At 50.3% G+C, this 56,183-nt stretch carries 59 protein-coding genes and 1 tRNA gene (1 of these 60 running past the window's edge); 40 read left to right on the plus strand and 20 right to left on the minus strand.

Translation table 11 applies throughout. The features are described from left to right. Positions 1 to 286: 286 nt before the first annotated feature. Positions 287 to 1,519, plus strand: coding sequence for a cell division protein FtsZ (gene ftsZ, locus EOE65_RS15905; protein ID WP_127695545.1), 1,233 nt, complete (start codon positions 287 to 289; stop codon positions 1,517 to 1,519). Positions 1,520 to 1,606: 87 nt separating this feature from the next. Here the strand turns inward: ftsZ and EOE65_RS15910 are convergent, their stop codons facing one another. Further along, the gene (locus EOE65_RS15910; RefSeq protein ID WP_127695547.1) at positions 1,607 to 2,620 is read right to left on the minus strand and encodes an AraC family transcriptional regulator; all 1,014 of its coding nucleotides are present in this window, start codon (positions 2,618 to 2,620) and stop codon (positions 1,607 to 1,609) included. Positions 2,621 to 2,795: 175 nt separating this feature from the next. Here EOE65_RS15910 and bktB point away from each other — a divergent pair, with 175 nt between their 5' ends. The 8 genes from bktB (at position 2,796) to EOE65_RS15945 (ending at position 10,485) form a co-directional block, all read left to right on the plus strand. Continuing rightward, positions 2,796 to 3,980: a beta-ketothiolase BktB gene (gene bktB, locus EOE65_RS15915; protein ID WP_127695549.1), complete on the plus strand. Its 1,185-nt coding sequence runs from the start codon at positions 2,796 to 2,798 to the stop codon at positions 3,978 to 3,980. 214 nt (positions 3,981 to 4,194) lie between these two features. Further along, positions 4,195 to 4,282, plus strand: a tRNA-Ser gene (locus EOE65_RS15920). A 184-nt stretch (positions 4,283 to 4,466) separates the two neighbouring features. Next, positions 4,467 to 4,805, plus strand: coding sequence for an Arm DNA-binding domain-containing protein (locus EOE65_RS15925; RefSeq protein ID WP_276317533.1), 339 nt, complete (start codon positions 4,467 to 4,469; stop codon positions 4,803 to 4,805). A gap of 38 nt (positions 4,806 to 4,843) precedes the next feature. Continuing rightward, entirely contained in the window at positions 4,844 to 5,044 is a 201-nt protein-coding gene (locus EOE65_RS18410; protein WP_420846537.1) for a phage integrase central domain-containing protein, read from the plus strand. Between the two features lie 258 nt (positions 5,045 to 5,302). After that, positions 5,303 to 6,655, plus strand: coding sequence for a hypothetical protein (locus EOE65_RS15930; protein ID WP_127695553.1), 1,353 nt, complete (start codon positions 5,303 to 5,305; stop codon positions 6,653 to 6,655). A gap of 1,036 nt (positions 6,656 to 7,691) precedes the next feature. Further along, positions 7,692 to 8,681 carry a zinc transporter ZntB gene (locus tag EOE65_RS15935; RefSeq protein ID WP_127695555.1) on the plus strand — a complete coding sequence of 330 codons (990 nt, stop codon included), beginning with the start codon at positions 7,692 to 7,694 and terminating at the stop codon, positions 8,679 to 8,681. Between the two features lie 416 nt (positions 8,682 to 9,097). Continuing rightward, complete coding sequence (locus EOE65_RS15940; RefSeq protein ID WP_127695557.1) at positions 9,098 to 9,643, plus strand: hypothetical protein; 546 nt, start codon at positions 9,098 to 9,100, stop codon at positions 9,641 to 9,643. Positions 9,644 to 9,822: 179 nt separating this feature from the next. Beyond that, entirely contained in the window at positions 9,823 to 10,485 is a 663-nt protein-coding gene (locus tag EOE65_RS15945) for a hypothetical protein (protein ID WP_127695559.1), read from the plus strand. Between the two features lie 39 nt (positions 10,486 to 10,524). On the opposite strand, the gene EOE65_RS15950 is transcribed toward EOE65_RS15945, so the two are convergent. Continuing rightward, positions 10,525 to 11,712 (minus strand): DegT/DnrJ/EryC1/StrS family aminotransferase, encoded by a 1,188-nt coding sequence (locus tag EOE65_RS15950; protein ID WP_127695561.1) that lies wholly within the window; start codon positions 11,710 to 11,712, stop codon positions 10,525 to 10,527. 9 nt (positions 11,713 to 11,721) lie between these two features. Beyond that, complete coding sequence (gene hisD / locus EOE65_RS15955; RefSeq protein WP_127695563.1) at positions 11,722 to 13,032, minus strand: histidinol dehydrogenase; 1,311 nt, start codon at positions 13,030 to 13,032, stop codon at positions 11,722 to 11,724. A 174-nt stretch (positions 13,033 to 13,206) separates the two neighbouring features. Here hisD and EOE65_RS15960 point away from each other — a divergent pair, with 174 nt between their 5' ends. The 12 genes from EOE65_RS15960 (at position 13,207) to EOE65_RS16015 (ending at position 22,133) form a co-directional block, all read left to right on the plus strand. Further along, positions 13,207 to 14,112, plus strand: a complete 906-nt coding sequence (locus EOE65_RS15960; protein WP_127695565.1) for a LysR family transcriptional regulator — start codon at positions 13,207 to 13,209, stop codon at positions 14,110 to 14,112. Positions 14,113 to 14,229: 117 nt separating this feature from the next. Next, positions 14,230 to 15,627, plus strand: coding sequence for a pyridoxal phosphate-dependent decarboxylase family protein (locus EOE65_RS15965; protein ID WP_127695567.1), 1,398 nt, complete (start codon positions 14,230 to 14,232; stop codon positions 15,625 to 15,627). A gap of 250 nt (positions 15,628 to 15,877) precedes the next feature. Further along, positions 15,878 to 16,561, plus strand: coding sequence for a CsgG/HfaB family protein (locus EOE65_RS15970; protein WP_127695569.1), 684 nt, complete (start codon positions 15,878 to 15,880; stop codon positions 16,559 to 16,561). Positions 16,562 to 16,573: 12 nt separating this feature from the next. Continuing rightward, positions 16,574 to 16,942 (plus strand): DUF4810 domain-containing protein, encoded by a 369-nt coding sequence (locus EOE65_RS15975; protein ID WP_127695571.1) that lies wholly within the window; start codon positions 16,574 to 16,576, stop codon positions 16,940 to 16,942. Next, positions 16,939 to 17,580: a DUF799 domain-containing protein gene (locus EOE65_RS15980; protein ID WP_127695573.1), complete on the plus strand. Its 642-nt coding sequence runs from the start codon at positions 16,939 to 16,941 to the stop codon at positions 17,578 to 17,580. The genes EOE65_RS15975 and EOE65_RS15980 overlap by 4 nt, the downstream gene beginning before the upstream one ends. A 238-nt stretch (positions 17,581 to 17,818) precedes the next feature. Beyond that, a complete protein-coding gene (locus EOE65_RS15985) occupies positions 17,819 to 18,382 on the plus strand; it encodes a LemA family protein (RefSeq protein WP_127695575.1) in 564 nt (187 codons plus the stop codon). A gap of 5 nt (positions 18,383 to 18,387) precedes the next feature. Beyond that, positions 18,388 to 19,449 (plus strand): DUF3137 domain-containing protein, encoded by a 1,062-nt coding sequence (locus EOE65_RS15990; RefSeq protein ID WP_127695577.1) that lies wholly within the window; start codon positions 18,388 to 18,390, stop codon positions 19,447 to 19,449. A gap of 32 nt (positions 19,450 to 19,481) precedes the next feature. After that, positions 19,482 to 20,153, plus strand: a complete 672-nt coding sequence (locus EOE65_RS15995; protein ID WP_127695579.1) for a YoaK family protein — start codon at positions 19,482 to 19,484, stop codon at positions 20,151 to 20,153. Next, positions 20,137 to 20,640: a hypothetical protein gene (locus EOE65_RS16000; protein WP_127695581.1), complete on the plus strand. Its 504-nt coding sequence runs from the start codon at positions 20,137 to 20,139 to the stop codon at positions 20,638 to 20,640. Before EOE65_RS15995 ends, EOE65_RS16000 begins: the two co-directional genes overlap by 17 nt. Then, complete coding sequence (locus EOE65_RS16005; RefSeq protein ID WP_127695583.1) at positions 20,641 to 21,009, plus strand: VOC family protein; 369 nt, start codon at positions 20,641 to 20,643, stop codon at positions 21,007 to 21,009. A 15-nt stretch (positions 21,010 to 21,024) separates the two neighbouring features. Continuing rightward, positions 21,025 to 21,639, plus strand: a complete 615-nt coding sequence (locus EOE65_RS16010) for a LysE family translocator (protein WP_127695585.1) — start codon at positions 21,025 to 21,027, stop codon at positions 21,637 to 21,639. A 2-nt stretch (positions 21,640 to 21,641) separates the two neighbouring features. After that, positions 21,642 to 22,133 carry a DUF3592 domain-containing protein gene (locus tag EOE65_RS16015; RefSeq protein WP_127695587.1) on the plus strand — a complete coding sequence of 164 codons (492 nt, stop codon included), beginning with the start codon at positions 21,642 to 21,644 and terminating at the stop codon, positions 22,131 to 22,133. 45 nt (positions 22,134 to 22,178) lie between these two features. Here EOE65_RS16015 and mmsA read toward each other — a convergent pair whose 3' ends face one another. From mmsA to pdxR, 5 genes are all read right to left on the minus strand, one after another. Beyond that, positions 22,179 to 23,705, minus strand: coding sequence for a CoA-acylating methylmalonate-semialdehyde dehydrogenase (gene mmsA / locus EOE65_RS16020; protein ID WP_127695589.1), 1,527 nt, complete (start codon positions 23,703 to 23,705; stop codon positions 22,179 to 22,181). A gap of 174 nt (positions 23,706 to 23,879) precedes the next feature. Further along, a complete protein-coding gene (locus EOE65_RS16025) occupies positions 23,880 to 25,181 on the minus strand; it encodes a TRAP transporter large permease (protein WP_127695591.1) in 1,302 nt (433 codons plus the stop codon). Positions 25,182 to 25,183: 2 nt separating this feature from the next. Further along, on the minus strand, positions 25,184 to 25,819 hold the full coding sequence (locus tag EOE65_RS16030; RefSeq protein ID WP_127695593.1) for a TRAP transporter small permease: 636 nt from the start codon (positions 25,817 to 25,819) through the stop codon (positions 25,184 to 25,186). Between the two features lie 67 nt (positions 25,820 to 25,886). Beyond that, on the minus strand, positions 25,887 to 26,903 hold the full coding sequence (gene dctP, locus EOE65_RS16035) for a TRAP transporter substrate-binding protein DctP (protein WP_127695595.1): 1,017 nt from the start codon (positions 26,901 to 26,903) through the stop codon (positions 25,887 to 25,889). A gap of 353 nt (positions 26,904 to 27,256) precedes the next feature. Beyond that, positions 27,257 to 28,720 carry a MocR-like pyridoxine biosynthesis transcription factor PdxR gene (gene pdxR / locus EOE65_RS16040; protein WP_127695597.1) on the minus strand — a complete coding sequence of 488 codons (1,464 nt, stop codon included), beginning with the start codon at positions 28,718 to 28,720 and terminating at the stop codon, positions 27,257 to 27,259. Between the two features lie 285 nt (positions 28,721 to 29,005). On the opposite strand from pdxR, the gene EOE65_RS16045 reads away from it, so the two are divergent. Next, the gene (locus EOE65_RS16045; protein ID WP_127695599.1) at positions 29,006 to 29,752 is read left to right on the plus strand and encodes a GNAT family N-acetyltransferase; all 747 of its coding nucleotides are present in this window, start codon (positions 29,006 to 29,008) and stop codon (positions 29,750 to 29,752) included. A 3-nt stretch (positions 29,753 to 29,755) separates the two neighbouring features. Beyond that, on the plus strand, positions 29,756 to 30,208 hold the full coding sequence (locus EOE65_RS16050) for a GNAT family N-acetyltransferase (protein WP_127695601.1): 453 nt from the start codon (positions 29,756 to 29,758) through the stop codon (positions 30,206 to 30,208). A 42-nt stretch (positions 30,209 to 30,250) separates the two neighbouring features. On the opposite strand, the gene EOE65_RS16055 is transcribed toward EOE65_RS16050, so the two are convergent. The 4 genes from EOE65_RS16055 to EOE65_RS16070 form a co-directional block, all read right to left on the minus strand. Beyond that, positions 30,251 to 31,183 carry a LysR family transcriptional regulator gene (locus tag EOE65_RS16055; RefSeq protein ID WP_127695603.1) on the minus strand — a complete coding sequence of 311 codons (933 nt, stop codon included), beginning with the start codon at positions 31,181 to 31,183 and terminating at the stop codon, positions 30,251 to 30,253. A gap of 161 nt (positions 31,184 to 31,344) precedes the next feature. Next, a complete protein-coding gene (locus EOE65_RS16060; RefSeq protein WP_127695605.1) occupies positions 31,345 to 32,295 on the minus strand; it encodes a Bug family tripartite tricarboxylate transporter substrate binding protein in 951 nt (316 codons plus the stop codon). Between the two features lie 85 nt (positions 32,296 to 32,380). Continuing rightward, entirely contained in the window at positions 32,381 to 33,904 is a 1,524-nt protein-coding gene (locus tag EOE65_RS16065; RefSeq protein WP_127695607.1) for a tripartite tricarboxylate transporter permease, read from the minus strand. 12 nt (positions 33,905 to 33,916) lie between these two features. Next, positions 33,917 to 34,381 carry a tripartite tricarboxylate transporter TctB family protein gene (locus EOE65_RS16070; RefSeq protein ID WP_127695609.1) on the minus strand — a complete coding sequence of 155 codons (465 nt, stop codon included), beginning with the start codon at positions 34,379 to 34,381 and terminating at the stop codon, positions 33,917 to 33,919. A 680-nt stretch (positions 34,382 to 35,061) separates the two neighbouring features. Here EOE65_RS16070 and EOE65_RS16075 point away from each other — a divergent pair. The 9 genes from EOE65_RS16075 to EOE65_RS16115 all read left to right on the plus strand — a co-directional run bounded on the left by EOE65_RS16075 (position 35,062) and on the right by EOE65_RS16115 (position 42,337). After that, positions 35,062 to 35,409 (plus strand): RidA family protein, encoded by a 348-nt coding sequence (locus EOE65_RS16075; RefSeq protein WP_127695611.1) that lies wholly within the window; start codon positions 35,062 to 35,064, stop codon positions 35,407 to 35,409. A gap of 22 nt (positions 35,410 to 35,431) precedes the next feature. Then, on the plus strand, positions 35,432 to 36,673 hold the full coding sequence (locus EOE65_RS16080) for an NAD(P)/FAD-dependent oxidoreductase (RefSeq protein ID WP_127695613.1): 1,242 nt from the start codon (positions 35,432 to 35,434) through the stop codon (positions 36,671 to 36,673). A gap of 9 nt (positions 36,674 to 36,682) precedes the next feature. After that, complete coding sequence (locus EOE65_RS16085; RefSeq protein WP_127695615.1) at positions 36,683 to 37,399, plus strand: aspartate/glutamate racemase family protein; 717 nt, start codon at positions 36,683 to 36,685, stop codon at positions 37,397 to 37,399. A gap of 825 nt (positions 37,400 to 38,224) precedes the next feature. Then, on the plus strand, positions 38,225 to 39,418 hold the full coding sequence (gene nhaA, locus EOE65_RS16090; RefSeq protein WP_127695617.1) for a Na+/H+ antiporter NhaA: 1,194 nt from the start codon (positions 38,225 to 38,227) through the stop codon (positions 39,416 to 39,418). 110 nt (positions 39,419 to 39,528) lie between these two features. Further along, complete coding sequence (locus EOE65_RS16095) at positions 39,529 to 40,050, plus strand: DUF2878 domain-containing protein (RefSeq protein WP_127695619.1); 522 nt, start codon at positions 39,529 to 39,531, stop codon at positions 40,048 to 40,050. Further along, the gene (locus EOE65_RS16100) at positions 40,031 to 40,558 is read left to right on the plus strand and encodes a chalcone isomerase family protein (protein ID WP_127695621.1); all 528 of its coding nucleotides are present in this window, start codon (positions 40,031 to 40,033) and stop codon (positions 40,556 to 40,558) included. The genes EOE65_RS16095 and EOE65_RS16100 overlap by 20 nt, the downstream gene beginning before the upstream one ends. 9 nt (positions 40,559 to 40,567) lie before the next feature. Continuing rightward, complete coding sequence (locus EOE65_RS16105) at positions 40,568 to 41,122, plus strand: DUF3833 domain-containing protein (RefSeq protein ID WP_127695623.1); 555 nt, start codon at positions 40,568 to 40,570, stop codon at positions 41,120 to 41,122. Further along, entirely contained in the window at positions 41,119 to 41,895 is a 777-nt protein-coding gene (locus EOE65_RS16110; protein WP_127695625.1) for an SDR family NAD(P)-dependent oxidoreductase, read from the plus strand. Before EOE65_RS16105 ends, EOE65_RS16110 begins: the two co-directional genes overlap by 4 nt. A gap of 13 nt (positions 41,896 to 41,908) precedes the next feature. Next, the gene (locus EOE65_RS16115; protein ID WP_127695627.1) at positions 41,909 to 42,337 is read left to right on the plus strand and encodes a nuclear transport factor 2 family protein; all 429 of its coding nucleotides are present in this window, start codon (positions 41,909 to 41,911) and stop codon (positions 42,335 to 42,337) included. A 15-nt stretch (positions 42,338 to 42,352) separates the two neighbouring features. Here EOE65_RS16115 and EOE65_RS16120 read toward each other — a convergent pair whose 3' ends face one another. Further along, positions 42,353 to 42,925, minus strand: coding sequence for a TetR/AcrR family transcriptional regulator (locus tag EOE65_RS16120; protein WP_164847138.1), 573 nt, complete (start codon positions 42,923 to 42,925; stop codon positions 42,353 to 42,355). An 89-nt stretch (positions 42,926 to 43,014) separates the two neighbouring features. Between EOE65_RS16120 and EOE65_RS16125 the strand changes: the two genes are divergently transcribed. Then, on the plus strand, positions 43,015 to 44,175 hold the full coding sequence (locus tag EOE65_RS16125) for an aromatic ring-hydroxylating oxygenase subunit alpha (protein ID WP_164847139.1): 1,161 nt from the start codon (positions 43,015 to 43,017) through the stop codon (positions 44,173 to 44,175). 49 nt (positions 44,176 to 44,224) lie between these two features. Further along, entirely contained in the window at positions 44,225 to 44,578 is a 354-nt protein-coding gene (locus EOE65_RS16130) for a hypothetical protein (RefSeq protein ID WP_127695633.1), read from the plus strand. Positions 44,579 to 44,643: 65 nt separating this feature from the next. On the opposite strand, the gene EOE65_RS16135 is transcribed toward EOE65_RS16130, so the two are convergent. Genes EOE65_RS16135 through EOE65_RS16145 form a run of 3 tightly spaced genes read right to left on the minus strand, consistent with a single transcriptional unit; the run spans position 44,644 to position 48,056 of the window. Then, entirely contained in the window at positions 44,644 to 45,879 is a 1,236-nt protein-coding gene (locus tag EOE65_RS16135; RefSeq protein ID WP_127695635.1) for an SAM-dependent methyltransferase, read from the minus strand. Next, complete coding sequence (locus tag EOE65_RS16140) at positions 45,866 to 46,678, minus strand: DUF1365 domain-containing protein (RefSeq protein WP_127695637.1); 813 nt, start codon at positions 46,676 to 46,678, stop codon at positions 45,866 to 45,868. The genes EOE65_RS16135 and EOE65_RS16140 overlap by 14 nt, the downstream gene beginning before the upstream one ends. Further along, positions 46,671 to 48,056: an NAD(P)/FAD-dependent oxidoreductase gene (locus tag EOE65_RS16145; RefSeq protein ID WP_127695639.1), complete on the minus strand. Its 1,386-nt coding sequence runs from the start codon at positions 48,054 to 48,056 to the stop codon at positions 46,671 to 46,673. Before EOE65_RS16145 ends, EOE65_RS16140 begins: the two co-directional genes overlap by 8 nt. A 133-nt stretch (positions 48,057 to 48,189) precedes the next feature. Between EOE65_RS16145 and EOE65_RS16150 the strand changes: the two genes are divergently transcribed. The 6 genes from EOE65_RS16150 (at position 48,190) to EOE65_RS16175 (ending at position 52,906) form a co-directional block, all read left to right on the plus strand. Next, positions 48,190 to 48,783, plus strand: coding sequence for a sigma-70 family RNA polymerase sigma factor (locus tag EOE65_RS16150; protein ID WP_127695641.1), 594 nt, complete (start codon positions 48,190 to 48,192; stop codon positions 48,781 to 48,783). Continuing rightward, the gene (locus EOE65_RS16155; RefSeq protein ID WP_127695643.1) at positions 48,780 to 49,454 is read left to right on the plus strand and encodes a ChrR family anti-sigma-E factor; all 675 of its coding nucleotides are present in this window, start codon (positions 48,780 to 48,782) and stop codon (positions 49,452 to 49,454) included. The genes EOE65_RS16150 and EOE65_RS16155 overlap by 4 nt, the downstream gene beginning before the upstream one ends. A gap of 35 nt (positions 49,455 to 49,489) precedes the next feature. Further along, the gene (locus EOE65_RS16160) at positions 49,490 to 50,455 is read left to right on the plus strand and encodes a YbgA family protein (RefSeq protein WP_127695645.1); all 966 of its coding nucleotides are present in this window, start codon (positions 49,490 to 49,492) and stop codon (positions 50,453 to 50,455) included. Between the two features lie 29 nt (positions 50,456 to 50,484). Continuing rightward, entirely contained in the window at positions 50,485 to 51,051 is a 567-nt protein-coding gene (locus EOE65_RS16165; RefSeq protein WP_127695647.1) for a glutathione peroxidase, read from the plus strand. Next, positions 51,044 to 52,372, plus strand: a complete 1,329-nt coding sequence (locus tag EOE65_RS16170; protein WP_127695649.1) for an ABC1 kinase family protein — start codon at positions 51,044 to 51,046, stop codon at positions 52,370 to 52,372. Before EOE65_RS16165 ends, EOE65_RS16170 begins: the two co-directional genes overlap by 8 nt. Positions 52,373 to 52,444: 72 nt before the next feature. Then, complete coding sequence (locus EOE65_RS16175) at positions 52,445 to 52,906, plus strand: DUF3833 family protein (RefSeq protein ID WP_164847140.1); 462 nt, start codon at positions 52,445 to 52,447, stop codon at positions 52,904 to 52,906. Here the strand turns inward: EOE65_RS16175 and EOE65_RS16180 are convergent. The 4 genes from EOE65_RS16180 to cysK form a co-directional block, all read right to left on the minus strand. Further along, a complete protein-coding gene (locus EOE65_RS16180; RefSeq protein ID WP_164847141.1) occupies positions 52,903 to 53,874 on the minus strand; it encodes an NAD(P)/FAD-dependent oxidoreductase in 972 nt (323 codons plus the stop codon). The genes EOE65_RS16175 and EOE65_RS16180 overlap by 4 nt on opposite strands. 2 nt (positions 53,875 to 53,876) lie before the next feature. Then, positions 53,877 to 54,179 (minus strand): hypothetical protein, encoded by a 303-nt coding sequence (locus EOE65_RS16185; protein WP_127695655.1) that lies wholly within the window; start codon positions 54,177 to 54,179, stop codon positions 53,877 to 53,879. Between the two features lie 78 nt (positions 54,180 to 54,257). Then, positions 54,258 to 55,190: a bile acid:sodium symporter gene (locus EOE65_RS16190; protein ID WP_164847142.1), complete on the minus strand. Its 933-nt coding sequence runs from the start codon at positions 55,188 to 55,190 to the stop codon at positions 54,258 to 54,260. Between the two features lie 110 nt (positions 55,191 to 55,300). Next, on the minus strand, positions 55,301 to 56,183 hold the 3' portion of the coding sequence (cysK, locus tag EOE65_RS16195) for a cysteine synthase A (protein WP_127695659.1). It continues 86 nt past the right edge of the window; only the last 883 of its 969 coding nucleotides appear in the window; its start codon lies off the right edge, out of view — the gene reads right to left on this strand; the stop codon is at positions 55,301 to 55,303.

Here is a 56,183-nt window from a genome sequence, read left to right on the forward strand (position 1 = left end):
TGCATTATGCCGCGGAGGGGGAGCAACTCGGAGGCGCGTCGACGGCGCCACTACCGACGGCAGCATCCAGTAGCGGTCTGGTGAGCGAAGATCGCTCTAGCGAAGTGGAAGAACTACCCGTGCCCCAAGGGCCGGGCATGATCAGTCGGGTAAAAGATTGGTTTAAAGGGAATTTTTAGCCGTAGTCTCTCCCTTATTGGGGATAGAGTCGGTAAGATACAGACAACAATAAAACAGCACTTAAGAAAGCTGTAAGAAAAGCGCAAAACCTGAAGGAGATTAGATCATGTTTGAATTGGTTGATAGCTTGCCACAGAGCGCCGTCATCAAGGTTGTTGGTGTAGGTGGTGGTGGCGGTAATGCCGTTCAGCATATGGTGAGTACAGATGTTGAAGGCGTTGAATTTATTTGCGCAAACACTGACTCGCAAGCGTTGCAGAATATGCTGGCAAAATCGGTGCTACAGATTGGTGGTGAACTCACGAAAGGCTTGGGTGCTGGTGCAAATCCAGAGGTAGGCCGTGAAGCCGCAGTAGAGGATCGAGACCATATCGCTGAGATGATCAGCGGTGCAGACATGGTATTTATCACCGCAGGTATGGGTGGCGGCACGGGAACGGGTGCTGCACCGATCGTTGCTGAAGTGGCGAAAGAGATGGGGATTTTGACGGTTGCCGTGGTGACTAAGCCATTCCCGTTCGAAGGCCGCAAGCGTATGAAGATCGCCGAAGAGGGGATCAAAGAATTAAAGGAAAATGTTGACTCGCTCATCATTATTCCAAACGAAAAGCTGATGCAGGTACTAGGCCGTAACTGCAGCCTGCTGAATGCCTTCAATACCGCGAATGATGTATTGCGCGGCGCTGTACAAGGTATTGCTGATCTGATCACGCGCCCAGGTATGATCAACGTCGACTTTGCCGATGTGCGTACCGTAATGTCTGAAATGGGCATGGCGATGATGGGCTCAGGTACAGCGAAAGGTGATGATCGAGCTTCTGTAGCAACCGAGGCTGCGATTAACAGCCCACTGCTAGAAGACGTCGATCTTAAAGGCGCTCGCGGTATTTTGGTTAACATTACCGCCGGCCTTGATATGAGCCTAGGCGAGTTCTCTGAGGTGGGTAACATTGTTGAAGAGTATGCCTCTGAGAACGCAACAATCGTTGTGGGTACAGTGATTGATCCTGATCTGGCAGATGAGCTTAAAGTAACAGTCGTAGCGACTGGGCTTGGTCAGGCAGAAGCGCAAACACTGCAAGTGGCTAATGGTGGTACAACAACTCGAGCAGTTGCATCATCTCAGCCTGCAGCGCCTGCGCCAACATCAACCGATTTCAATCAGCTTGAGCTACCTGCCGTTTTACGTAACCGAGCAGAGGAGCGTAAGCGTCAGGCTTTGCAAGAGCAGGAACGTGAGAGCGTTGCACAATCGCAGAGTGTGTCTCCGCAAAAGACAGGCACTGATGATATGGACTTCCTTGATATTCCAGCTTTCTTGCGCCGTCAGGCAGATTGATTACCGAGGTCTATCGACCTTTCAGGTGCTTTAATGATTGGGCCGCTCTGATGAGCGGCTTTTTTTGTATCTGTGAAACACCATGTCTTACGCTTTTACGCCACCGCGATAACTGCTCGGTGGAACGCCCGTCCATTGCTTAAATGCGCGTGTGAATGCAGCAGGCTCTGAAAAACCTAACTCTCTTGATATTTGGGCAATGCTTAGCGCAGGCTTGCTCAGTTGGTGAATGGCATGATCCCGTCTTACGCGGTCCTTTAACTCTTGAAAGGTGGTTTGCTCTTCAGCTAATTTGCGGCGCAGTGTGCGTGTTGTCATATGTAGCTCGTCAGCAATGTTGTCCATCGAGCTTTCACCCACGTGTTGGTTCTCTTCTAAATAGTCGATGACTTTGCGGGTAAAAACAGGAAAGTAAGCTTGGCGCTGAAACCACTGAACCGGAGCATTTCGCAGATAGCTGCGTAAGCATTCGGGTGTTTGAATCACAGGCAACCCTAGCGCCGAGCTTGGCAGTACAAGGCTATTCGTTGGTTGCTGAAATCTTGCTGGGCAAGGGTACATTAAACGGTATTCAGCAACATGTTCTGGCTGGGGGTATTCAAAATCAATATGACTGAGGGGAATGCGCTGTCCCACTAGCCAACTGGCAAAGCGGTGCCAAACCAGCATGAGAAACTCTCTGAGCGTGTGGTCTGGATCATGTTCAGGGAAATTGAGTTGAGTGGTAACTCGCGTGTTCACACCATCATCGATAAACGTGAGTTCTAGTCCGGGCGCAACGAGCGAGTAGAATTTGCATAGATGATACAGTGCCGAGCGCAGCGTACGGCAGCGTACGGCCTGCTTAGCCATCATCGCAAACACACCATAACGTGATGGTACACCCGCCATTCCCATCAGTTCATCATCACCTGCTTGCCAGAGCGCGTGCATTAACCCACCAAATTGGTTTGCAGTAATACGAAGCTGGGAATTGGTTAGCATTTCCCTATTGAGATCCGCCTTTTCTAACAATATATCGAGATCAAGATGGTTGCGCTCAGCTGCGGCAATCAGCGTTTTTGCAAAATGGATGGCAATAGTGTGATGATCCGTACTCATGAGTATGCGGCTGTCCTCTTTTGCTATAAATAATGTCCATATTGGCTAAAAAAAGCAAGTTTTGTCTGTTTGTGTGTCCTTTAATGGTAATCAAAGGGCTTGTTTCGCAATTGCAGCAATCAGGCGCTACGGCGACACTAGATGTACCTGAAGTGTGTTAAGAGTTGGAGCCAAAATGAATAAGCGCGAAGTTGTGGTATTGAGTGGTGTGAGAACCGCCATCGGAACCTATGGCGGTAGCCTAAAAGATCAAGCAGCAAGTGACTTGGCAGGCATGTTAGTGGCCGAGGCGGTCAAACGTGCTGAAGTTGATCCGAGCACGGTGGGACAAGCCGTCTTTGGAAACGTCATCCATGCGACCGCTCAGGATATGTATCTAGGGCGTTATGCTGCAATCAAGGGAGGCTTACCTGAAACAACTCCAGCTCTTACGGTTAACCGGCTTTGCGGAAGTGGCTTGCAGGCTGTGCTCTCAGCAGCTCAACAAATTGAACTAGGCGCTTGCGACACCGTGGTGGCAGGTGGAGCTGAGTCCATGAGCGGTGTTCCCTACTGGTTTCCAGCGGGCCGTTTCGGGCAACGGATGGGGGATGCGGAGATGCTCGACCCAATGACGGCCGCGCTGCACTGCCCCTTTAATGGGATACATATGGGCATCACAGCGGAGAATCTTGCCGCGCGTCATAATATCAGCCGGGACGAACAAGATGAGCTGGCTGTGTTGAGCCACAACAGGGCGCAAGCGGCAATCGAAGCTGGCCATTTTACCAATCAGATCGTTCCTGTGACGATGCGTAAACGTGGTAAAGAGCTCACTTTTGCTCAGGATGAACACGTACGCTTTGATTGTCAATTCAGTGATATGCAGGCCCTACGGCCGGTTTTTCAACGTGACGGTACCGTAACCGCTGGGAACGCGTCAGGCTTAAACGATGCCGCAGCCGCGTTGGTTATGATGGATGCAGAAGCCGCTGAGGCTCAGGGGCTAGCGCCCATGGCGCGCCTTGTGGATTACAGTGTTGTTGGCGTAGACCCCAAGATCATGGGAATAGGGCCGGTACCTGCGATCCAAGAAATTCTCGCTCGCCAAAAGCTCACGGTTGACGATATCGACGTATATGAAGTTAATGAAGCGTTTGCCGCGCAAGCGTTGGCGGTTGCGAAGTCACTCAACTTACCAAGCGAACGGCTTAACCCGAATGGCAGCGGTATCTCGCTTGGCCATCCGATTGGCGCGACGGGTGCCATCGTTACGGTGAAAGCTCTTCATGAACTGCAACGTGTGGGTGGGCGCTTCGCAATGGTGAGTTTGTGTATCGGCGGTGGCCAAGGTATCGCCGCACTATTTGAACGGGTTTAACTGTCTGCAAGGTCTCACTTGTGGTTGGCCAAGGATGGCCGTTTTTAACCCGCTTGTTGTATTGGTTATCTTTTGCACGCTCCTACTTAGAGGGCTGAAAAGTAGCAAGTTTTTAGCATAAATTTAGCTATGCCTCTTGCTGATCTCGGGAGATGCCGTTAATATACGCGCCACTTAACGAGGCGGCGCTAACGGCTTGTTAACGTATCAAAACGGTCAGGTGTCCGAGTGGCTGAAGGAGCACGCCTGGAAAGTGTGTATACGGCAACGTATCGAGGGTTCGAATCCCTCCCTGACCGCCATTTTTTTATTTCATACTATCTCACTTAGTCTCTAATCTCTCGTAAATACTGGGCTCTACGCCTAATATCAAGTTTAATAATGTATCAATAGATACCGCCGCATCTCCGCATTTTGAAAGTATCTCAGTGGTTCTAGCAGTTTGATACCATCTCATGGCTTGTAACGCTTTGATTGGGTTAAGACATCACGCCTTTAAACTCACTTGATCCAGCGAACGCGAAACCACAACACAAGAGCTACAAGTTACCTGACGGTCATGGTATGTATCTATTCGTGACCACAACCAGCCGTCAGTATTCGCGAATGGATTATCGTTTTGCAGGCAAGCGTAAAACGCTTTCTTTGGGCGTATATCCTGATATATCGCTAGCCAAGGCGCGCAAGCTAACTTTGAAGACCAAAGAAGATTTGGCCGATGGCATTGATCCATCATTTAAAAAACAGGTTGAGAAGGCGTTTAACCAGTTTAACTCGGCTAACACGTTTAAAGTGATTGCGGCGAATGGTTTGCTAGCTACATGAGCAATAAATCAGATACCCACAAAGCGAGAGCCAAACGGATGCTTGAGGCCGATCTATATCCGGTCATTGGCAATCTAACCATCACGGATATAACCGCCCCGATCCTGTTAACCGCTCTACGAAAAATTGAACAACGCAATGCCGTAACCACGGTTCATAGAACTAAGCAGGTAGCCGGGCAGGTATTCAGGTATGCCACTCCCCCGGAAGGGCAGAACGTAAATCTACACCCGATTTAAGGGGCGCTCTGAAGCCAAAACAGGTGCACCACTTCGCCGCTATTCCATTGCTCGCCGTAGCTCTGTTACTAATACCTTACAATGTTACATCGACGATTAACATCAGTTATACTAAAATGTGAGAAAGATTTATTTATCAAAAACTGTACCTGTTTTTTTCGCAAGAGGGTAGCAGGTCTGCCCATACAACTATTTTTCTACAGATTTTCACAGTCGAGTTGTACGGTTTAAAGCTCGTAGTATTAGAAGGAACTTAACATGAGCAACTGCCAGAAATGGATTATAAAAAACATAATTGGGATACTTCTGTTTTTAACACTTCCTGCTTGGGGAGCATATGAACCTGCACCTGTAAGGGTATCAGAAAATGGTAAAGGGAGCGTTCTAATTTTTCCCTTTTACACAACTGAAAATGGTTGGGATACTTATATTAATGTTTTAGGTGGTATGGATAGATACTCTCTTAGGTCCTCACCGATCTTGCACATGAAGGTGCGCAGTCCTGAAACGGGAGACGTAACAGATGCGTTCAATATTTATCTGAAAAAGCATGAAAACTTTAGAGCAAGTATCAGTGCCAATGCTGAAGGTAAATTCATACTCAGAGTAGCTGAAGGCACATGCGTGATTGATGGAAATAGAGACATTACTTCAGCTCATTATGGTGGGGTCGGAACAGAGTTTGCTCTTGAGAATAGCTTGGGAAGTATAGAGCTCTATGTCACGAATAATTACTTGGACTTTTCTGACGAATCAGAGTGGAAAAGTGATTCTGATTGCAGTGATTTTATGAACTCATGGCGATCTGGCTCATGGGCTTCGGATTCATCAAGCGGAGTATTATCGGCCCTTGAGCAACCGGAGATGCAAGGTAAAGCAAATTTGGTGAATGTAGGAAAAGGCCTTGCTTCTGAGTATTTATCAACAGCTTTGGTTAATACAGAAATCGACTTACCTCACCTAAAAGCAAGTAACACCATTTTGGATCTTTCCCAGGTTAAAGGTGGAGAAAATACATATGGAGGTGGCATCCAGGCTGTAATCGGAGCTTTGGAGAAACATGATATCAGTAATGAGGTCGTCGTTTTAGATGAGATAAATGCAAAGACTGACTGGGTAATAACATATCCGTTAGCTGGATATGCTAATTATAAGCCTTTCGAGTTTATCTCTAATGGAAAGACCAAATACTGCGATAGCTTTTATGCGACACCTAAAGAAGGCAGTCCTTCTGTTGTAAGTAGTAGATGGGCATGGCCTCATGCGTTTGTCAGCTTTGGTAATGGAGTACAGTCTGAAAACTTCTTTTATCAAGATATGGTAGATTTTTCATCTATACCTCCCGCTCCAGAAGAGAGTATTTCGCTCAACGTTTGTAACGCGGTAAATGTTTTAGCTTTTGATAGCTCTGAGTCTATCGTTACTAATCCAACTTCAGAGTATCTGGAGTATATGAACGGTGTTGTCGTCAACCCTGTGAGTACTGTAACGTGGTCTTACTCTAGCCCCTATATTTTAGGTTTTAGATTAACAACTTTTGAGAATGGGACATTGAACGGTGGTAACACTCTTGCTAATTACTCTCTATTGTCAAAGCACAACTATGAATAAGCTGCATTTGAAAACCTATAAATTGAGCTGAGATTTTTAGAAATATTGAACCAATATCCCCCTTAGTTTGAGGGGGATGTATGGTTTTGGTATCCGAGCTTGATATGTTCACTAGCCAAAAGTGCCAAGTCGGTATTCTTATGGTTCACGATTTTCAGGATGATAGCGCTTTTAAATAATATTAGTTTATATATTTAATTATCAATAGCTTATAGTGATTTTTGATTGGCTCCCTGACAACCATTTGTATCTATCTATATCAGTGCTTTAGAAAGTCCTGCTTATTTTTGGGGCGTCTCTGAAGAAAGTTCATCTTAAACTCTGTAATAGATATAACTCCGTGCCCGTTTCGGCGCTAATTTGCGCAACTTTTGGCACTTGCTAAGAAAGACTGTCGCTTTCGGCTGCGGAGCAGGTCGGTGTTTAGACGTCTCGTCGTTGCTTACTTAGGGCCTCTCTAAAAGATACTGTGTGAGGTTTGAAGTGTTTTTTATACAGGCAGCTTCACTTACAAAGAACTTAGTCCCTTGATTACGCTTGCGGCGTTAATGGCAGCTATGCGTCCACGCCACCCGCCGTTGCTTTTTTGTCATATTGGTAAAAACGGTTAGCAAAGGGTGCCACATGACTCTCTTTTTGGGTTTTATGGCTCTATTTCCAGTCATTACTCAACGCTTCGCTAGAAGGAACCTTGCGATGCTTGTTTGCTGAGCTTTCCGCTTATGGTTTACAACTTTGTGCTCGGCCTCATTCTGTCGTTTTACTCGCTTCTTACAGTGCTGGAAAGGCCCTGAATAAAAGCGCATATCTATAGCTCACCCTCTTCGCCATCTTCGTTCATACATAGCGCCTCCAACCGCGGCAGTTTTGGCCGCAGAGCATTTTCTAGTCGCTTGCTGGGGTTAGTAAAGCACATAGATGGATAAGGCTTAAATGCGAAGGGTGCGGCTTGCTATCTTTACTTCTACTCTTTATAGCACTAAGTTCGCAAAGCTTACGTAACCTCTTTGGTCAAAGGTTTTTACTAGGAGAGCAGATGATTACAGGAACCGAACAAGCTCCCAAAGGGCTGGTCCATGCGTTACTTCTAGATGGTAAAGGCGGGGCAGAAAATGTGGACTGGCAAAATATTGCGGCGCTGAGTTTGCAGCAACGGTCTCTATGGTTGCACTTCGATTACAGTGAGCCAGAAACCCAGCAGTGGATAACGTTAAACAGCGGATTGAATGATGTTGCAGTAGAGGGTTTGCTAAATACGGAGAATCGCCCAAGTGTCTTGACTCGTGGCGATAATCTTCTGCTGACATTACGCGGTGTCAACTTAAACCCAGGGGCTGATCCTGAAGATATGGTTTCAGTGCGTATCTGGACCAACGGTAAATTGCTAATCAGCACCCGAAAACGAACCTTGCTATCTACGCTAGATGTCGTATCAAGCCTAAAGGAAGGAGAGGGTCCTAAAAATACAGGACAGCTTTTAACTGAGTGGATCGATCGTATCGTTAGGCGTATGAGTGATACGGTTAACCTGCTGGAAGACAGCCTGCTCGAGGTTGAAGATCAGCTTTTTAACGGCGATCCGAAAGCGTTGCGTAGTGCATTACTACAGGCCAGAAAACAGAGCATTGGGATTCGTAGATATATTGCACCACAGCGAGAAGCGCTTAATCGCTTGATTGCTGAGCCTATCGCTTGGCTCGATGACATGGATCGTTTGAATTTGCGCAGCATATCAGACCGCCAAATTCGCTATATTGAGGATATAGATGCAGCTAAAGAGCGCGCTAGTATGGCGCAGGAAGAGCTCGTGAGCCGTGTTTCTGAGCAGATGAACAATCGCAGCTACGTGCTAACCATTGTTGCCGCTATCTTTTTGCCATTGGGTTTCTTTACTGGGCTGATGGGCATCAACGTCGGTGGGATGCCAGGGATAGAGAGCGGGCAAGCCTTCTGGGTAGTATTGGTCATCTGCTTTTTAATTGCTGGGCTGCTCTGGGCGATATTCTATTGGCGTAAATGGCTGTAGTTACGTGAATTAGTTACGAGCCCATGATGCCCGCTCGAGTGTGTTTATAACAATGTGATATCGCTTTTTTGTTCCAAAACCTAAGATGGCTTTGCTCTGGGCTTGATTCCCCTCGAACCTAACCTCAGGTTTGTTTGAGCATTTGAGCATTTGAGCATTTGAGCATTTGAGCATTTGAGCATTTGAGCATTTGAGCATGACAAGCTTGTGTGGGCGCGTTCTATCTTTCTGCTTACTCTAGGTCGGTCTACGTAGCTCTGAGTTATCTCCTCTTTATCCGTGACTGCTAGATTACTTAGCTTTTGCACTCTGTTATGCGTGCGAAGGCTCAATATTTTATTCGCACCGTCCTTGTGTAATAATTCGCCACCTTGTATCTCGTTGTTGCAAATTATAATTATTATCAAGGAATTAGTATGAATAGGAATGTAAAGCTCGCTTCAGGATTATTGGCTGCACTTGCGCTGGCCGGCTGCCAATCGAATCAGGTAATCGAAGGTGCTTTGAATGGTGCATTAGGCTCTGTTGCCAGCTCAACCGGCATATTAGGCAAAGGAACCGGCACGAGTACACGAAATGATGATTTCTTATCGCCGGGCCATGCGCGTAATAACTGTCGTTATCATTTTGATAACAAGTGTGCTGCAGATTTCGGCAAGCTAGCAGTGACGCATCAACGCAATCGTGAAGGTGTAACCCTCGTGCGTTACGGTAACCTAATTGAAGGTGCCAGCGGTGGCATGCTGAAAGAGAGCCGCGTTTCGGAACAGATGTTTCCCTATATTGATGGCGGCTTTATCGCCTTTGAGCGTAACATCTACATCTCTAAAAAGGCGCGCGGTGTTCGCCCCGGCAAATACTACTTTAAAGGCCAGTATGGCAACCAAGACCCACAACTTGCGGTGGGCGATATTACAATCAAGCCGGGTGTTACCAATCTTATTAACGTAACATACGACTAAGTATTGCTCGCACCAAAGTGCTACTTTTAGGACTTTGGTGCCCTCTTTCGATATATCCACACATATCTTAAATACTCTGCGTTTCTACCTCGACAGCGGCTCCAATTGGACTAGACTAGTGTGGTATTAACTGTTTGTTATTACCGACATTTGGCCTGATTGATAACGAGGGAACATTAATGAAGCGCCTAAACGCAGCTGTGCTCGCTACACTGATTAGCTCATCCGCTTATGCGGATTTTCAACCGATTACATCAGAAAATATCACCACAACCGAGATGAACACACCAGGCTTTACTGAGAACATCGCGGGTGATTCGATCTGGTTATGCTTGGATACGTTGAACGGCCCGCTGGTGGATGGGGATGTGTTCACCTATACGCTGTCTAATGATGCACGATTCGCATCAGCTACCATGAGTCTTGAGGAATCCAAAGGGGGAGCAGGAACCGGTTCTGTAAGTTTTGCCGCTCAAACACCAGCAGATGCGACGGGCCAACAAACAGTTACTTTCACTGTGAACAACGCAGCAAGTATCTCAACGAATAATTTTAATACGCCCACAGGCCCTGGTTCATGTGATGGCGTGATCCTTTCCGGCCAGACCATTGCAGGACAAGCGGTGGATTTTAGCTTTACCAACCCTTGGGCAAGCACGCAGGTTACGTTAAATGCCACATTACAACGTGGCGCTACAACGCTAACCACGGGCTCAGTGCTGCTTTTTAACTTGCCACAACCCCCACGCCAGATTCCAGCCATCCCGCTAGCAGGGTTGGTCTTGTTAGGTGGCCTATTAGGTGCTGTTGGCCTGAGAAAAGCCAAACAACCAAAGCGCTAAAAGGCTAAATGCAGCAGGCAAGTGCCTTGCTGCACATCGCTATTGCTGGCCAACCACCTCTACAATGATCTCGGCGATCAGTGCGCAGTCCTCTTTTGAAAAAGTCAGCGGGATACGCATGTCCAAAAGCGTGGCGAGTATTTGCTCGGTTTGCGTTAGCTTGGGCAACGTTTTGATGTAGCGCCAGCTATCGTAGCGGCTGGTGTAATCGGTTGGCTCGGCGCCTCCAAACCATTTTAGTACCACACCGCGCGCGGCACATTCATCGATAACGTGCTGGATTTGCGCTGGATTAAAGTTTGGTAGTGAGAACTGGATAGAGCTGGCCACAAACCCCTCTTTAGCAGGGCGCCTGGGTATATAAATATTGTCAGCCTCAGCAAGTGTACGTTCCAGTATGCGATAGCGGCGATTCCAGCGTGCGCACTGGGCGTCTAAATCGGCCAGTTGCGGACGCAAAATGGCTGCCCGCAGGTTATCCATACGGCCACTGTAGTTGGGGGTCTCATAGCGAATCGTATCGAACGTAGCCGGCGGTGGCCCTTTAAAGTGGCGATCAAACAGCATGTAAGACCCAGAGTGCATGATTGCCCGCGCCATCACATCATCATGGCGGGTAGTTAAAAAGCCGCCTTCGCCCGAGTTGATATGCTTGTAGGTCTGCATGCTGAAACAAGCAATATCACCAAAGGTGCCGCTTTTTTGGCCGTTCCATGTAGCCCCCATCGTATGGGCGCAATCTTCGATTAAGAACAGGTTATAGCGTGCACAGATCGTCATAATTGCATCCATGTCCACAAGGTGGCCACGCATGTGTGATAGCAGCAAATAGCGGGCCCCGCTGCTGGCCGCTTTGCGCTCTAAGTCGGCAAGATCGATACAGTAGTCTTGGGCAACATCCACCAATACAGGCACTGCGCCGCTGTTGTGGATGGCACCGGGGACAGGAGCCAGTGTGAAAGCGTTACACAGCACCTGATCGCCCGGTTTGACACCGCCAGCACGCATAGCGATATGCAGCGCATATCCACCCGAAGAGCAAGCCAGAGCATAGGGAACGCCTTGGTATTCGGCAAACTCGCACTCCAGTAGATCAGTTTCACTTTGCTCGTCGGGCAGTGTGTTGTAGCGATGCAGACGGCCGCTTTGCATCACGTTAATGGCCGCTTCGATACCCGCTGCTGGGATCGGCTCTTGCTGAGTGAACGACTTCTCAAAACGTTTCATAGCCGCTCCTCAGTCATAGCGTTTCTGTTGATAGACGGGGAAATCCCACGTTTCATTCGGGAAGTACTTACGCAAGCGCCAATCACAGGCTCGAGCATGGCCCTCCATACCTTCGGCTCGTGAGATACGCGAGCCGGCCGCGCTGAACGCGTAGTTGGCGTCTTCGCTGATCTCTTGATAGGTGAGGATCTTCAAGAACTTCTGCACATTTAAGCCACCGCTATAGCGAGCCACGCGCTTGGTGGGCAGAATATGGTTAGTGCCAGAGCATTTGTCGCCGTGAGTGACCGTGGCGCCTTCACCGAGAAAAAGCGAGCCGTAGTTGCGTAGATGATCGCGCCACCATGCTAGCTCCTCTGCGATCACCTGTAGGTGTTCAGATGCATACTCGTCACTCACACGGACACACTCCTCACGGCTCTCACAGAGGATGATCTCGCCGTGGTTATCCCATGCGCTTTGTACCACCTCGTGGTTGGGCATGTCGGCAGCCACTTTTGGCATGATCTTGGCAACCTGCTCTGCAATTTGGCGGCTGGTTGTGAAAAGCCAAACCGGTGAATCGTAGCCGTGCTCGGCTTGCGAGACTAAGTCCACCGCGATGGTCATAGGATCGGCGCTATCATCGGCGATAATGGCGGATTCAGTGGGGCCTGCGAATACATCAATACCCACCTCGCCAAAGAGTAGGCGCTTTGCTTCGGCCACATAGCCGTTGCCGGGGCCGACCAAAATATCCGCAGCTACGCCGGTAAACAGCCCTTTGGCCATCGTGGCCACCGCATGAACACCTCCCATTTCGAGGATGATATCGGCACCGGCAAGGTCCATGGCATAGACGATGGCAGGGTGGATGCTGCCATCTTTCGGTGGCGAACACGCGATGATCGTCTCAACACCGGCGACCTTGGCCGTTGCAATGCTCATTAGCGCAGATGCGGCATGGGAGTATCGTCCGCCCGGTACATAGCAACCGGCACAGCTGACGGGAATCACCTTTTGACCTAGCTTGACGCCGGGCGTTGCTTCGATCTCAAACTCATTCAGACTAGCGCGCTGCGCTTTGGCAAAGGTTTGTACTTGTTGATAGGCAAATTGGATATCTGCTTTTACTTGCTCCGGCACTTGAGCGATCAGTGCTGCGCGCTTTTCATCACTGAGCACAAAGTCGCCTTGCCAATTATCGAACTGGGCGGCGTACTCGCGTACGGCGGCCTCGCCATCGCGGCCAATGCGCTCCAGCATCTGCTTTACGGTTTGCTGTATACGCTCATCTGTTGTGGCTGTTACACCCGCTGTTGCGCGCTTGATGTATTCCATTGTCTAAACCCTCTGTCGTTCTTCTTGTGAGGCTCGAAGTTTTGGTACTTTGGTTGAGCGGAGGCCTATCTCCGCCTATGCAATAGCTCCATACTAGGAGGAGTGTGCAGCAGCAGGCCAATGCCGTTTTTGGTACAGGCGGTTACTTTTTTGCATGGGCGTCTAGGTGAGATTATGGAACTGAAATGGTTAATCGACTTTATTGCACTCGTGGAGCACGGCAGTTTCTCCAAAGCGGCCCAAGCGCGCTTTGTAACGCAGCCTGCGTTTAGCCGCCGTATCCGCTCGTTAGAAAACTGGTTGGGTGTTGGGCTGGTTGATCGCGATAAATACCCCACCACACTGACACCCGCAGGCGAGGCTTTTGTTGAGCAAGCGCGCCAGATGATCAGCCAAACCAACGCTGTGCGTAATCAGATGCAAGATATGGCCAGTGAGCGCGAGCAACTGGTGATAGTGGCGCAACATGCGCTAGCGGTATCGTTTTTCCCCGCGTGGATGACCACCCTTGAAGCACTCACTAATGGAGCGCTAGTGAAGGTGGAGTCTGGCAATTTGCACGATAACGTTGAAGCATTTCTCTCAGGTAATGGCGATTTTCTGTTGTGCTACGCCTCTGAAGATATTTTTAGTCAGCTCCAACGAGAGGATGTTGAAACACTGCAAGTGGGTGTTGATCGGTTAGTGCCTGTTTCAGCGGCCAACACCGCCGGTGAACCGATTTTACCGGTACCGGAGCAGGGTACGCTCAAAGTTTTAGGCCACCCTGCGCAGTCCTATTTTGGCCGCTTATTAGCGCGTGAGTGCATACCTCATGTGCCCGCGCAGCTGAAGTTACATCTGGCCTGTGAGAACGCGCTGTCGGAAGCGCTCAAGTCACTGGTCCTGAGTGGCTACGGTATCGCTTGGCTACCCCTTAGCTTGATCCGCCGCGAGTTAGAGCAAGGCCAGCTGGTGCAACTGGACGAACCGCTGCGCTCGTTAGACCTATCCATTCGCTTGTATCGATTACGCCGCCCAGCGTGTCACGCAGCGGATCAGTTTTGGCACTACTTACAAGAGCTCTACAGCGGCACCTAACGCGTTGCCATGCCGAAAAGTAACTGCCGCAAATAAAATCAGCATTGGAGCCTAGCCAAACGCCGTGAATATACTGCGATCTAACACATAATAATCGGCTTAGATTGGGCACAATGTATGGAAAAGCAGCTAGAGATACTCACCAAAGCGGTAACGACATGGTTGGCAGAGGAGCGCCCGGTAGTGCAAGCTCCCGCGGCACAAGAGCTAGCAGCGCAACTGGATGTTAGTTTAGGCGAGCAGGGCGCCGACTGGCCGACACTAGAGGCCGCGGTGCGCAACTATCTGCACTACAACCCCGATGCTGCACAACCTGATTTCTTCAAGCTGCTCTACTCTGGCCGTAACGATGCGGCGCTGCTGGGCGATTGGATCACAAGTTTGAGCAATGCCACCATGCATACCTACCAAGTGGGGCCGGTGGCCACGCTGATGGAACTGGAGCTGATCCGCCAATGGAACCGTTTGGTCGGCTTTGACGATACCAGCGAAGGCGTCATGGTTGCAGGTGGCAGCCAAGCGAATCTGATTGGCATGATGCTAGCGCGCCACCACGTCTGTCCAGATTACAAAACACGTGGTAGCCAAGGTCAAACGCTGGTGGCATATGTCTCTGATCAAGCGCATTACTCCGCACAAAAAGCCGCGAATGTGCTCGGCATCGGTACTGATAACCTGATTGCCGTTGCTACAGATGAGCAGGGCCGTATGTGCCCCGATGCACTCACAGCCGAGATCAACGCCAGTATCGCCAACGGGCATGTGCCGTTTTTTATCGGCCTGACCGCTGGCACCACGGTAACAGGGGCGTTTGATCCTGTCGCTGCGTGTAGCAAAATCGCCAAGGCTCACAACATTTGGCTGCATATTGATGGCGCGTGGGGTGCTCCTGTGCTGTTTTCTCAGCAACACCGCCACCTATTAGCAGATAGCCATTTAGCCGATTCGGTTGCGTGGGATGCACACAAGCTGATGAACGTACCGATCACCGCCGCCGTCATTCTCGTCAAGCACGCCGGTGCGTTGACGGCTTGTTGCTCTGGCGGCGGGGGTGACTATCTATTCCATGCCGATGAGAACGCGGCCTATAACTTGGGTGAACGCTCCATTCAATGTGGCCGTCGTGCCGATGCACTCAAGGTTTGGCTCAGTTGGAAAGCGCTCGGCAATCAGGGTTTCGCTGCCAAAATCGATCACCTCCAGGCGATGCGGGCAACATGCGTTGAGCATATTGGCGCAAGCAGCCAGCTTGAGCTGCTGGCTGATGCGAGTTACCTAAATGTCTTGTTTCGATTCAACCCCGGTACCGGCCTCACTGAAGCGCAGCTCCGTACCTTGAATATCGAGATCTGCAAAATCATGATGCGTTCCGGCGGCCCTTACGTTGATTATGCCCAGTATAAAGGGCGCACCGGTATTCGATTGATCTTGGCTAACGGTGAGGTGAATGCCGGGCATATAGAGCGGCTGATGGCGAAAGTAGAGCGGGTGGGAGATGAACTGTCTGCGATGTAAAAAAGTTTGTTAGTCGGTTGAGGTCTACCGACGTGTAACGAGACAAGAGATAGAGTAACAACAGCGAGGTCCAGGGCTTAAGGCACCTAGAACCTATTGATTCTATGACGAAAAACATGGTTTATCAGTGCATCTAATACTACGATGTTCTCGACTGGGGCACGGCTGAGACTAATTGATCAGCTGCCTGACGTTTTGGCTCTCAAAAACCGGCTCCTTTTGTTTTCATCGTCTTAATAGAGGCACAAACATGTCTACTCGTTTTTCATCCAAAGCTTGCGTGATCGCGGCAAGCGCGGTTTCTATGGTACTGATCAGTGGCTGCGCCACGGAAACACATCGCGAAATTGCTCCTCAGAAAGTGGAAACTTATCGCACCGTCTACAACGGCGTAAAAACAACGTTAGCTATCGGCAACTTTGATAATCGTTCTAGTTACATGCAAGGCATGTTTAGCAGCGGCGATAAGCTTGGAACACAGGCTAAAACGATTCTTAAAACGCACTTACAACAGACCAACCGCTTTCGCGTTGTTGATCGTGACAACATGCAGCAATTGGCTAACGAAGCCAAATTACGCGGTCAGAGCCAAAAGCTAAAGGGAGCCCGCTACGTTGTTTCCGGTGATGTCACCGAGTTTGGCCGTAAAGTCACAGGAGATCAGCAGCTATTTGGTCTGTTGGGAAGTGGTAAAACTCAAACAGCGTATGCAAAAGTCTCTTTGAACGTTGTGGATATCGAAACTTCTGAAATTGTTTACTCCACGCAAGGTGCAGGTGAGTATCAGTTGAGCAATCGAGAGGTAATAGGGTTTGGTGGTTCGGCGGGGTACGATGCAACTCTTAACGGAAAAGTGCTCAACTTTGCTATCAAGGAAGCCGTGAATAACTTAGCTCATGACGTTAGCCTAGGTGTTTGGACTGTAGAAAAGTAACAGGGAAGATGTATGAAATCGGCAAGTAGGATTGTGCCAATTATCGCCATAGCGCTTGTTATGGTGGGCTGTGGGCAGAAAAAATCAATGTATCATTGGGGTTCGTATCAAGGCGTTGTGCATGATATGTATGTCACCCCTGAGAACATGCCCCCAGCGATGCAAATTACGAAGCTCAACGAAGATATCGAGCAAGCCGCTGCCAACGGCCAAAAGGTGCCGCCGGGCCTTTATGCCCATTTGGGGATGGCGTATGCAGCACAAGGCCAGCCAGAAAAAGCGGCCGCGGCGTTAAACAAAGAGCAGGCGCTCTTTCCAGAGTCTACGACTTTTATTACAACCTTGCTTAGAAATGCTGACATGGAGGCCAGCCAGCAATGAGACATTTTGTTCGGGCGATAGCTATAACAGTCGTCGCGCTAATAGCTACCGGTTGTGCGACCACCCAACCAACTTATGACTACACCGCATTAGAAGCTTCAAAGCCACGCTCTATTTTGGTGATTCCACCGATTAATAACAGCGTTGCCGTAAATGCACCTTATATTTACCTATCGACTATTTCAGCACCCTTGGCTGAGAAAGGGTATTACGTCTTTCCGGTTGCGGTAATTGAGCAGTTTTTAACCAGTAATGGTCTACAATCGCCCGCTGATATGCATAACATCAGCCTAGAAAAAATACGTGAGCATATAAACCCCGATGCGGTGCTATACGTCACCATCCAAGATTGGGGGCAGAAATATCACGTGGTTGACTCCACAACGGTTGTAAATACTGAGCTGAAGCTTGTTGATGCGAAAACAGGCCACATTTTATGGACCGCAAAAGCCGCATTAGCGCAAGGTGCTAACAACGGCGGAGGGGGCTTAGCTGGCATGTTGATTTCTGCAGTTGTTAATCAGGTGATCGGGTCTGTCTCGGATAGAACCCCTCAGGTCTCTGCAATCGCGAATAACATCGCGATTAATCACCGCAACCTAGGGCTGTTACCGGGCCCTTATGCCGCTAAAAACTAACGCGGTTCGTTCAACTCATTTGGCAGCTATGGAGGGCTCCTGCGTAGTTGTCAGATGAGGTTATTTCTACGAGCTGTGGACACTAACGCCACTTTCTACTCTGATGCGCTCAATTCGTTTCTTATCGTGCAGATATGCTGTAGTGTTTAACGCTAACAATAATTGATAACGCGCTGTTTTCTTTATCGAAATTAGGGATAGCGGATTATCACATTCGGAGGAAAGGGAGTTGGATTCGATGAGCATCGTTTTGGTCGTGTTGGGTGTTGTGTTGGTAGTTGGGTACCTGTGGTACGTTTCGATCATTAAACGCCGCAATGCCATGCAGGAAGCGTTTTCAGGCATTGATGTGCAATTGAAAAAACGTGCCGATTTAATACCGAATATCTTAAAAATTGCAGCGAAGTTCATGGCGCACGAGCGCGAGTTGCTCGAAGAGGTAACGCGCCTGCGTAGTGAAGTTTTGCAAGCAACTGACGCAAAAGCTGATCAAGAGACGCGTTTTGCGCTGGAGCAGCAACTAGAAAGTAAAATGGGCAGTTTGCTGGTATCGGTTGAAAACTACCCAGAGCTAAAATCGCAAGAGAATATGTTAGCGGCTCAGCACGCCTATGCGGATGTTGAAGAGCATATCAGTGCTGCACGACGCAGTTACAATGCCGCTAACCGTGGGCTTCGCGATAGCATCCAAGTATTCCCAGGGAATATTATCGCCTCTATCGCAGGTGTGACAGCGATGCCATTTTTTGAGGCGAGTAGCGCTGATCGTGCGCCGGTTGATGCCAACCAGTACCTTGGTTAAGCGTTATGATAATTCCATTACTCAACTCGCTTGGGGCGCTTAATCTACTGCGTTTTCGCCCTAAACAGGCCCCGGTAAACGATAGTCCCATATCTGATGAGCTGCGCGCCGTTATTGAGGAGCGCATCAAGCCGGGGTTAGATCAATTAGAAGCGCAGCGCCAGCACTACTTTGAACAGTACGAGAAACGGGAGAAGGTTCTAAAATACTTTGCCTTCCCCGCCGCGCTGGTATTTGGGGGTGTGCAATTAGCTAATCTGCATCTCTTTGAGGCACTGCTGTACCCATTGCTCGCCTTGCTGTTCGTAAATCATTGGGTAAATAAACCCGCTAGGGACTATATCGCTCACTACAAATCGAGCGTGCTGCCAATATTGGTTAAACTCTATGGCGACTTCACCTACGCACCCAAAAGCGAGTTTGATCCTGAGCTAGATAGTCGTTTCAAGGTGGTTCCCCGTTTTGAGCGCTGGAGCAGCGAAGATGCGATTAAAGGAAAGCTTGATGATATTGGCTTTGAGTTTTGCGAGCTGCATCTCAAAGTGAAAACCAAAGACTCGACACGGACTGTCTTCAAAGGCGGCATGATATCGTTAACCATGCCCTTTGAGTTTGGTGCGCACGTGATTATGCATAAAGATAAGGGTGCCCTTGGCAACTTGTTTGCACGCGGTGCGCTCTCGCACCAAACCGTGGCGCTTGAGAACCCAAACTTTGAAGCGCGCTATGAAGTGCGCGCTAATGACCAGCAACTTGCCCGTTATATTCTATCGCCCGCCATGATGGAGCGCCTAATTGCGTTGGATGATCTCTTCAGAGAGAACGTGCAGGGCAGCGGGCTAATGTGCGAATTTGTGGGTAACACCGCGCTGCTTATGTTGCCTTATAGCGGCAATTTAATGGAGCCTACGGATATCCATACATCTGCGTATGAGCTGGAAAAACTACCGTTGATTGCCCAAGAGATAGCACTGCTGTCGGGCGTGGTCGAGCAATTAAAACTCGACTATATGGCAACCAGAAAGCTTGCAATGCAGCAGCTATCGCAGGGGCAACTTCGCCAGTGAGCGCGGAATTGACTTAGAAAGGAGGAGCGACGGTGATCTCGCGGCTACCTAAGTGGGTTGAGTTGGGCGCTTTTGTATTGGCGCTGGTGGCAGGAGTCGTGAACGCCATCGCCCTCTTAGGGTTTGAGAATCAAGCCGTCTCGCACTTATCTGGGACAGCGACGTTACTCGGCACGCATCTAACAAACCCTAGCTCAGCGCTATTACACTTAGTGCTATTACTCGTCTCTTTTGTAGCGGGCTCGGCGGTTGCGGGTGCGCTATTACACGGCGCAACGCTCAAGCTTGGGCGCCACTATGACACCGCCTTACTGCTGGAGGCCGTCTTACTTTTGGTGGCACTTGGGTTGCTATACTTTGGTTCGTATCACGGCCATTACTTTGCGTCCGCTGCTTGTGGCTTACAAAATGCACTGGCCACAACATACAGTGGCGCTATTGTGCGCACGACTCATATGACCGGTATCTTCACTGACCTTGGCATTATGCTCGGCGCTCGATGGCGAGGCGAGCCGTTTGATCGGCGTAAAGCCCAGCTGTTTTTACTGATTATCAGCGGTTTTATCGGTGGCGGCGCACTCGGCGCATGGTTGTTCCGCGAGTATCACTTTATGGCGTTACTGTTGCCTATTGGCGTCTGCCTAGGGTTGGCTTTCCTGTATCGGGTCTATCTAGTGGAGCAGCGTTTTGACAGTACCGAATGATACGACCGAATGGGCTACTCAATATAGTCCGCGAGAGAAGTTAATCCGAGTGATCGGCTTGTTAACCCTTGCTGCTGGGCTGATGGGGCTGCATCACTGGTTATTTCTTCCCTGGTTTAACGAGTTCGTAAACCGCCCGCAATGTGTTCAGCTATTCGGTATCAGCGCGCTGCGCTACTTTTGGCAGATTATCTTTATCGGTATACCGTTGTTCACACTGGTTGTGGTCGCTGTGTTGACACTACCGTTGGGCCTTAAGAGCTTGAAGGAACAGCGCTTTCCGCCCCAGCATGTCAAAGTGATGAAACCCACCCGCGTTAGTGTTGGCCGCGTGGCGGTTTTTAAGGCCGTTGGGTTACTCGTGTTACCGGTGCTGATGTTTGTCATGGTGTTGTGGGGTGCCCAGCAGGCGCAAAACATGCCCGATTTAGACCCTGCGATGCTGCCGCAGAGTGAGTGCGGCACTCACTTACAAGAGGTTCATTGAATGGAAAATTTAACCCCTGTCGAGCTGAAAACCTTTGTTCCTGCTAAAACCTTTACACAGTCGTTAGCGTTCTATCAGGATCTTGGTTTTGAGTTGGCTTGGCAGTCTGATGAGCTGGCCTACCTGCGTTTAGGAACAACGAGCTTTTTGCTGCAAAACCACTACCAAGCGGAGTTTGCCAACAACATGGTGATGCATTTGTTAGTCGAGGATGTGGAGGCGTGGTGGCAGCATATTCTTACTACTAATCTCGTGGCCAAATATCAGGTGCGCGCAGAACCGCCCGAAGATCGCCCTTGGCAGATGCGTGATTTCGTACTTTGGGACCCTAGCGGCGTGCTGTGGCGCATAGGGCAGAACACTGACTAATTGTCGAGCGCTTGTATGCTTACTGCAGAATTTCTGATCACCTCACTGGTTGTGGTGCTTATTCCCGGCACTGGTGTTCTATACACGCTATCAACCGGGTTGTTTCTGGGCGTTCGGGCCAGCTGTTTTGCTGCCATTGGCTGCACGGTTGGGATTGTGCCCGCCCTGTTGGCGAGTATTTTTGGGCTTGCGGCGTTGCTACATACCAGTGCGACGGCATTTCAGTTTGTGAAATTTGCAGGCGTTGCGTATCTATTGTTTATGGCATGGTCGATGTGGCGTGCGAGCGATGGTTTTGGCCTAGGAGAGGCGCCTGCCGCTAGCTTGCTGAGCATCGCCTCGAAAGGGTTCTTTATCAATATTTTAAACCCGAAACTGACGCTTTTCTTTCTCGCGTTCTTACCACAGTTTATGCCCGCATCAAGCACGACACCGGTGCTGGATATGTCTTTGCTTGGTCTTGTCTTTATGGGCATGACACTCGCTGTTTTTCTGCTCTATGGCGCGCTTGCCCATTATGTCAGCCGCTGGTTGTTACGCTCGGAAAAGGTAGCGCGGACTATGCAGCGTGGCTTTGCTGCTAGTTTTGCTGCATTAGGCGTGAAGTTGGCGATGAGTGAGCGGGCATAATTTTGTACGAGTCGATATGGGGTTATCTGTCTGGCCATTGGCAGTTACTAATGGCGGGTGAGCGGGCAGGCGTCCTCTTTGGGATCTCTTTGTATGCGTTTTTGATGCTGAGCTTCTCTTCTTGGATGCAGATGCGCGCCAGACGCTGGCCAAGCGTTGCAGGGGAGTTGCTAGAGTTGGGCACGCGCCGCAGCATCACTGATGACAATTACAATAGCCATACGATAAAAGCGCTCTACCGATATGTGGTTGATGGTGTGAGTTATGAAGGCTCTAAAGTGTCGGCATGGGTGGTTGTTGCAGCACCGAAAGGTGTGATCTTGCAAGCTCAGCTCAAAGGGGTAACGCATCTTGAGAAGGGGCAGGTGCGGGTATTTTATAACCCCAAGAACCCTAAAAAGAGCCTATTAATTCGGCCTAGCTTGATCGGATTGTGTGTTTCGTTAGCTCTAGCACTTGTGCCCATTGGGCTGCATATCTATTACTTTGGTTAGATAAACATGCCCAGCGGTGCTGGGCATGTTGGCATGAGGCATCTTTTAAGATGCTACGCAGCTACGCACATCGGAGTTACCGCCAGCCGGTGTCGCTTCACCCGCTTTCGGGTCAACCACGCGTACGGTCGCCACTTTGCTTTGGGTAAAGAAGTCGATTGCGTCTTTACCTTGCACCTTATTGTTACCCACTAACGAGCCTTTGATACCGCCAAAGGGTAGGTAAGGGTGCGGCGCGCAGATGCCCACATTAACGCCCACCATGCCCACATCGGCTTCGTTGATAAACTTCTCGGTGTAGTAGCTGTTTTGGGTGAAGATGACCGCGCCGTTGCCCATCTCATGATTTTTAATAGCACGCAACGCACCGTTGATGCAGCCTACCTTCATCACGCTAAGTACCGGGCCAAAGATCTCTTCGCGAGCAATCTGCATGCAGGGTGTTACATCGGTGAAAATCGTTGGGCCGACAAAGTAGCCATCTTTATTTGCTGCGGCAACATCAGGATTGCGGCCATCTAGCGCAAGGGTAGCGCCCTCTTGTTGGCCGATCTCGATGTAGTTCTCGATCCGCTCTTTCGCTTTGGCAGAGATAACAGGGCCCATAAACACATCTGGATCCATCGCATCACCAACCGTGACATTCTTAGAAGCTTCCAATAGGCGCTCTACAAATTCATCATAGATCTCTGGGACCACAGCGATATTAGAGACCGCGAGACAGCGCTGGCCTGCTGAGCCGTAGCCGGACATCAAAATGTTCTCGATCATCAAGTCCATTGGCGCATCTTCCATCGCCACCAAGAAGTTCTTGGCACCCCCTAGCAGCATGGTTTTCTTACCGCTGCGGCCACACCCTTCGGCGATCGCTTTTGCGGTTGGTGTGGAACCCACCAGACAAACACCTGCGACGTTGTCATCTTCGTACCAAGCTTCGACTGTTTCGCGGTCGCCGTGAACAATATTGACCACGCCCTCTGGCAGACCGATCTCCACCAACAGTTGCATCATCTTCTGCATGAACAGCGGAGACTCTGTTGAAGGCTTATAAACAAAGGTGTTTCCGGTGCCAATGGCGAAGGGGATAAACCAACCAAACACCAGCGCTGGGAAGTTAAAAGGGGCAACACCACAAAATACGCCAAGCGGCGCTTTGATCAGCCGTCCGTTGATGTTATTAGCGATGCCTTGCACGGTTTCACCTTGCACTAGTGCGGGGATCGTGCAGGCCATCTGTAGGATTTCGATAACGCGCCCCACCTCACCGCGCGCCTCAGCGATATGCTTGGCTTGGTCGATAGCGATCGATTCAGCCAGCATCTCTAGGTTATCTTTCATCGCTTGCTGCATCTTGAAGATGTAGTCCATACGCTTTGGCAGCGGCGTTGCGCTCCAAGCAGGAAAGGCCTCGGCTGCAGCGGCAACGGCAGCACGAGACGTTTCCACTGAGGACAGCGGAACTTCACCGATAACGGCACCGGTGGATGGGTTTTTCAATGGTTCATACTGGCCATTCGTTTCATCTAGCCACTGGCCATTAATATGGTTTTTTATCTTGATGTAGTTTGTCATTGTTATATTCCGTTAGTGTCAGGTTAAAGCGTTATTCGCGAGTAACATCACTATAAAGTTGCGCGGTTCTGAGGCCGTAGATCCACGAATTTGTGAGATGTAGTTCCAACGCGGGTGGTAAAAAAAGGGCTCCGAAATCGAAGCCCGAACGCCTCAGCAGCGTGAAAAGTTCAATTAGTAGCCCATCAGTAATTTGGGTAAGAAAAGCGACAGCTCTGGTACAAAGGTCACGAGAAACACCATCGGTAAGTGGCCGAATACCAAGAACTTGAGCGTGGGTTTAATGTAGCGGTCAAGGGATAGCTTGCTGACCCCGCCAGCCATGTAGAGCATGGGCGCACAAGGAGGGGACACATTCCCAAGGCCAAGGTTGACACCGACCACCGCCGCAAAGTGGATAGGATCGATCCCTAGTTCATTGATGATGGGAAGGAAGATAATCGCTGCCAGCACACTGCCCGAGATATCATCGACGATCATGCCAATAAGCAGTAACAGCAGATTGATCATCAGCAGCAGAACATATTTGTTCTCAGTGATCTGTAACAGGCTTTGTGCAAGGTCGCGCGGCACTTGCTCCAAAATCATGGCACGGCTCATGATAAAGAGGAAAAAGAGCACCGCCATAATGGAGCCTGTCATGGTAACCGCACGCACCGTAACGGAGCCTAAGCTGCGTAAAGTCATGCCTTTATAGATAAACAAACCAACGGGGATTGCATACATCACGGCAATCGCCGCCGCTTCTGTTGGCGTAGCGATGCCACTGTAGATTGCGCCTAAGATCAGCAGTGGCATCAGTAGTGCAAAGGCGGCACTTTGGCCGGTTTTCACCACGCCTTTGGCAGCCTCTTTAAAGGGCAGCGGTGCCGCGACCTTAATATTTGGATCGTTACGTAGGAACCAGATATTGAGTAAGCAGTAAACGATGGTCAGGATAATGCCCGGAATAATCGTTGATAGGAACGCCGCGCCTACAGAAATACCTCCCGTGATCGAGAACACGATCATCGGAATGCTCGGTGGGATCAGCAAAGCAAGAACCGATGAACACGCGACCAGCGCTGTGGCGTGCCCCGCGGGGTAGCCTTCGCGAATCATACGCGGAATCATGATCTGGCCAACGGCCGCAATCGCCGCTGAAGAGCTGCCGGAAATTGCACCAAACAGCGCGCAGGTCAATACGGTCACTGCACCGAGCCCGCCTTTAATACGCCCAACGATAGCGTTAACGAAGTTCAGTAGGCGCTCTGATATACCCCCTTCGGCCATCAAAAGGCCTGCGAATATAAACAGCGGCAACGCCAGCAATGCAAAGCCGCTGGCGGTCTTGAAGCCATGCGGAATAAGAAATGAGATGTTGTTGCCTGTGGTGTAGGCGAACAGCACCGCGCCGATGCCAAAGGCAAACGCCACGGGAATTTCGATCAGGATGAGCACGATAACAACCGCCATCGCGATAAGAAACAGCGTCATCGTCAGGCTCCTTTTTGGCTGCGTTTCATGCGGCGTATATCGCGCCACTCATTGATAGTTTCGAGCAGAAAGTAGCCAACCATCATGGCAAAGCCGACAATCATACTGGCGCTCCAGATACCTCTTGGCCAACGCAGGTTGATACTGACGCGGCCTTTATCAATCTCTTTTAGGGCATATTTACATGCGAAGTAACCGAACAGAATGGCGGCTAACATGCAGGTAATTGAGCCGATAAAGCGGATAAGTTTTACTTTGTAGGGGTCTTTCACAACTAGGCTGACAATCCCGCCATGAATATGCTCGCGTTCGCGAGTGGCGTAACCCATGCCTAAAAAGTAGATCCAAACCGCCAGCAGAATTGACGCTTCTTCAATACCACTGAAGGGTGAATCTAATAAGTAGCGCAGCACCACTTGAGTAAACATGAGTAGCGCAAGTCCAAGACCTGCCAAAATCATCAAGCTGCGAAACGTAACGTTAAGCAGGCGCTCAAAACGTAAAAGGTAGCCATCTAAGCGGTTGTTGGCTGTATCGGGTACCGCATGCAGATGGGGTGGTATTGGGTGCGAGCTAAGATCAGGGTCGTAGTCGTAGATCTTGGTATAGCCCACTGACTGAGGTGTGTTGTTGTTCATGGTACTGATCCTATGTAAAGCAGAAAGGGCGCCGAGCACACGCTCTAGCGCCGGTTGACCGTAAGGATCAGTTGATGCCTGCAATTTTGCGCATCATGTTCATAATGTCTGCGCCAACCACTTTCTCCATAAATGGCCACTCATTGGCGTACAGAATCTCTTTCGCTTTTGCCATCTGCTCAGGTGATAGCTCGACGACTTTCACACCGCTACCGCGTACTTTATCGAGGAAGCCTTCATCGATCGCTTGCGCTTCATCCCAAACTTTCGCCATGGTTGCATCTGCTGCTGCCACTAACTTAGTGCGCTCAGCTGCTGGTAGGTCTTCCAACCACGATTTGTTCACAACCCAGAAGGCGTGCTCGAAGTAATCTTTGGTAAGAATGTAGCTTTCGATAACATCACGCATCTGCCAGATCTCAACCGAGGGTGCGGTGCCACGTGCGTCAATCGTACCGAGCTGGAGCGCCGTGTAGAGTTCAGAGAAAGGCATCGGTACGGGTGTGAAGCCGAAGCTCTTGTAGCGCTCGATACCGATAGGGATCGCCGGTACGCGCATCTTGATTCCCTTACCATCCGCTGGGAAGTTGGTGGGTGTCTCTTCAACGCCTTTGCGCATCGCGATGGAGCCAAAGCCCGTTGGGATGATACCTAGCACCACTAAGTCGAGATCGTTGAGAATCTCGTTGTAGACATCGGTCATTTTGCCGTTTGGCCCGTACACTTCGCGTGCTTGTGCCCAATCATCTACTACATAACTCAACCAAGAAAGATCAAGGCGAGGATCGTACTCGGAAGCGCCGAAGCTCATAGTCATCGGTACAACGCCTTCCATGCTTTGCTCAAAAATCGATGCCCAGTCACCTAGCGCTCCGCCTGGGTGGTAGTCCACCTCGATATCGGCGCCGGTTTTCTTGAGTTCATCCATGAAGGTGGTGGATGTCATATGGAAGATGTGATCGGCAGGGTAGGCGTGGCCGAGCATCAGCTCTTCCGCCTGTGCTGTTTGCACGCTAGGCAGTGTTAGGGCAGCAGATAGGACGCAAGTAGAGAGCAGAGTCTTTGCACGAGTCGTTATTTTCATAGTTACCTCGGTGATTGTTATTGTTGTCGCTAAAGGGCAGCAAAAGATCGCGCTGCGCTTTGATAGTCCGAGTCCGACAACGTAGGTTTTGGTAAGGCAAGACCGCGTTGTCGGAGCCACTTCAATATAAATTTGGCGCTCCAATAGCCAATAGGCCCAACGCTAACCCGAAATATAGAACCAGGCTGTATCGCTAGTATTTATGGGGCTTGTAGAGGAGTTGGTTGTGAAAATTGCGCCGCTTTAGGTGTGGGCTTTAGCTAAGCAAAGTAACGATAAGGCCGAGCAGCATATGCTGTTTAAGGGCATGATGTGTGGGAGGAGAGGGGCAGTATCCATTGCCCAATATGCGCTTAGGTAAGCTCACCTATTAAGGCCGCTAGGCGCTCAATACCAGGCCGAATCCGCTCGGTGGCGATCGAGGAGTAACCCAAGCGGAAAAACTGCTGAGGTGGGTTAGCGCGGTGAAAGTAGATATCCCCTGATTCGATAACGACACCGCGCTCGAGGGCCAAACGCTTTAGCTCTCGGGCATCTAAACCATCGGGGCCCTTAACCCAATAGGCGGAACCGCCAAACACTGGTGGTTTCGCTGAGGCAGGCAGGCAGCTTTGTAGCGCATCACTCACTGCTTTCCAGCGCTCTTCATAGACCTGCACAATACTGCGCACCAGTGAGTCGTGGTACCCGCGATGGAGAAAGAGACCAACCGAGCGTTGGTTATTCATCGGCGGGTGGCGCAGCATCATGCGGCGAAATTCTCGGATCTCTTGAATTAGAGGTTTGGGCCCAACCATATACCCCAGCCGTAAGCCAGGCGATAGGGTTTTAGAGAGGCTGCCAATATAAATAACGCGGTCGTTTTTATCCAAGCTTTTCAGCGCTGGTGTTGGGTTGGCAGCAAAGCTGGTTTCGCACTCATAATCATCTTCAATGATTAAAAAGTTATCACGCGAAGCTTGCTCTAATAGAGCTTGGCGCCTTGCCAGTGGCATCGTGACGGTGGTGGGGAACTGGTGGCTTGGGGTGGTGAAGATCAGGTCGCAATCGCGCAGTTGCTCTCCGGTTTCAAGGCCGTCTTGGTCGATGGAGAGGTTTTTAATTCGTGTGCCGGTGCAGGCGGCCATATGGATAAGATCAGGATAGCCCGGATCCTCTAAACCGAAGCGCGTTGTTTGGTTGAGCAAAACCCGTATCAGCATATAAAGCGCGTGTTGGGCGCCCACCGTAATCAGGATCTCATCAGGCTCCGCCCAGACGCCTCTGCGTGGCAGTAAGCGTGAGTGAATCTGCTCCACAAGGAGGGCATCATCGTCGTCATAGCGGTCGCCGGCCCAGTCGCCAATCGCCTGTACCGAAACTGCCTCTTTACAACATTCGCGCCAATGGTTGGTTGGGAACATCTTGGGGTCTAGCTGGCCATAAATAAATGGGTAAGGGTAGTCCCGCCAGCGGTGCACTTTGTTGAGCTTACGTTCGGTGGGGCGCAACTTCAGGCACTGGTCCCAGTCGGGCTTATTGCCGCTTTCGATCGCCACGGGCCGCTCCTCTTTGACGGAGCTTTTGAGGATCTCATCGTTAACATAGAAACCTGCGCGTTCACGTGAGATCAGGTAGCCATCGTACATTAGGTGTTCATACGCCAAGATCACCGTATTGCGCGATACGCCAAGCATTTGCGCAAGTTTGCGTGTTGAGGGCAGCGGTAGATCGGGTGGAATATGCCCATCGATAATGGCTTTACTGATCTGCTCCCGAATCTGCTGCTGCAAACTGGATTCACTATCAGGAGAGAGATGAAAAAGGTGGTTTAACATCTGTTTTAGCTCCTTGGGCGGTATGCTACTGCGCCATGAACAAGGGGTTTTTATTCTTATAAAGTGAATCTTATTGGTACTAAACCTTCGGAGGTAGTGCCAGCGTTTGGTACCAAATAGGGCCATTTCCGTCTTGCAAAGCTAAATTTACGTGGAAGTGGTTCCTGTATTTGTTCTTAAAATGGATCTTCTATGGATCCATTGGTGGCTTTATGCTGCTTTTACGTTATTGGAGTGCCAGCATGGTTTGGCTTACTCCGGCGAAACAGGCGTAAAGGAGTTGTTATGAAAACAGAGCCGCTGTTTACCGCATCCAGTGATCTATATCAGAACGAACTTGGGCAACCCGTTGGCCCGACGTTGAAGAATTGGGTGCCGTGTCAAAGCCCGCCTCGCACGCCTCTCGTGGGACGTTTTTGTCGGCTTGAGCCGATGGCTCCAGAGCATCACGCTAGGCGGTTGTTCGATGCTTTTGCGTTGGACACGAGCGGTAAAAACTGGACCTATCTATTCGCTGAGCCGTTTACAGATTATGAGGCCTTTGACCGATATCTAGTCGAGACGTGTTGTGGCGATGACCCGCTTTTCTACACCGTGATCGATCAGGCTAGCGGGCTAGCCGTGGGTATGGCGGCGCTGATGCGTATTGATCCACGCATGGGCGTTATCGAAGTGGGCCATATCCACTTCTCGTCACGTATGCAGCGTACGCCGATGTCATCAGAAGCGATATTTCTGTTGATGAGCCGCGTGTTTGATGAGCTAGGCTATCGCCGCTTCGAATGGAAGTGTGACAGCCACAACGCCCCCTCAAAACGCGCCGCCGAGCGCTTTGGTTTTAGCTTTGAAGGCATTTTTCGCCAAGCGGTTGTATATAAAAACCGCAGCCGCGATACCGCTTGGTTTTCGATTATTGATCGTGAGTGGCCACACGTTAAAGCGATGTTTGAAGGGTGGCTCGCCCCTAAAAATTTTGATGCACAGGGTAAGCAACGGCAACCACTACGTCACTTTAGAGCAGACAAGGAGTAAGAGATGAATGTATCAGTTAAAGCGCTGCATACCGGCGATAGATCAGCATGGGAAGTGCTCTATAAAGGTTATGCCGAGTTCTACAACATGCCTATGACAGATGAGACACTCAACACCGTATGGCAGTGGATTTTTGACCCTAACAACCGCTTTTTCGCCCTGATTGCAAAAGATGAATGGGATAATGGTGTCGGTTTGATGCACTACCGTGGTATGCCATCGCCGCTGCGCGGGGCTGAAGTTGGCTTCTTGGATGATCTGTTTGTCGATCCAGATTGTCGTAGTCGAGGTGTGGCCGAGCAGATGTTCGCGCGTTTACAGCAGGAAGCCCAAGCGCAGAACTGGCCGTTCGTGCGTTGGATTACCGCGGAGAATAACTACCGTGCGCGGGCCGTTTATGACCGTATTGCCGATAAAACACTCTGGCAGACCTATCAATTGAATACGGATTGCTAGGAGCTTCTGCCAAGTTTTAAGCGCAAAACCTGACAGGCCCGTTTAGCTACCCCAATTAAGCAAAGTGGCGTGGTTGGCTTGGATGCTATCTAGACGGGTGCGTAAGCGTTCAGCAAAGGCTTGAGTGATCATAGAGCGCGGTGTGTCGTCGGGATAGAAAATGCCGATATTGAGCTCGACTTCGGGATTAAAGCGCCGAAACACCACCTTGCCGGGGCTTGCGTAACCTTGATAGCTATCGACGGAGATCAAGTCCATGACACAAACGCCAAGGCCGCGCTCCACAAAAGTGAGTGCTGGGATAAAAAAGCGTGTCTGCAAGCGCACGTTCATCCGATGTCCGTTGTTTTCAAACTCCTTCAGGAGGTCATGGAAAATCATGTGATCAGGGTGTAGCGTGATCATCGGTTCACCATCGAGCAAGGCGGTGTTGAGCTCCTCCTCTTGAGCAAGCGGATGATCTGCTGGTATCGCGACACAGCACGGTAGCGTAAAGCGATCATCAAGCGAGAGTTGCGACTGGTGTTGGGTAATCTCGGCCAGCCCAAGGTCATATTGGTTTGAGGCAACCCACTCTGCGACAAGATCTGAGGTACGGGTTTGTAAGGAGGCCTGTACCTTGGGGTGCTCCTCTAGAAAGTCGGCGAGCAGGTTAGGCATAAAGAAGGTGGATGGGCCGGGCATACAGCCGATACGCAAAAAGCCATACTGCTTGTTCTGGATATCTTGGACCGTTTGGCTCACATCTTGGATGCGATTAAAGATCGCTTCGATTTCGCGGTACAGATACTCCGCTTCAGGCGTTGGATAGAGGCGTTTTTTATGGCGCTCAAACAGTTGGAAGCCGATCTCCTCCTCCAGAGAACTAATCATCATACTGACCGCAGGTTGGGTGCGAAAAAGCTGCTTAGCGGCTTGAGAGACTGAGCCTGCAAGCATCACGGCACGGAAGGCTTCCATCTGTTTTAGGTTCATGGCAACGACCTATATATTAGAAAATCTGATAAACCTTATTATTCCGTATTTCTAGCTTATATCAATGAGAAGATGGTGCGGAATGTATGGAGCCGTGAGTTGCAATAAGGCTGGAGAGACTCACCCGCTAGAACAGCGGGTGAGGTGGGTAACGCGAATGGTTACTTCTTGCTCGTGCGAGCAGCTTCTTCGGTGTAGATCGCATAAGTTGCTTTTAGGTCAGAGATCCACTCTGGGCCGTAGCGATAGTCCACCAATGCGCCGATATTTTCGTATGCTTTCAGCACTTCTGGGTCTTTCATCACTTTCGCGGTTGCCGCGTTCAGTTTCTCAACAACCTCTGCCGGTACACCTTTCGGGGCAAAGACACCAGACCAGCCGCCAAAGCTACCTTTGATGCCATAGTCAGAGAAGGTTGGCACGCCCGGGAAGGCATCCATCTTCTGATCCATTACCAAGATGCGGGCACGATCTGCTTTGACGTGTGGGCCGAATGCAGGTGGGAAGGAGACCGCAGAGTCGATGTGACCACCCACAACCGATACCATAGACGCAGCTGCGCCTTTTGCGTGAACGTACTTCACGTTATAGCCTGACTGGTTTGCGATGATGTTCGCCATGATCGTACCAGAAGAGGACGCACCCCAAGAGCCTTGGGTCAGTGTTTTGCTATTGGCACCTTTTATGAACTGGTCGAAGTCTTGGTATGGGCTGTCCTTGGCTACCACGACGGCCAAAGGCACTGACGTGAATTTTACAACCGGATCGAAGCTATCAAAGCTGTAAGGCGTTTTGGTGAAGTTAGGTGTCACCAACATGTTGCTCAAACCTGCATTGATGAGCGTGTAGCCATCGGCTTTCGCGCGAGCAACGAACGACGTACCCACAACACCGCCACCGCCTGGCTTATTAACGACAACAACCGGTACACCTAGCTCTTTCTCGACCGCGTCTGCCCAGATGCGGGTTGTTAAGTCGGAGTCACCGCCAGCACCCCAAGGTACAATGACCTGAATTGGTTTTTCAGGGTAGGCCGCAAGCGCCGCACCTGATGCAACAGTCATCGCGACTGCTGTTGCCAGAGATAACAGAGTTTTTTTAGGACTTTTCATACCAACTTCCTTTCATTTATTTTTATTGACGTTCATTTTTTCAAGCGGTGCGACCGTGCGCACCGCCGTGAAATCGTTTGCTCAGCTAGGCGGGGCTCTCCTCCCCTTGTGCTGAAGCACGTTTTGCGGCTTTTGCTTTCATGCGTGCGCTAGACAACACGAAGAAAGCCGATAGCGCGATAAACACCCAAGAGAACGGTGAGGCGAAGAAGCGTCCATAGTCGTCACCGACAATAGCGAACGCCTGATCAAGGTTCTGCTCGAGGAAGGGTGTTAGGATAAAGCCGATGATGAAGACCGCTGGGTTCAAGCCCACAATACGCATGCCGTAGCCCAGTACCGTAAAGGCGATCAACACCAAGATGTCGTTCATGTTTTGGCCCGCAGTGAAGGCGCCGGTAAAGGCGAACACTGTCACACATGGGAAGATGTAATAACGGCGCAGCGATGCCATCTTCACAAAGAACTTGAAGCCTGAGCGAGCGATACCGAGCAGGAACAGGTCTGTGATTAAGAAGCCTGCAAAGATCGCGTAGATGGTTTCAGTGTGCTCAAAGAAGATCATCGGGCCGGGCGTTAAGCCGTGAATCAGGAAGGCACCCATCAACAGTGCGGCAACATCATCGCCAGGAATACTAAGCGTTAGCATCGGGATCATGCTGGAGCCACACACCGCATTGTTAGCGGATTCTGCAGCAGCGATGCCCTCGACCGAGCCTTTGCCGTACTTTTCTGGGTTCTTGGAAGTACGTTTGCCTTCGCCATAGGCGATAAACGCAGCTGTACTCGAGCCTAGCCCAGGCAGAGCGCCGATAAAGGTACCGATGCCGCTTGATTTCAAGATGGTACCAAACACACTGCGGAACTCTTTAAAGCTGATGCGATTGTCCGCCGGGTTAGGGGAGCGGGTGATCGCGAGCTCATGGTGAGGAATTTTACGGCGGCGGATCACATTGATCACTTCCGGCATCACAAGGACACCAATCAACATCGGCGTAAAGGTGAAACCGCCGATCAGCTCATCAATACCAAAGGTAAAGCGTGCGGAACCTGTGATTGAATCGATACCGACCATCGCAAACAGCATACCTAAACAGCATGAAAGTAAGCCGCGAGGAATCGATTCACCCGCCATAGAGCCGATCACCGTGAAGGCGAACAGCAATAGAAAGACCTTCTCGATGGGGCCCGCTTGTAGCGATATCGCCGAGATCGGTGCAGCGACTAGGATCAGCACCATCGTTGCCAGCATCTCTCCAGATACGGACGCGAATAGCGACATATCTAGCGCTTTACCGGCTTTACCTGCTTTGGTCAGTGCATGACCATCTTGCGCGGTTAAGAAGGAGGCTGCCGCGCCCGGCGTGTTGATTAAAATAGCCGAGATTGAGCCGCCATAGATCCCTGCTTTGTAGACCGCCAGCAGCATCGTAATGCCGATGATGGGGTCAACATAGAAGGTCATGGGCAGCATGATCGCGATCGCCATGATGGCTGAAATACCGGGAATAGCACCAAAGATAATGCCAACCACCACACCTAAAATGATGCCGAGGATTGGGCCAACAGCCAGAATCGAGCTGAAGCCGCTAAGAATATTGTCTAACATCTGCAGCGCCTCCTATAGCGACCAAGTTGGTAAGTAAACGCGCAGAAACTCACGCGAACCGTAATAGATCAATATAGGAACAACGACCGAGACCACCGTGATCGGTAGCCAGTTGCGCCCGCCCAGCAGGTAGGCTACCGCCAACATAATGAATGGCGTTGTGACCATAAACCCGATATAAGGCACGGCCAGCCAGTAGAGGACAAAGATGCCGATGTAGATCGCAATACCACCGAAGCCATCGGTAGAAATGATCTCATTCTCTTCTTGAGGTTTACCCTGAGCGAGTTTTTGGAACGCCTGAATGGCAATCGTGCCAGCGAATAAAATCATCAAACCGGCTACCGCACGTGGCAAGAACATAATGCCCAAATCACTTTCGGCACCACCTTCGGCGAGATTGTCGTTGGTTAGAATGATCACCGCGATGATGATCAAAAACGTCGAGAGCCCGACGTCTATTTTTCGTCTATCCATTTGCAACACCAATAACTTCTTATTTTTATAACCAGTGCCGATGTCGTCTTACGGGCAATGCTTGAATGCATTGCTGACGCGTATCTGGCGATTGGCCACTGTTAAAACCAGTTTAAATAAACCCTATATAGATACAATTCGAAAAAAACACTGATTTCATAAGTTAATCTTATGTTTTTGGGTGGGGAGGTCTATTCGTCCGTGAGTAGTGTGTATCCGCACACCGTTTGACTTATCGAACATACGACTATGGTAGCGGAAGTTGTAATGGGCTTGCTGTTTGAATTCGTATAAAGGTTGTGAAATGGCGACGTTTCGTACGCATTAACGATTGTTATCAGCGTGGTTGAACGCGGTACTCATTTAAAACATAAGTTTTTCTGATTAAATATTAAAAAAATCGGATTTGTTATTATGATTTTGCCGGAAAATAATAGTTCTAACTTAGGCTCTGACCTGAATCGTCTAGTGACGACAGGCCGACAACAACAATAAAAAAGAGTGTTTCGAAGCCGGTTAGGTTACTTGTTAATCTGCCGAGTGCTTATCACCTTTATACATTGTCCTTCTCGGTAGCGTTGCGCCTGCAACGTGTTGCACTTCTCTCGATGGTTCAGAGCTATCTATTTAGCAGCCGCTTTTCGGCTGTATCAACGACATTAGATCTAAGCGAGTAACCGATGATTGAACGCCAGCATAAAAATCAACGCATGAGCCAGCTTGTTAGTTTTGCCAACCTAGTGTGGACTGCAGGCCAAGTAGCTAAAGATCCATCGCAGGATATGGCCGGCCAAACGGAACAGATCTTGGCGCAGATTGATGCGCTGTTAGCCGATGCTGGCAGCAACAAAAGTGCGCTTATCAGCGCCAATATTTGGGTTTCAGATATCAGCCAGTTTGCGCAGATGAATGCGGTATGGGATGCCTGGGTTGATAGCGAAAACCCACCGGTGCGTGCATGTGTTGAATCCCGTCTTGCTCGAGACGAGCTGTTAGTCGAAATACAAGTGGTTGCCGCCAAACTCTAATAGCTTAGAGGCTGATACGGTTATGGAAACAAAGCATGTAGCAGTCGTGGGGGCAGGCATTGTAGGCCTGTCAACAGCGATTAGCCTGCAGCAGGCGGGCTTTACTGTCACCCTGATCGATCGTAACGATCCGGGAAAAGGGGCATCTTTCGGTAACGCTGGTTTGTTTGCAGACTACGCACGGCTGCCTTTTACCAAGTTCGCTATGCTGCGCAAAATGCCGGGTATGTTGCTTGATAGTGAAAGCCCGCTCTCTATGCAAGGCGCTTATCTGCCTCATCTGATGCCCTATGGCTGGGGGTTCTTAAAGTCGTGCTCTCAAGCAAAGTATGAGCAGGGAAGAGCTGCACTCACCCAGCTACAGCATCACACCCGCGAGAATGATGATCATCTGTTAGCGCTAACAGGGGCGCGCAGTTTGGTGCAAGCTAACGGGTGTTTGGGTCTGTTTGCAACACAAGAAAATTTTGTTGCAGCGCAAGAGGGCGACATGGCTGAGCGGCTGGCGCAGGGCGTTAACCTGAGTTATGTGGGTGCTGAAGAGGTTGCTGAGTTAGAACCTGACCTTGCCCCCTTTTATGCAGGCGGCGTTTTCTATAAGGATACGCGCTTTACGGTGAATCCACTGGCGCTGTGTCGGCGTTATGCGGAGTATTTCGCTGCCCAAGGGGGGCGTCTCCTTAATCAAGAGGTGGTTGCCGTTCACCCATCTATTGATCGCGTCGAGGTGCAGCTGCAGGATCAACGCATAGCCGTGGAGCATGTGGTGATGTGTGCAGGCGTTGCGTCCCAAAAGCTGCTGGATCCACTGGGTTGCCGTTTTCCACTTGTAAGTGAACGCGGTTATCACCTGACGTTGGATACTGAGAAGAGCCAAATTAGCCGACCGGTAGGTTGGTTGGATAAAGCGATTTTTCTCACCCCTATGGCGACCGGTGTGCGCTTAGCGGGTACTGCAGAGTTTGCATTTGCAGATGCACCAGCCAATGAGCAGCGTACTGATGTCATGCTCAACCATGCGCAAGTGATGCTGGGCTTCACGCCGCAAGTGCAAGACTCTTGGGTCGGTAGCCGTCCATCGACGCCTGATTCACTGCCTGTGATCGGCTCGTTAAAAGCACACCCGCGTATTATCGCCGCATTTGGTCATGGCCACTTGGGGTTAACGTTTGCGGCGGTGACCGGCAAGTTAGTAACACAAACCATTCAAGGCGTTGCGACCGCGGTAGATTTGCAGCCGTTCGCACCCGAGCGATTTAGTTAAGGTATTTATATGATTATTAAAGGTGGTATCAATATTTGCGGCGTGCCGATGGGTGTGATTTCGCTGGAGTCCTACTTTCCAAAGCCCGATGGCCATATCAAACACCCGGCAAGCTTTGATTTTCCGGTGATGTATAAAACGGTTCAAGGCGCAACGATCGACCGCTTGATTCGTGAGCGTGATCCTGCACTTCTACAGCCCTTTATTGAAGCGGCACAGGAACTTGAGCGTGAAGGCGTTAAAGCGATCACCGGAAGCTGCGGGTTCTTGGCGCTCCATCAAAAAGCGTTGGCCGATGCCGTCGATATCCCGGTCTTTATCTCTAGTCTGATTCAAGTGCCGTTGGTTTCGCGGATGCTAAAGTCCGAGCAAAAAGTCGGTGTTGTGGTGGCGAACTCCGACGCGTTGACGGCTGATCATCTATCGGGCGTGGGCATTCAGGATGAGCCTATCGTTGTTGCGGGTATGCAGGCGCAGCGTCAATTTGCTGAGGTTATTCTGCGCGGTGATAGTGTGGATCTGGATATGGATATCTTTGAAGCTGAGTTGACGAGTGTGGTAGAAACGATGCTGAACGAAAATCCAGAGGTGGGTGCTATCGTTCTTGAATGTACTGACCTGTCCCACTTTGCACCGCGCCTGCAAGCTAAGTTTGGCTTACCCATCTTTGATTTAAGCAGCCTAACGCGCATGGTTGCGGCGACCGTCGAGCGCCAAATCGCATAAGGTTTTCTCTCTTCTCAATGTGTTGGAGCGTCTGAACAGCGCTTCCTTTGGGTGAGTATCACGTTGAAACAGCCGTGATACTCACCGTTTTTATCGCTTGCTCTCGATTCTCCTTTCTTTTCAATACACGCCAATAGCGTTGGTTTGTAGCAGTGCTATCAAGAAACCGTGAGATAAGGAGGTTACTAATGCGGTGCAGTTAGCTGCTCAGTAACAGCACAGGGCGCATCGACGATCCTTTTGCTGTTGTGAAAAGCGCCGTGGCGGCTGTGACTGGCTAGCACGTTGAGTCGAGGAGTGAGCTGGGCACGTTAAATGACGCCCGAAAAGACGACTGATGCGCTCAAATGTTTGTTGTACCTCAATGGTAACTATAATGATTGGTGTTAGGTTAACGTATTTGAACCCCTCCAATGCGTTTTATAAGGCGATCATTGGCGCAATAGCGCACTGATGAGAGGTTGTTAAGCGCAAATTTTTAGTTGGGCTTAGCGAACTTGTCAGTAAATAGTCATGGTTGGCAGCCATAACTATAGCTTCGGTATCCTGTTGTTCGCTAAGCTATTTCGATGGTTTGTCAAGGTTGAGCTTGTTGGTTTTTTACAGTATTTTTTACTCATCAATGAAACATTTTTATGTTTGTTTGATGTGTCTTTACTGATATGTAGCGTTTTCTTCGATCTTTTGGGGACGTTACAGTTTAAAGCGTATCCAGCAACGGGCACGGGAGACGAGCGGCAAAAAGACGACGAGTGAGTAGCAGCTAGGGCTGCTTGACGAAATCCAGTTGTAAATACGAACTGACCTCTAACTGTTGGGATAACAATGCACCAAAATCAGAACTCTTATATCAATACGTTTTTCAAGATGGAGTCCGCGGGCGGCATTCTGCTGTTTTTCGCAGCTGTATTGGCGATGTTGCTTGCTAACTCTGCTTTGGAACCTATCTATCAACTTGTCTTATCAACACCAGTGGAAGTGCGCGTTGGCGCGCTTGATATCGATAAACCACTCTTGTTGTGGATTAACGATGGTTTGATGGCGGTTTTCTTCTTTCTTGTCGGACTTGAGTTAAAACGTGAGCTGGCAGAAGGTGAGTTATCGGACCGACGCAATGTTATTTTGCCGGGTATCGGCGCTGTTGGCGGGATGGCGGTTCCAGCCCTCATCTATGCGTTCTTTAACTATGATGATCCTGAAGCGATCAATGGCTGGGCAATTCCAGCGGCAACAGATATCGCATTTGCACTGGGTGTTTTGACACTGCTTGGCTCGCGTGTGCCTACGTCTATCAAGATCTTTCTAACATCGTTGGCGATCTTTGATGATATTGGCGCGATTATCATTATTGCGATCTTCTATACCTCGCAGATCTCATTTACAGCGTTGGTGGTTGTGGCTTGCTGTATACCGCCACTATTCCTACTAAACCGCTTCAATGTTGTTTCAAAAAGCCCATATATGCTGATCGGTATCATCATGTGGATTGCAACACTGAAATCTGGTGTGCACGCAACGCTGGCGGGTGTCGTACTTGCGATGTTTATTCCGATGCGCTGTAAAGCCGATCCAGATTACTCACCGGTGCGTGGCCTAGAGCACGACTTACACTCCGTTGTTGCTTTCTTCATCCTGCCGGTATTTGCTTTCGCGAATGCAGGTTTAAACCTTAAAGGTATTACGACGGAGCAGCTATTCCATGGCGTGCCGGTCGGTATTGCACTCGGTCTCTTTATCGGTAAACAGCTTGGCATCTTTGGCTTCTGCTGGTTGTTTATCAAGATGGGTGTTGCCAGCTTGCCAAGAGGCATGACGTGGATAGGGCTCTATGGTACGGCGGCGCTCTGTGGCATTGGCTTCACCATGAGCCTTTTTATCGGCTCACTGGCCTTTGGCGATGTGGCTGATAGGATGTTCGATGAACGCTTAGGTATTATTTTTGGTTCTCTCTGTTCCGGTATTGTGGGTTATCTGATCCTCAATGCGAGCCTTAAAAAGAACCCCGACGCCGAAGCATAATTTTAAAACCTCTGAAAAGCCCAGCCTAGTGCTGGGCTTTTTTGTGGGCCTTTCACGCAGACCTGATCTACCTCCTGTTTTATCTCGTAACAGATTAAAAGGAGAAAAATATGGGTTGGTCAGAGCGGTTTTGGGTGAATGCTATCGGTTTTCAGGCCGTTTGGTGGGGCTCGATATTACTAGGCGATACTGCCGCATTTGCCGTTCTTGCTTTACTTGCGCTGCATTTTGCCTGTCACTCGCAACCTATGGTTGAAGCCAGAGTTGTTATCGCATCCGGTGTGGTAGGTTTCAGCGTTGACTCATTTCTCACTATAGCCGGCGTTTTCACCTTTCCCTCGTTATTACTTTCATTACCTCCTATATGGTTACTTTTTTTATGGTTTGCGTTCAGCGCGACACTGCGTAACAGCCTAAGTGTATTGCGCAAGTATCGGGTTTTAGCGAGCGTACTGGGCGCTGTCGCTGGCGCTTCTACTTACATTGCCGCAGCCAAGCTCGGCGCTGTTGAACTCAGTTTTGGCTATCTTGCCACCTTCCTGTTGCTCTTGCCCGTCTGGGCAGTGCTGTTCCCCTGTCTACTCATTCTCACTGAAAAACTGGAGGAGAGTTATGTTTCGCATCACCACTAGATGGCTGCTAAGCATCAGCCTAATGTTTGCCTTTGCTGTGCCGCTGCAAGCTGCACAGCTCACTCAACCAAGCTTTAAGGAGTCTTGGCAAGATGTTGGCGAAGCGCACCTTAAAGTGTTCTGGTTTGACGTTTACAACGCGGTGTTAAGAACCCCGACGGGGCGCTTTGATGGCTACGATGCGCCTTTACAGCTCTGTCTTGATTATCAGCGCAAGATTCGCAAAAAAATGCTGCTCGATGAAACGCGTAAACACCTAAATCCTTTAGCGACGCAAGCGAAAGTTGAGCGCTGGATGCTAGAGCTGCAGCAGATGTGGCCCAGTGTGAAAGAGGGTGACCAAATAGCTTTTCAAATTGATGAGCAAGGTAAAGGCCACTTTTTCTTCAATCAAACATGGATCGGTACGATGAAAGATCCGGAGTTTTCGCCTGCTTTTGTCAAAATTTGGCTAGGCCGATCAAGTATGTTTCCGGAACTTGCAGAAAAACTGAGAGGGGGCCAATAGGTGGTGTGGATGCAGCGAATAATGGTTCTAGCGACGCTATTTCTAGTCGCCGGTTGTGCCGCAACGGTAGATGACTATGCCGAGAAAACGCCAAAGTTAGAGCTGCCAACGTTCTTCTCGGGTGAGCTTGTAGCACATGGTATGGTGCAAGATCGCAGCGATAACGTGTTGCGGCACTTCAGCGCATCCATTCGTGGTGAATGGCAGGGCAATCAAGGTATTTTGGACGAGCAGTTTATTTTTGATGACGGCGAAGAGCAGCATCGCTGCTGGCGGCTAACCAAAGAGGGCGATAGCTATACTGGCACGGCAGGGGATGTTATTGGCACCGCCGCGGGGCGTACGGTCGGAAATGCACTGAACTGGCAGTATCAGTTATTAGTGCCTGTGGATGGCACGGAGTGGACGCTAAACATCAACGATTGGATGTACTTGATCGATGAGAACAACTTACTCAACCGTGCGACGATGTCGAAATTTGGCTTAGAAGTGGGGCAGATTACTTTGTCTATCCGTAAGGTCGGTGAGACGGGTGGACCACGCACGCCAGAGTGCAGCTTGTGAGTATTGCGCGTTGGCCGCGCGCTTGGGTAACGGGCGCTGGGCGTGGTATCGGGGCTGCACTGGCAGAGGCGTTAGCACGCGATGGTGTGATCGTCTATGCCTCTGCTCGAAACCGTGAAGAGCTCGACGCGCTTGCGGAACGCTGCAGTACGCTGGCAGGGAGTATTGTGCCCATGCCACTGGATATTACCCAGAAATCAGATATCGAAGCGGCTCTGAATGGCTTTGATAAGGAGGGCTGGCCAGAGCTGGTGGTACTGAACGCTGGAACGTATCAGCCGTTTTCCGCACAAGCGTTCGATGAGGAGAGCTTTCAGCGGCAGATTGATGTCAATGTAAACGGTACGATGCGCTGCTTAGCACCTGTATTGCAACGGTTTACATCACAAGACCATGGGCATATTGCTGTTATGGCATCGGTTGCTGGGTATCGGGGCTTGCCCACCGCTTCAGCGTATGGCGCCAGTAAAGCAGCATTGATCAACATGTGTGAATCGCTGCGGCTTGATCTTCGAGGCACAGGGGTTAAGTTACAACTGATCAATCCAGGGTTTGTAAGAACACCGCTAACGGACAAGAATACGCATGACATGCCTGCATTATTGGAACCAGAGGATGCCGCAGACCGTATTGTCAGAGGTTTATCTGGCGACGGGTTTGAAATTACCTTTCCAAAACGATTCACCTACTGGCTAAAACTCTTTCGTATCCTGCCATATCGTTGGTATTTTGCTCTCGTCGGCCGGGCGACCAAATCGGGCCGTTCATCGTAAACAAGGGGTCATCATGACAGCAGTACAGCATTGGGCAGCACACTATAGCGGTATCCTTGAAACGCTAGCGCCTGCTCAGCTTGATAAACTCGCGGCCGCGACAGCGGAAGATATTGAGTTCCAAGATCCGTTTAACCATACCACCACGCAAGCCGACTTCTTAGCGGTCATGGCGGATATGTTTGAGCGTCTCGACTGGGTTAGATTTGATGTGCATAGTCAGCAGCAGAACGGCCAAGAGGCGTTTATCACGTGGACATTTTCCGCCGCGAGTGGAAAAACCGGTGAGTTTAGTGTGGCGGGAAGCAGCTACCTGACGGCCAACAGCGATGGCTTGGTCACTCTACACCGTGACTATTGGGATGCGTCGGAGCTGATGCAGATGTTGCCACTGCTCGGCGCTGTGATCCGCAAAGTTCGGCGTAAAATGGGACATGGCTAGCGCCCCAATAACCATTCAGCCTGTCGGCTTGTGACCGCTTATTCCATTCAATAACCCAATAAGGAGTTGTTGCTCCGCTTCTTTGGGCGAAAGGGCGTGTGTGCTGATCAGCCACGAGGCGCTGTAAAGCATGCTATCTAACATGGCGACGATCCATTGCGGCTGCAGTTGCTCAGACAGCACGCCGTTGCGTTGCCCCGCGGTTATCCAGCGCTCCAGTGCCGCCATCTGCTGCTCGTAAAGCGCGCATACCTCAGCGTCTAATTCAATATCTGTCCACATCATCTGTAGAAAATGAAACCGGTCAGCCAGCGGGAGCAGTGCGCTGACTAACTGCTCGATAGCGGACGTTTCGCGCAGCTCGCAGCGCAGCCGTTTGGCAGTGGCTTGCTCAACTATCTCTAGGGACTCAATTGCAATCGCCGCTAGAAGGTTCTCGCGGGTGGGGAAGTGTCTATACAGCGTGGCGCGTCCTACACCGGCTTGATTGGCGATTTCACTTAATGATGCATGGGGGTTATGTAAAAGCACCTGAAAGCTAGCATCCAGAAGAGCGCGGTTAGATCGTTTGATGCGTCGGTCGGTCACGATGATCTCCATTTAATGAGACGCTATTGTATCATAAAGTTTTGGTTGATATGATACATCTGTGTTTCATAAATAGTGAGTGGTTTAGCATGAGTGATTTAATTGAGCTTTATGAAGAGCGTGCAAAGCAGCCGATGGAAACAGCACTAAGCTTGCCGTTCGCCGTTTATAGAGACGAAGCAATAGCCGCTTTGGAAGCGCAGAAGATATTTCATCAACAATGGGTGTTTGTCTGTGCCGTTGACTTGTTGAAAGAGGTGGGTAGTTACTACGCCTTTACGTTAGCGGGTGAGTCGATTGCAGTTGTGCATGGAAAAGACGGCCACATTCGGGCGATGTCCAATAACTGTAGCCACCGCGGTACTCCGCTTCTCGAGACCGGATTTGGGCGTATCGAGCGAAATATCGTGTGCCCTTACCATGCATGGACTTACGCAGATGACGGTGCACTGAAAGGAGCGCCTTTTGATAATGGCTGTGTGAACAAGCACCTTCACGCATTACCTAAATATGCGCTAACCGAGTGGATGGGCTTATTATTCATTAACTTGAGCGATGCGCCTGAAGATCTCGCTGCGAATTTTAACCGGATTAATCCCTATCTTGCTAACTACCCGCTTGACCAGTTCAAACATGCCTATGTGGGTGTGTCAGAGCGTTGGAATAGTAACTGGAAGCTGGCTGTTGAGAACGGTATCGAAAGCTACCATCTTTTTATGGTGCACCGAGAGACGCTGGAAGTGAATACGCCTAGTAAGAAAGCTTACTATGTCGCTGGGGGCGCTGATTGGAGTATCACCGGTGGTGAGATCGTTACACCGCGCGGAGCGTTAGCTCAATTGTTCTCTGGAAGTTTGCCAGAGTGCGCGAATCACTACTTACTGATCTACTTGCCACCCGGCTTTATCGGTATTTTAACTTATGAGTCCTTTGATTGGATCGCTATCACACCGGACGGTGCAGAGCACTGCTTGGTGCAAAGTGGTGGGCTTACCGCTCACAAAATCAGTACTGAAGATGTGGCAAAGGACAGCTTCACCAACGCATTTTTAAGTGAAGATAAAGCAATTTGCGAGCGGGTACAGGCGGGCATGGGTTCAACGCATCACAGTGGCGGCAAGCTACTTGAAGTGGAGCGGATTGTTGTGGATTTCCATCAATACCTCGCGAAATGCCTATTTAATCACTCCGCAGCGGCTATTCACGAAACCGATGCTGCGCAGCTGTTCCGTGGCGAGCTTGCGGAGTGAGTGGTTATCACTGTATCGAACCGACTGAAATGTGACCAAGAGATCGACCATGAAAAACCGTAACCCCTCGAGTGTGAAAGTGTCGAATCCTGTGGCGGCTGGGAGTAGCCGCCAAGCTCAACGTGCCAGTGGCGCTCAACCTTGGCCTTGGCGCACGCTGCTTGGTGTCGGCATGATTCTCGCTGAGCTTTGGTTCAACACCGGTATTATCTGGGGGCTATTTATGTTGCTGTGGGCTGTTATGGGCGTGTTATCGGGGCAAACTTATATCTTCGAACCCCTTATTAAAGAGGAGTATCCGGTATTATTTTGGTGTGTCATCACACTCTGGTTTGTGATTGCGGGGCTGCTTTTTATAAGCAACCCCTATATCTACGGCCTAATTTCGAGTGCAATGAAGTAGACAAAAAAGGCGGGTTGGTAAATAAAAAAGCGCGTTGTTGCACGCGCTTTTTTCATTTCTAAACCCTATGCTTTCGGTGTTAGCACAAAGAACCCTACATCAATCGAGTTCTCATCAAACCCACCTTCGCAGTAGGCAAGATAGTAGCGCCACAAGCGGTAAAAGCGATCATCAAAGCCTTGCTGGCGAATAGTAGGCCAGTGCTGCTCGAATTTAGCCGCCCACTCACGTAGTGTCTGAGCGTAATCATGGCCGAACATCTGTTGTGTAGTGAGCTCAAAACCATGCTCGTCGGCTTTTTTCCGCAACATCGCAACGCTAGGTAACATGCCGCCGGGAAATACGTAGCGTTGGATAAAGTCAGCTTGTTTTCGATAACTATGAAAGCGCTCGTCGTCAATCGTGATGATCTGCAAAACCGCATTTGCGCCCGGTTTAAGCACTTGGTTGAGCTTGGCGAAGTAGGTATCCCAGTGAGACTCGCCGACCGCCTCAAACATCTCGATGGATACTACACCATCATATTTGGCGTCCAGATCGCGATAGTCTGTTAGGCTTAAATTCACCTGCTCTTCAAAACCAGCCGAGACCGCCACCTCCTGCGCCCACTTGAGCTGTTCAGTTGAGAGGGTGATGCCATCAACGTGGTAGCCTTGGCTGGCCGCTTGGTGGGCAAAACCGCCCCAACCACAACCAATTTCGATAATCGAGGCGCCCTTGGGTGCATCCAAAAGCTCTAAGATACGGTTGTACTTATTCACCTGCGCAGCTTGCAGTGATTCGCCGTAATCACGATACAACGCCGCCGAGTAGGTCATCGTATCGTCCAGCCAGAGCTGGTAGAAATCGTTACCAAGATCATAATGCGCGGCGATGTTACGGCGGCTGCCCTGTTTCGTATTATCGCGACGCTTGTGATACAGGTTATGCAAGGCTTGAACCAGAAAACGTGCTTTCGCTAGGCCGCTGAGGGCGTGCTCGTTGCGTAAGCCCCAGCGGATGAGTGCGCTCAAGTCGCTGCTATCCCATTCACCGGCAAGGTAGGCTTCCGACCAGCCATTGATGCCGCCGGTCAACAAGCGCAGGAAGGGCTTTAGACTGTGCAGTTTTAGGTCAGCTTTCGGTGCTTGCTCAACGGCAGCTCCCATCCGCTTTTGATAGCCACTTGGGAACGTAACTAATAAGCCCGATTCGGCCTCTTGCAGCGCAGTAGACAAGCGCTGTGCGACGCGCTGCTCTAACCAGCTTTTGGGAGCATCGCTCGATACAGCTGTGTTCGATAATGGCTCATAGGCTTTCATAGTGAAACTCTCCGTGGTCGTCCTGCCAGCTTATGCTTTGGCTGATCTCTTTATCTCTAGGTTGAATCACAAGTTTTTTGCGCCATAACTTCAGCGCTTCCCAGTGAATCGCAGTGATCACTTTGAGGGTCATCAAAGGGTATTTCGTAAAGGCTTTGATCAATTGCTTATCGTTTAGCGTTTGATGAGTGCCGGTGAAGGTGGCATGCAAGATAGGGTGCCGTTGCTCGCTTTCGCTATCCACCTCTGTTTGGCGAATACAAACAGCCACTTGTTTCGTCGGCGGTACAATCCTAAAACCGTACGCGGTATCCATCGGCATAAAAGGGCTAACGTACATCAACTTGTTGCACTGCTGACGCAGTACAGTCGCGCCTTGCTCAGCCTTTACCAAGTAGGTGTGGCGCGAGCCAAACGTGTTATTAACTTCGTACAGCACCACCTCGAGCTCTTGTTGGCGGTTGTAACAAAAATAGACGCTTAACGGATTAAAGGTATAACCCAAAATGCGGGGATAGCAGAGCACGCGGATTGAATCTGTTGCGCTCTCGAAGCCCCGCTTGCTGAGTAGCTGAGTGATCCTTGTGCGTAACCCTCGCTCACCGCTGCCATGGTCCTTCTCGTGAAATGAGAACAGATTGAAACGATTGACGGAGAAAAAACGCAGTTTATTCAGGCGCTCAAGCTCATCAAGGTCGATCAAACAGGAGAACACGCGATAGATAAAGCGATGTGTCGCTGGGCGAAAGCGATGATGCATCACATGCCCTTCGTACAGCGCTGATGCGAGTTTATCCATGCGCTTGCTCCTTTTGAGGGCGGCTCAAAGGTTTGGGTGTGGTGTCAGTGACAAAAATACGGGTGTTTGGCTCATCGAGCTGCCATGGGCGCGGGATGCCTCCCAACTGCTCGGCTACAGCGATCCCCGATTGAATACCATCTTCGTGGAAACCATAGCCAAAATAAGCGCCACAGAACCAAGTGCGATGCTTACCTTGGAGCGACCATAGCTGTTGTTGAGAGGTGAGGGCATCTTTCCCAAACTCTGGGTGGTCATAAAAGAAGCTGCGTAAAATGGTGCCTTGTGCAGGCTCCTCGAGTGGATTGAGCGACACAAAAACCGGGCGCTCAACACCAATCGGTTGCAGCTTGTTCATCCAATAGGTCACCGAGACACGCTGTGAGTCATCGCGCTCTCCTTCAGAGAGGTAGTTCCAGCTCGACCATGCCGCCTCGCGCTGTGGCATTAGGCTAGCATCTAGGTGTAGGTAGGCTTTGTTACGCTGGTATGGGAAGCGTTGTAACAGCGTGCGTTCATCCCCTGTTGCATCTGCAAGCAAAGACAAGGCCTGATCTGAATGGCAAGCAAGCACGACATCGTCGTAAATCTCTTGGTTGCCATGGTGGTCTTCGACGACAACATAGTCGTCAAACCGGGTGATTTTGTGTACGCGGCTATTTAAGCGAATCGAGTCGCCTAACGCGTCAGCAACCTTATCGACATATTGGCGGCTGCCACCAACGACGGTGCGCCACTGGGGGCGGTCTTTGAGTTGCACTAGACCATGGTTTTGGCAGAAACGCAGGAACGCGCCAGCTGGGTAGTTGAGCATCTTATCGACAGGTGTTGACCAAATCGCTGCACCCATTGGTAGCAGGTGGTCGTATATAAAGGTATCTGCGTACTTCTCGCTTTTCAGCAGCTCGCCCAGTGACATACGCTCTAGGTCGTATTTTTGATGTAGGGTACTAGCATCACGATAGAAGCGCAGCAGCTCTCTTACCATTTTCCAGAAGATTGGTCGGAACGTGTTGCGCTTTTGGGCGAGTAATCCAGCAAGTCCGGTTCCGGCGTATTCCAGTTGTCCGCTATTAATTGATACTGCGAATGACATGTCGGTTTCGCATGTTTTAACCTGTAAACTCTCAAAAAATCTGACTAGATTTGGGTAGTTCACTGGGTTGTAAACAATGAAACCGGTGTCCACATCAATGATTTGGTTGTCTACACTGCAAGTAATTGTATTGGAGTGTCCGCCTAGGCGATCATCTTTTTCATATAGGGTTACGTCGTGAACCTGATTGAGGAGCCAAGCGCAACTTAATCCAGATATGCCGGAGCCGATCACCGCGATTTTGCGGGGGTGTATGGCTTTTAAGTTGTTATTCGATTCCATAATGTAGTTCTCAGTCGGCAGGAAAGTGTTGATGTTAGTGGAGTTTACGCGATCCCCTGTGAAAAAGATCACTACGATAGCCTTTTGCCCAACTCATATGATCTGAATTAAATCCACCAGCGTAAGGAGCGTTATGGATAACAAACCACCGGGTGATGAAGTGGAAAATATAGCTATGATCAGGCCGACAACGGCTCAAGATTGGAGCGCTCTGCTGGAGCGGGTTGCAGAGGAACGCGACCGCAGCTCGTTTGTGCAGCTATTCCAGCATTTTGCACCGCGTGTAAAGTCTTACATTTTGCGTCTTGGGCTAGTGGAATCAACCGCCGAAGAGATTATGCAAGAAACGATGCTATCCGTATGGAGAAAAGCGCATCTGTATCATCGCAAAAAAGCATCGGCTAGCACGTGGATTTTCACGCTCGCGCGGAACCAAAGTATCGATTGGATGCGAAAACAGAAGTATCCAGAGTATGGCTTGGAGGAGTGGCACGAAGAGCCAGACGACTCAAAAGACGAGTGTGCAGATTCCGTTTTAACAGATCGAATGATAAAAGCGATCAACACGTTGCCGGAAAACCAAGCACAAGTTATCTATATGTCGTTTTTTGAGGGCCGATCACACACCGATATTTCGGATCGGTTAGGCGTGCCGCTTGGGAGCGTCAAATCGCGCATCCGACTAGCCTCTGAGAAGTTGAAACACATGTGGAGAGATGATGTATGAACGTTAAACATCACCTTGATGAAGCGACATTGGTCAGCTATGCGGCTGGATCGATGTCACAGGCGATGGCGTTGGTGGTTGCGTGCCACATTGCCATGTGCCCTAAATGCCGTGAACGTGTCAAAGACTCTGAGGCGATCGGAGGCATGCTGCTAGAAGGTTTGCAGCCTGCGGCTATTAAAGGCGATGCGCTCGATTCAGTGCTAGCCGCGCTCGATAATGAGCCATCAGTTAATGCCGCAATCGCGCCGACAGAGATTCACCGTGATCGCGCCGTAGATGCCCGTTCGGTCCCAGCGCCGTTACAGGATTACATTGGCGGATCGTTAGACACCGTTGAGTGGCGAACTATTGTTCCTGGTGTTTACTATCACGACCTGCCATGCAAATCAGAACGCGGCGGCGTGTCGCGGTTGCTGCGTATAGCGCCGGGCAAAGCGATGTTACCGCACTCGCACGATGGAAATGAGCTAACCTTAATATTGCAAGGCTCGTTCTCTGATGAGGTTGGCCGCTTTACAGCCGGTGATATTGCCGATCTGGATGGTGATATCGAACATCAGCCACTGGTGGACAGTGAAGTTGACTGTATCTGTTTGATCGCTACAGAGGCGCCGCTGAAGTTCAGCACCTTGCTAGGAAAAATTGTACAACCGATTACCGGTTTCTAGTGTCACTGGAAGCTATTTTTACTAGAGGGTAGGTCATGGAAAGTTCAGAGCAAAAACCATCTATTCCTGTTGGGATCAGCGCGTGTTTGCTAGGCCAGAAAGTCCGATTTGACGGCGGCCATAAACAATCGCGCTATTGCTTGAATGTGCTTAGTGATTGCTTCGAGTTTATCTCTTTCTGTCCTGAAGTTGCGATCGGATTGCCGATCCCGCGTGAGCCGATACGCCTCGTTGGAGACGCTGATGCCCCTCGTGTTGTCGGTACAAAAGATCCATCGATGGACGTAACCGATAAGCTGCACGCCTACGCCGAAGAGGTGTTCGAGTCACACAAAGAGTTATGCGGCTACGTGTTGATGAAGGGTTCGCCCAGCTGCGGCATGGAGCGCGTCAAGATCTATCATGAAAATGGTATGCCCAACATATCAGGGCGCGGTGCGTATGCTGCACGTTTAATGGACCTGCATCCTGCGTTACCAGTGGAAGAGGAGGGGCGCTTACACGACCCAATCCTCAGAGAAAACTTTATTACACGCGTTTTCGTTTATTACGAATGGCAACGCAGCGTGATGGAGCAACCCACGCTGCACAAAGTGATTCAGTTTCACAGTCGCCACAAGTATCAACTTATGGCGCACAGCTACGAGGGTTACCGGGAACTGGGTAAATATCTAGCGACTGATGCGCCCAAAGCGCCATTAGAAGAGGTGCTCAACACCTATATTTTGCGCTTAATGGAACACCTGACTAAACGTGCCAACCGTAAATCACACACCAATGTGTTGATGCACATTATGGGTTACCTCAAGCGTGATATTGACTCTGAAACAAAGCAAGACTTACTAGATGCCATTGATCAGTACCGCACCAGCAAAGTTAACCTAACGGTGCCGCTTGCGTTGTTGAAGCATTATCTTAAACGCCATGGTAGTGATTACATAAAATCCCAGGCGTACCTAGACCCATATCCCCATGAGCTAGGGCTGCGCAATTACATTTAATTTATATCGTGCGAAGTAGCGGAGGTGTTATGGGCTTGAATCGTTTGGCGTTAAAGGCATGTTTAGTGGTAGCGATTGGGCCCTGCGCACCGTCCGCTTTTGCTCAGTCTTGCAGCGCTTTGTTGGATTACACCTTTAAACGGTTAGGCGAGACGCAAACGGAACGCCTCTGCGAAACGTACCAAGATAAGCTGGTTCTGGTGGTCAATACTGCCAGCAAGTGTGCGTTTACCCGCCAGTATGAAGGGCTTGAGGGCCTTTACTCCAAATACAAAGAGAAAGGCTTGGTGGTACTCGGCTTTCCATCGAATGATTTTGCCGGTCAAGAACCGGGTACCGAACAAGAAATTAGCGACTTCTGCCGCCTCACATACAGTGTGCAGTTCCCAATGTTCGAGAAGGTACACGCGCGTCAAGGCTCTGCACATCCTTTCTACCAGCAGCTAGCCGACGAGGCGGGCGAGTATCCCGGCTGGAACTTCCACAAATATCTCATCTCACCCGAGGGCAAGCTGTTAGGCAGCTACAAAAGCCACATCGAGCCTAATGACACGACGCTCGTGAACCTCATCCAAGCGAACTTGCCGAATGAGTGAGCAAACCAAACGTGCGGTCGCGGTGCCACGTTCACGTATCTCTCGGCTGGGGCGTTTAGGGTCGCTAGCTGGCCGTGTAGCGGGCAATATGTTGATTGATGGGGGAAAGCAACTGGCACGCGGACAGCGCCCAGCGGCGCGTGATCTGCTGTTAACTCCCAGCAACATGCAGCAGTTAGCAAATAAGCTTGCAACGATGCGCGGTGCAGCAATGAAGGTTGGGCAGTTGCTATCGATGGACACAGGCAACCTGTTGCCTGCGGAGCTAACCGCTATTTTAGAGCGGCTGCGCGAAGATGCGGTCATTATGCCAGCTGTGCAGCTACATGATGCTCTAGAGCGTAATTGGGGCGAAAACTGGTCTGATAACTTCGTGCGCTTCTCCTTCGAGCCCATCGCCGCTGCCTCTATTGGACAGGTACACCGAGCCATGAGCCGTAATGAGCAGGACATGGCAGTTAAGATCCAGTACCCCGGCGTAAAAGAGAGTATCGATAGCGATTTAGATAACGTATTTGGTCTGCTGCGCTTGAGTGGCTTGATCCCTAAAGAGCTCGATCTCAACCCGCTTATCGACGAAGCGCGCTCACAGCTTAAGCGCGAGGCAGACTACGCCCTTGAGGGTGCTAGCATCGAAGAGTATTACGCAGCATTAAGTACCAGTGCACTCAAAGATCGGTTTTTGATGCCACGCTTTTTCAGCGACTACTCAACACCTGAGATCCTTTGCATGAGTTATGTGGAGGGTGTCTCGCTGGACGCGTTGCAGTCAGCTCCCCAATCAGTGCGTGATCGGTGTGTCGCTGATCTATTTGAGCTTCTATTGATGGAGTTTACGCAGTTTGGCTTCGTACAGACCGATCCTAACTTAGCGAACTACCAGTACAGCACCGCAGAGGATAAGGTTGTGCTGCTCGATTTTGGTGCTAATCGCGCGTTTGAACGCCCCTTTGTTGAACGATACTGTCGTGCGATACGGGCAGCGATCGAGCAGCAGAGCGACACGTTAGCGCAAGCGCTATCTGACCTTGGCTTCTTTGCGCAGAATCGCCAGCAAAGTAATCTGCCTTTAGTGCTCGATATTTTTATGATGGCGATGGAGCCGCTGCGTAGCGATGGCGTCTACGATTTTGGCGCAACGGATTTAGCGCAGCGTATTCATCAAAAGGGCTTGGAGATCAGTTCAAACCCTGATGCGTGGCACACGCCGCCACCTGATGTGCTGTTTTTGCACCGTAAATTAGCCGGCCTTTATCTTATCGCAACGCGCTTCAAAGCCCGCGTTGATGTGGCGGCTATCGCACAGCGTTATCTTTTCTAGCTTTTCCTCATTTGATCTGAAGTGTTTGCAGGTGCGTAAAACGTGTATCTATGCAATCGAGTAGGAGGTCAAGTGAGCGATTCCAGTTTTTGCCAGCCAACGCTGAACATTTTTGAGTACTTTCGCGGTAAAACTCAGGCGGCTGGCTTATTTGAAGATCGCTTTGGCCGAATCCAGCGCTCGTTTGTGGTGAGCGTCGATGGCACTGTGGACGAGGGCAATTTGACGCTCGATGAGCACTTTATCTTCGACGACGGCAAGAAAGAACATCGTATTTGGCGCATCCAAAATCGCGCGGGTAGTTATATCGGCTTTGCCGACGACATTCCCTCTCAGGCACGGGGCAAAGCTGAAGGAAACCGTTTTTCGTGGCGTTATCAGATGGCGCTGCGCGCAGGTGGTATACCGATCAAATTTGCTTTCGATGACAAGATGGTGCTGTTTTCGGGTGGGGTAATGGTCAGCCGTGCTCGGATTACCAAATGGGGGCTGCATGTGGGCACGGTGACCATCGTGTTTACTAAAGAGGATTAACCCGCTTTCGTATGCGCCAAAACGCGCTGACTCAAATCATGGGCGCTACGCCAAGCGCCTTCCACGCCGCCAATATCTAACCAGTCACCACAGGCACCTATGCGGCTTTCTTCACTCCATAGACTGCCAATTACCGGGTTAATATGGCGCGAGTACAGCCAGCGGTGGGTGCGTTTTCCTGTAACGTTAAATGGGCGTGCTAAGATGGCCGCAAAAGCGCTGAGCAGAGTCTCGTATACCCAATCCGCATCTGCATCTTCGTGTACTCGGCTCCAGTCGGCGTCAGCTTCAATCATCCACGTCTCGCGATGCTCTGCGCTGGCTTTACGGCCGGGTTTAGCACTGTCCTTAATAGCGCGAGCAATAACAAGGTGGGGCGCTTCGTAGTGGTTCACTTCGGTGCTATCTTCGACCTCCACTTCGATCACGATGACCCAGTTCATGGTGGGCTGTACGCGGCTCGCGATATCTGCAAAGTCAGGCGCTGGGCTCAGCAAGTAGGCAGCTTGTTGCGCAGGGGCACACACGAATACCGCATCAAATGGGCCATAGGTTTGCTGATCGTCAGTGGTTAGTTGCTTGCGCCCATCGGTATGTTCTTGGATCGATGCGATGCGAGTTGCGGCGCATAGTGTTGAGTCTGATAGTAGCGCGCGTGTTAGTGCGCTTTGACGCGGTGTTGCGGTATAGCGCGTTGGTGCTGAGGTGGCCGGGCTAGAAATATCGCACCACTGAACAATATTGGGCTGGGTTTTTATCCAGTCACGGAACTCGTCGGTTGTTGCATCGAAATAGGGGGCACCTAGGTCTGCACTTCCCTCTCCTAAACGGCAGCTTGATAGGCGGCCGCCAGTGCCACGGCTTTTTTCAAATACGGTGGTGGCGATGCCCGCTTTCGTAAGCTGCTGGGCTAGGTAGCATCCTGCTAACCCGGCACCGATGATAGCCGCGTTTTGAATATCACTCATCTTTAAAATCTCAATGTCATATCGCGTTCTTGATGTAGCGAGCTGTTGCCAGCACATGCCTCATCTTGTGGGATGTACTGTTGCAACTTAGCTTGGTGTATCCCCGCTTTGCGGCAGATGGCATACGCCTCAGGTAACGACTGTACACGTAGCGGTTGTCGGAGGTGATCGGTAAGCAACTCAATATCATTGCCCTGTTGGGAGGTCACCTCAATCAGCATCGGCTGAAAACCGTGACGAATAAAACGAACCTGATCAACCTTGTGTTGTTTGGACAGTTTTTTTAGCTCGGAGATCAACATCACTTGTTTACCTATTTAACCACGTACTCTGTACGTAATTGTTCGGTTTCCGATCACTGTGATAGCGCTTAAGTATGTTTGCTAAGCCTGCTGCCAGCGCTTGGCCATTTTCGGCACCAGAGATGCATCGGCAAAGAGCTGGATAAAATGAAATAGCACACACACCAGAATGGCCTCACCCACTTGTTGGTTCAAGGCTGCTAAAACACTTACTGCAACAGGCAGTGTTTTTTGCGAGCTGGTGAGCAATAGCGCGACAACGCCCTCATTTGGGGTTTTCAGTAATCGGCTAGCCATCCAAGCGAGTGCCATCAAACCAAAGTGCACGACAAAGGTTGCGATAAGGATTTTAAGTAGCACCCCCCATTCCAACGAGCGGAAGACATCGTTAGAACTTGATAGCGACATCCAAACCGCTGCGATAACGCAACTAGAGGGAAGGTACTGCAAAACAATATGATTCGGCGACAGGCTTAACAGGCGCTTTGCAGCGAGGCCACCGATAAAGGGTAGTAGCACCAGTAATATTAATTTAAAAAGCAGGTCCCAAGGCGATAGCGCGATGCCATCTGCTCCGCCAAGTGTCAGCGATAGCATCATTGGAATCGTGAACACACCGATGACATTGAGAATCACAGTGATCATCAATGCCCAAAGTGCGTTGCCTCCGGCCAATTGCGTCATGACGATACAGGTTGAGAGCGTGGAGGGCACCGTTGCTTTAACGATCAGCCCAAGCGCCATACCACTGCCAAACGCTAAAAAGTGTGCGACGACGCTACCCAGCAGAGGGGCGAGGAGCAGGGTGATGATGCCAGCTGCCGCTAGCGCGGAGAAGAAGTGCTTATCTTTCGGAAGCTCGCTTAGCTTGGTTTGATAGCCGTTCACGATAAAGATCGCGACGACCGTCCAAGGGATCAACCCCAGCTCTTTCAGTTGGTTACCCAATGCGGGGAATAGCCATGCGACGACAAAGCTTATCAGTAGCCCAACAGGGAGAAATAGATTCTTCACATGCCCATCTCTTATTGTGCGGCAGGGGGGGGAATTATTTCACGGATTCCGTAGCGCATAAACACAAAAGCCGCCCTTAGTTGGCGGCTTTGTTAATGGTAGTGATGTGCTTATTGGTTAAGTTCGTTTTCTGTGAACATACCATCAAACAGCAGCGTGGATAGGTAACGCTCGCCAGAGTCAGGCAACAGCACAACAATCTTTTTACCTTTATGTTCTGGCTGTTGAGCAACACGCAACGCGGCAGCGGTGGCGGCACCGCATGAGATGCCAGCCAAAATACCCTCTTTTTGCATCAATAGACGTGCGGTTTCCATCGCTTCTTCGTTGCTGACCTGTTCAACCTGATCCACCAACGATAGATCTAAGTTACCCGGTACAAAGCCTGCGCCGATTCCCTGAATCTTATGAGGTGCTGGCTGAACCGTTTCGTTGTTAAGTGTTTGGGTAATAACGGGTGAGTCAACCGGTTCTACCGCTACGCTAGTGATCGCTTTGCCTTGAACCTCTTTGATATAGCGTGAGACACCCGTGATCGTTCCGCCGGTGCCAACACCTGCCACAAACAACTCGATCTCACCTTCCGTATCTTCCCAAATTTCAGGACCGGTTGTTTTTACATGAATCTCTGGGTTTGCAGGGTTCTGGAACTGTTGCAGCATCAGCGTGGTGTCGGGAGCTTCATCAACCAGCTCTTGTGCTTTCTCGATGGCACCTTTCATACCTTTTTCTGGTGCTGTGAGGACGATCTCAGCGCCCAGCGCCTTCATGAGCTTACGGCGCTCAATACTCATAGAAGAGGGCATCGTGAGCTTCAACTTGTAACCACGGGACGCAGCAACAAACGCCAGCGCAATGCCGGTATTGCCGCTGGTGGGCTCGACCAGCGTCATCCCTGGTTTGAGCTGACCAGACTCTTCCGCTGACCAGATCATGCTGGCACCGATTCGGCATTTAACGGAGCCTGCTGGGTTGCGGGATTCGATCTTCGCG

This window comes from Neptunomonas marina, assembly GCF_004005935.1.
GTDB lineage: Bacteria > Pseudomonadota > Gammaproteobacteria > Pseudomonadales > Balneatricaceae > Neptunomonas > Neptunomonas marina.

Bases quoted from the DNA above. Each gene is read 5' to 3' on its own strand.
- EOE65_RS16070 (WP_127695609.1), bottom strand. From the start codon at position 34,381: ATGGATAGACGAAAAATAGACGTCGGGCTCTCGACGTTTTTGATCATC.
- EOE65_RS16130 (WP_127695633.1), top strand. From the start codon at position 44,225: ATGAAAAACCGTAACCCCTCGAGTGTGAAAGTGTCGAATCCTGTGGCG.
- EOE65_RS16080 (WP_127695613.1), top strand. From the start codon at position 35,432: ATGGAAACAAAGCATGTAGCAGTCGTGGGGGCAGGCATTGTAGGCCTG.
- dctP (WP_127695595.1), bottom strand. From the start codon at position 26,903: ATGAAAATAACGACTCGTGCAAAGACTCTGCTCTCTACTTGCGTCCTA.
- EOE65_RS16140 (WP_127695637.1), bottom strand. From the start codon at position 46,678: ATGGATAAACTCGCATCAGCGCTGTACGAAGGGCATGTGATGCATCAT.
- EOE65_RS15935 (WP_127695555.1), top strand. From the start codon at position 7,692: ATGATTACAGGAACCGAACAAGCTCCCAAAGGGCTGGTCCATGCGTTA.
- EOE65_RS16075 (WP_127695611.1), top strand. From the start codon at position 35,062: ATGATTGAACGCCAGCATAAAAATCAACGCATGAGCCAGCTTGTTAGT.
- EOE65_RS16095 (WP_127695619.1), top strand. From the start codon at position 39,529: ATGGGTTGGTCAGAGCGGTTTTGGGTGAATGCTATCGGTTTTCAGGCC.
- EOE65_RS16005 (WP_127695583.1), top strand. From the start codon at position 20,641: ATGGAAAATTTAACCCCTGTCGAGCTGAAAACCTTTGTTCCTGCTAAA.
- mmsA (WP_127695589.1), bottom strand. From the start codon at position 23,705: ATGACAAACTACATCAAGATAAAAAACCATATTAATGGCCAGTGGCTA.
- EOE65_RS16100 (WP_127695621.1), top strand. From the start codon at position 40,031: ATGTTTCGCATCACCACTAGATGGCTGCTAAGCATCAGCCTAATGTTT.
- EOE65_RS15950 (WP_127695561.1), bottom strand. From the start codon at position 11,712: ATGAAACGTTTTGAGAAGTCGTTCACTCAGCAAGAGCCGATCCCAGCA.
- EOE65_RS16125 (WP_164847139.1), top strand. From the start codon at position 43,015: ATGAGTGATTTAATTGAGCTTTATGAAGAGCGTGCAAAGCAGCCGATG.
- EOE65_RS16155 (WP_127695643.1), top strand. From the start codon at position 48,780: ATGAACGTTAAACATCACCTTGATGAAGCGACATTGGTCAGCTATGCG.
- EOE65_RS16030 (WP_127695593.1), bottom strand. From the start codon at position 25,819: ATGAACAACAACACACCTCAGTCAGTGGGCTATACCAAGATCTACGAC.
- EOE65_RS16055 (WP_127695603.1), bottom strand. From the start codon at position 31,183: ATGAACCTAAAACAGATGGAAGCCTTCCGTGCCGTGATGCTTGCAGGC.
- EOE65_RS15965 (WP_127695567.1), top strand. From the start codon at position 14,230: ATGGAAAAGCAGCTAGAGATACTCACCAAAGCGGTAACGACATGGTTG.
- EOE65_RS15945 (WP_127695559.1), top strand. From the start codon at position 9,823: ATGAAGCGCCTAAACGCAGCTGTGCTCGCTACACTGATTAGCTCATCC.
- ftsZ (WP_127695545.1), top strand. From the start codon at position 287: ATGTTTGAATTGGTTGATAGCTTGCCACAGAGCGCCGTCATCAAGGTT.
- EOE65_RS16025 (WP_127695591.1), bottom strand. From the start codon at position 25,181: ATGACGCTGTTTCTTATCGCGATGGCGGTTGTTATCGTGCTCATCCTG.
- EOE65_RS18410 (WP_420846537.1), top strand. From the start codon at position 4,844: ATGCTTGAGGCCGATCTATATCCGGTCATTGGCAATCTAACCATCACG.
- EOE65_RS15940 (WP_127695557.1), top strand. From the start codon at position 9,098: ATGAATAGGAATGTAAAGCTCGCTTCAGGATTATTGGCTGCACTTGCG.
- EOE65_RS16135 (WP_127695635.1), bottom strand. From the start codon at position 45,879: ATGAAAGCCTATGAGCCATTATCGAACACAGCTGTATCGAGCGATGCT.
- EOE65_RS16050 (WP_127695601.1), top strand. From the start codon at position 29,756: ATGAATGTATCAGTTAAAGCGCTGCATACCGGCGATAGATCAGCATGG.
- EOE65_RS16180 (WP_164847141.1), bottom strand. From the start codon at position 53,874: ATGAGTGATATTCAAAACGCGGCTATCATCGGTGCCGGGTTAGCAGGA.
- EOE65_RS15980 (WP_127695573.1), top strand. From the start codon at position 16,939: ATGAGACATTTTGTTCGGGCGATAGCTATAACAGTCGTCGCGCTAATA.
- EOE65_RS15910 (WP_127695547.1), bottom strand. From the start codon at position 2,620: ATGAGTACGGATCATCACACTATTGCCATCCATTTTGCAAAAACGCTG.
- EOE65_RS15985 (WP_127695575.1), top strand. From the start codon at position 17,819: ATGAGCATCGTTTTGGTCGTGTTGGGTGTTGTGTTGGTAGTTGGGTAC.
- EOE65_RS16105 (WP_127695623.1), top strand. From the start codon at position 40,568: ATGCAGCGAATAATGGTTCTAGCGACGCTATTTCTAGTCGCCGGTTGT.
- EOE65_RS16160 (WP_127695645.1), top strand. From the start codon at position 49,490: ATGGAAAGTTCAGAGCAAAAACCATCTATTCCTGTTGGGATCAGCGCG.
- EOE65_RS16165 (WP_127695647.1), top strand. From the start codon at position 50,485: ATGGGCTTGAATCGTTTGGCGTTAAAGGCATGTTTAGTGGTAGCGATT.
- EOE65_RS16085 (WP_127695615.1), top strand. From the start codon at position 36,683: ATGATTATTAAAGGTGGTATCAATATTTGCGGCGTGCCGATGGGTGTG.
- pdxR (WP_127695597.1), bottom strand. From the start codon at position 28,720: ATGTTAAACCACCTTTTTCATCTCTCTCCTGATAGTGAATCCAGTTTG.
- EOE65_RS16150 (WP_127695641.1), top strand. From the start codon at position 48,190: ATGGATAACAAACCACCGGGTGATGAAGTGGAAAATATAGCTATGATC.
- EOE65_RS15990 (WP_127695577.1), top strand. From the start codon at position 18,388: ATGATAATTCCATTACTCAACTCGCTTGGGGCGCTTAATCTACTGCGT.
- EOE65_RS16115 (WP_127695627.1), top strand. From the start codon at position 41,909: ATGACAGCAGTACAGCATTGGGCAGCACACTATAGCGGTATCCTTGAA.
- EOE65_RS16060 (WP_127695605.1), bottom strand. From the start codon at position 32,295: ATGAAAAGTCCTAAAAAAACTCTGTTATCTCTGGCAACAGCAGTCGCG.
- EOE65_RS15970 (WP_127695569.1), top strand. From the start codon at position 15,878: ATGTCTACTCGTTTTTCATCCAAAGCTTGCGTGATCGCGGCAAGCGCG.
- EOE65_RS15960 (WP_127695565.1), top strand. From the start codon at position 13,207: ATGGAACTGAAATGGTTAATCGACTTTATTGCACTCGTGGAGCACGGC.
- nhaA (WP_127695617.1), top strand. From the start codon at position 38,225: ATGCACCAAAATCAGAACTCTTATATCAATACGTTTTTCAAGATGGAG.
- EOE65_RS16045 (WP_127695599.1), top strand. From the start codon at position 29,006: ATGAAAACAGAGCCGCTGTTTACCGCATCCAGTGATCTATATCAGAAC.
- EOE65_RS15930 (WP_127695553.1), top strand. From the start codon at position 5,303: ATGAGCAACTGCCAGAAATGGATTATAAAAAACATAATTGGGATACTT.
- EOE65_RS16145 (WP_127695639.1), bottom strand. From the start codon at position 48,056: ATGGAATCGAATAACAACTTAAAAGCCATACACCCCCGCAAAATCGCG.
- EOE65_RS16170 (WP_127695649.1), top strand. From the start codon at position 51,044: ATGAGTGAGCAAACCAAACGTGCGGTCGCGGTGCCACGTTCACGTATC.
- EOE65_RS16010 (WP_127695585.1), top strand. From the start codon at position 21,025: ATGCTTACTGCAGAATTTCTGATCACCTCACTGGTTGTGGTGCTTATT.
- EOE65_RS16065 (WP_127695607.1), bottom strand. From the start codon at position 33,904: ATGTTAGACAATATTCTTAGCGGCTTCAGCTCGATTCTGGCTGTTGGC.
- hisD (WP_127695563.1), bottom strand. From the start codon at position 13,032: ATGGAATACATCAAGCGCGCAACAGCGGGTGTAACAGCCACAACAGAT.
- bktB (WP_127695549.1), top strand. From the start codon at position 2,796: ATGAATAAGCGCGAAGTTGTGGTATTGAGTGGTGTGAGAACCGCCATC.
- EOE65_RS15975 (WP_127695571.1), top strand. From the start codon at position 16,574: ATGAAATCGGCAAGTAGGATTGTGCCAATTATCGCCATAGCGCTTGTT.